Raw genomic sequence first — 57,070 nt, 5'->3', positions numbered from 1 at the left:
CGCCTGGTGAATATCGTCGCCTGACTACACCGGCGGGATCAGTACGTCGTCGAGCGTGACCATGGACAGGTTGCGCTCGCGAACGATGTCGACGAGTTGTCCGTAGCAGCGGGTGACCGGCGCGAAATTGGCATGGCCGATCACGATCGTCTGCGGGTTGAAGTAGCGGTGCGCGCATTCGATCAGATACTGCTCGGTTATCAGACCGGAGTCCGACAGCGAGCCGTACCACATGACCGGGACGGTGTAGCCGAGGTCCGCGGCCACCCTGTCGACGGCGGCATCGTGTCGGCCGAAGGGCGGACGATAGTAGGGCGTGCCGTCCACGCCGAAGTTGTCGCGCAGGAAGGTCTTCGCCTGGTTCAGCTGGGCGGCGACCCCGGAGGCGGAGAGCTTGGTCAGATCCGCGTGATCCCAGGTGTGATTGCCCAACTGGATCTGACCGGATTCCACCAAGGGCCGCAAGGCATCCCGGTGGATGGTCCACGAGTCGTAGTACGCCGTCACGAAGAAGGTGAACCGCGCACCGGTGGTCTTGGCGAACTCGATGTACGCCCCGACCACCTCGGGGCTCGCCCCGTCGTCGACGGTGAGCGCCATACTTCTGCCCGGCCCTGGCAACGCGGTGATGGTGCCCGCGGGGATGGCGGTCTTGGGCCCCGTCGGCGGCGCGGGCAGCGATGGGACGGGCGCGGCCGATGGGCCCACCGCCCCCTCGGCATTGCGCGGACCGGCATCGACCACGTCGCTCTGCGCTGTCGTACAGCCCGTCAGAGCCACCGCCGTACCCGCCGTGAGCAGGCCCAACAGCTGCCGTCTGTCCATCATCGACGTGCTCCCCTCCGCTCACTCCTGCCGTCCCTCGCGCGATCTCACCGTTATAACCGTCTTCGGTGAATCCGTCGCGAACGCCGCGCGGCCGAGGCGAGATTTCAGCCCGGGGCCAGGCGGTCAGTGGCCGCGGGCTGGTTCGCTGCGGAAGCGGGACGGGTTGCCGTCGATGCGGCACAGCTTCCACAGCACCCGGGCGATGGGATTCATGAGCTTCAGCTCCTCGGCGAGCATGCGCACGTCGGCGAAGGAGTCCCGCAGGGTCTTTCGCCCCTGCGGACTGCCCCAGAAGACATCGCGGACCACCGAGTGCGGGACGTCGCAGTCGGTGCGGAACCGGGCTGTGGGCACCGCGATGAGGTCGCAGATGATGCGCATGGTGGGCGCGAAGACCAGGGACAGGACGAATCGCTTCAGCCGACCGGCCCGGGGGACATGGTGTTCCAGGTACTGGTGGGCGAAGCTGATGTGCCGGGCTTCTTCGGCGACGTGAATCGTCATGACGCGCTCCAGCATCGGATGGGTGCGGTCGCCCGCGCGCAGCACGCTCTTCTGGGCGTGGTCGATGGGTTCCTCACCCGCGAGGACCATGACGAAGAACCATTCGGGGAAGAACGAGGCGAGGAAGGGCACCAGCGGCCCCACCACGCGCACCCACGGCCGCATGCCGGGGACGTCGACGCCGATCCGGTCGACCACCTCCTGGAACATCATGGTGTGGTTGCACTCTTCGATGGCTTCGTGTGTGCAGTAACGGAATTCGGGTGAACCGTTGGGTACCCGGAAGACGTACTGCATGAGGCCGCGGATGAGGATGTTCTCGAATTGCAGGCCGACCTTGGCCACATTGGCCTGCCGCCACATGCCGATGGCGATCTGCCGCTCGCGGGGCAGCGCCTGATACCAGGGGTGGCCGCCGAAGGGGTCGGTGGGCGGCAGAATCCAGCGGTCGTCATCGGTCCGCACCGCGAAATCCGGGTCGTCCCAAGCGATATCGACGTACGGATCGAAACGCCGATGTACGGAGCCGTCCGACAGCGTGGCCAGTGCGTCCGAATAGTCGTCCAGAGTGGTGGATTCCTGCACCGCAATCTCCCTAGTTCGGCGATCGCGACATGGTGTCGCGCTCACTTCTCGAACGTACAGACGCGCGCACGACGAAGCAAGGGTGATCGCGACACAATGTCGCGCACGGCGGGAAATGTGCGAAAGCCGCCGGTCGGAGGCGCGCTACAGCGCGCGGGCGGGCGGATCGGCCATCAGGTCGGCGATCGGCCGGTCCGGATCGATGACGTAACCGCGGGCGCGAGCGTGGCCGTCGAACATGAACCAGATGGAATCGGTGAGCAGGCGCGTCACCTCCGCGGCATCCACACCGGGGGGCCGGGTGTCGAGCCAGCGCGTCACCACGCCGTCGACCAGCGACACCACCCCGAAGGACGCCACGTCGATACCGGGGTGGGTCTCCCCGACCACACCGGCCGCCAGCGTGAACAGATCGGCGATACGTTGTGCGACAGCGGCTTTGGTGCCCACGACGACCGCCTTGCCCGCCGCGTCCGCGCTGCCGGGCCCGCGCTCGATCCAGGCGTGCAGCCGGGCGTGGTCGGACACCCAGCCCACGTAGGTGGCGACTATGCGAAAGATGGTGCCGCGCAGGCTCTCCGCGGGATCGAAGGTCGGCATCACCATATCGATCACGCGCTCGACGGCGAATTCGCGCGTCTTGGCGTCGAGCTCTTTGCGATCGGCGAAGTGGCGGTAGATGACCGACCGTTTCACCCCGGCTCGGTCGGCTATGAGCGCGAGCGCGATCTCCTCGCCCGCGTCGGCTTCCTCGATGAGTTCGATGGTGGCCGTGATGATGGCGCGACGGCGCTCGGCATTGTGATCGCCCCAGCGACCACCCGAGACCTCCGCCCTGTCCACCACCATGGACACCAGCATTCCACCCCGGTCCGGGGGAGTTCAGCGGGGGATCGGGCGCAGGACGATCTCGGTGGGGTGGGCGTCGCGCGGGGTTTCGATGGCATTGCGCACCGCTCGCGCCACCGTCGACGCCTTCAGGAATTCGCGCGGATCGTAATCGCGGCCCTCGTTGGCGATCAGTTCCTGCTGCATCTCGGTGTCGATGCGGCCGGGGTGCACGGAGGTCACGCGCAGGGCCGTTTCCTCCAGTCGCAGGGCGTCGGCGAACGCGCGCAGGCCGAATTTGCTGGCCGCGTACGAGGCCCATCCGGCGTTGGCACGCAGGCCCGCACCCGAATTGATCAGCACCACATGGCCGTTGGCGGCGCGCAGGGCGGGCAACAGCTGGCGGGTCAGCTCCGCGACCGCGATCAGGTTGGCTTCCAAGGTGTTCCGCCACTGCGCCACCGAGGAATCGGCTATGGTGCCCAGGTCGGCGACCCCGGCATTGTGGACGAGTACGTCCACACGCTCGATGGATTCCGTCGCACGGGCCACCGCCTCGTAGTCGGTCAGCTCCACCGGAAACGCGGTCGCCTCGGGCAGCTCACCGAGAATCGATTCGAGCGAGCGCTCGCCGCGAGCGCCCAGCAGCAGCTGATGGGTGGGCGCGAGTTCGCGGGCGATGGCGGCACCGAGCCCACGGCTGGCACCGGTGATCAAGGCTGTCGGTCGGGTGGTTGCCATGCGTCCACCGTAACGGGGCTGGACGCGAGCCGATGATTCCGATGCCTGTGTGGACGTGTCCCGCTGAACCGAAAAAGGCCAACAAGGGTGCAATCCTCCGAACCGGATCCCGCTCCGGATCACATCGCCGAAGCAGCCTCCCATCGCGCATACCTGCCGGTGCCGTCGCAGAATAGGGCGATGACACACCCGGGTTTCACGCCCACCCAGCTCGCGGCCCGCGCCGCCTATCTGCTGCGCGGCAACGACCTGGGCACCATGACCACCGCCGCGCCGAAGCTGTATCCACACATGTGGAGCTGGGATGCCGCCTTCGTGGCGGTCGGCCTGGCCCCGCTGAGTGTGGAGCGGGCCGTGGTCGAACTCGACACGCTGCTGTCGGCCCAGTGGCGCAACGGCATGATTCCGCACATCGTCTTCGCCAACGGCGTGGACGGATACTTCCCGGGCCCGGCCCGCTGGGAATGTCGCAGACTCGCCGCCGACGCGCCCGACGGCCCGGATACCTCGGGCATCACCCAGCCGCCCGTGCACGCCATCGCGGTGCAGCGGATTCTGGACCACTCCCGCCGCCACGGCCGCAGCACCCGCGCGGTGGCCGAGGACTTCCTGCACCGGCGCTGGCCCGATCTCATGCGCTGGCACCGCTGGCTGGCCTACGCCCGCGACCTGAAACAGCACGGCCGCATCACCATCTATCACGGGTGGGAATCCGGGATGGACAATTCGCCGCGCTGGGACCGCGCGTACCAGAACGTGATTCCCGGTGATCTGCCGTCGTACGAACGCGCGGACCTGCAAGTGGTGGGCGATCCGTCGCAGCGGCCCTCCGATCGCGAATACGACCGCTACATGTGGCTCGTCGAGCAGATGCGCCGCGCCAGCTACGACGACTACCAACTCGCCTCGACCATGAGCTTCGCGGTGGAGGACGTGTTCGTCACCGCCATTTTCGCGCTGGCCTGCGAGGTGCTGGCCAATATCGGCGAGGAGCACCGTCTGCCCAATGCCGATGTGCGCGAACTCTACGAATGGGCGGACTACTTCCGGGCCGGTGTCATCGCCACCACGGACGCGCGCAGCGGGGTGGCCAAGGATTTCGATGTGCGGGCCGACCGGTGGATCGAGACCGAGACCCTCGCGGTCTTCGCGCCCCTACTGTGCGGCGGACTGACCCGCGATGCCGAACGGCGGCTGCTGCGCCTGTTCGAGGGTCCGCGCTACTGCGGCCACCCGGATCTGCGCTACGCCCTGCCGCCCTCGACCTCGCCGGTGGCCAAGGACTTTCGGCCGCGCGAGTACTGGCGCGGGCCGGTGTGGCCGGTGATGAGCTGGCTGTTCTCCTGGGTCTTCGCGCGGCGCGGCTGGGCCGAGCGCTCCTTCATGCTGCGCGCGGAGGGCCTGCGCCAGGCCAGCGACGGCACCTTCGCGGAGTACTACGAACCGTTCACCGGGGAGGCGCTGGGCAGTATGCAACAGTCGTGGACGGCGGCCTCGGTGCTCGACTGGCTGGGTTGAGCACCTTTCGGCGACTTCGTAGCGAACACCACAGTCGAGGTTCCATGAGGTACGTCACATGACCTCTACCCTCGAATGGCATGTACCGACGCCTGAACCACCCGTCCAAGGCTCGTCGCAAATACCTCATCGGCTCCGCACTAGCCACTATCGGCATCCTCTCGGCTACCGGCGCCGCCGCGGCCGAGGAGGGTCCGGACGTCTCCTCCTGGCAGCATCCGGGCGGCAGCGGGATCAACTGGTTCGCCGTGCGCGCGTCGGGACACCCCTTCGCCATGGTCAAGGCCACCGAGGGGCTGAACTACATCAATCCCTACTTCGTGCCGGACAGCCTGAATATGCGCATCGCCGGAGTAGCCAGGGGCACATACCATTTCGCGCGCCCGGCGCTGCCGCCCGAACCGCAGGCCATCTTCTACTCCACCATGGTGCTCGGCCAGAACGGCCCGCTGGACCTGCCGCCCGTCCTCGACCTCGAGGACTCCGGCGGACTGCCGCCCGCCGCGCTCATCGACTGGACGCACCGGTATCTGAACACCGTCGAGGCCATGACGGGGCGAGCGCCGATCATCTACACCGGCGTGAACTTCTGGCGCAATGCCATGGCAGACACCAACGAGTTCACGCGATACCCCCTGTGGATCGCGGACTATCGCGGCAACGACCAGCCCGAGGTGCCGGGCGGCTGGCCTGCCTGGACCTTCTGGCAGTACACCGATTCCGGCAGCATTCCGGGCATCCCCGGCGGCACCGATGTGAACGTGTACAGCGGCGCTCAGGGCGATCTCGCGTCCTTCGCGCGAATGCCGTTCAGCGGCAGCGGATCCGGCAGCTCGGGCAGCGGATAGGGCGGACCGCCGTCGGCCCGCCCGCCACCGCTAGACGCCGATCGCCCCGCCGTCCTTCTTCCACACCACGACCACCGAGGGGCGCGGCTGCGCGGCGCCGCCGTCGGGCCAGTGCGAGGCGGGCTTGTCGACCGAGGCCCCGTCGACCTCGCCCGGGTGCTGCACGCTCACCAGCACGCGCTTGTCTGTGACGACCGGTCCACAGGTCTCCGCGCCGACCGGCACGGTGAGGAATTGCTTGGTCTCCCCGCGCCGTTCGCCCTCCAGCACCACGGAGAAGAGTCCGTCATTGGACTTCAGCGCATTGCCGTCGGTGGAGATCCACAGGTTGCCGTGCGGATCGAAGGCCACATTGTCGGGGCAGGAGATCGGGCTGACCTTGGTCTTGTCGAAGCCGGAGAAGTAGGTGTCGGCCGCGGCGGGATCGCCGCAGACCAGCAGCAGCGACCAGGTGAACGCGGTGCCCTTGTGGTCGTCGACCAGCTCGAGGACCTGACCGTTCTTGTTCTTGTTGCGCGGATTCGCCTCGTCCGCACCGGCTTTGCCCTCGGTGCCGCGATTGCTGTTGTTGGTCAGCGCCACATAGACCTTGCCGGTCTTGGGATTCGGCTCGAAATCCTCGGGGCGGTCCATCTTGGTCGCGCCGACCTTGTCGCCCGCGAGGCGGGTGAAGACCGCGACCTCTTCGGCGCTCATACCGTCGACCAGCGACTTGCCCTTGCCGTCCGCGCCGGTCTCCAGAATCGGAATCCACTGCCCGGAGCCGGTGAATCCCTTGTCCGAGGCCAGCTTTCCGGTGCCGTCGACCTGATCCGGGTGATCCCCGGACAGTTTCGCGACATAGAGCGTGCCCTCGTCGAGAATGGTCATATTGGCCTTGCGCGCGGCCGCCGTATCGCCCTGCTGAATCTTCTTGGCGGACACGAACTTGTACATGTACTCGAACCGCTCGTCGTCGCCGGAGTAGGCGACCACGGTGCCGTCGGAGGTGACGTGAATGTTCGCGGATTCGTGCTTGAACCGGCCCATGGCGGTGTGCTTCACGGGGGTGGAGGCGGGATCCCACGGATCGACCTCCACGATCCAGCCGAAGCGGTTGGACTCGTTGGGCTCCTGCACCACGTCGAAGCGCTTGTCGTAGCGCTCCCAGTGGCGGGGCGCATCGCCTTGTCCGGCACCGGGATGCCCGAGGCCGTAGCGCTTGCCGCGCTCCTGCGCGACCGGATCGGCCAGCACGCCGGTGAAGTACTGGTTGAAGTTCTCCTCGCCGGAAAGGATGGTGCCCCACGGGGTTACGCCGCCGGAGCAGTTGTTGAGCGTGCCCGCGACCTTCAGGCCGAACGGGTCGGTGGAGGTCTTCACCAGCGCGCTACCGGCGGCGGGGCCGGTGAGCTGGAATTCGGTGGTGGCGGTGATGCGGCGGTTGTACTTGCCCAGCACCGGGGTGAGCTTGCCCGAACCGGATTCGCCCTTGACCTCGACCACGCTCAAACCGTGTGCGGCCCACTCGGTCTCGACCTGTTCCTTGGTGGGAGCCTCGGGGTTGTAGTCCGGGAACATGAACGGACCGGTGGTGTACTCGTGATTGGCCAGCAGCAGGTAGCTGTCGCGCTGCCCGTCGATGGGCAGCAGCGCCGAGAAGTCGTTGTTGTAGCCGAACTGCTTGGCCTGGGCGGCCGCGCTCTGCTTGTGGAAGTCGAACTGGGGCGCGTCGGGCAGCACCGGGTCGCCCCAGCGAATGACCACGCTCTGCTCGTAGCCCTCCGGAATCACCACCGCGTCTTCCTTGTTGGGCGCGATGGGCTGGAAGTCGGTGCCGACGCCGGTGCCGGGAGCGGCCTCGGCGCCATCGGCGGTGTCGTCACCGCAGGCCGCCAGCGCTCCGGCCGCACCGGTGGCCAGCACCACCGCCGCGCTGCCCTGGAGCATGCGCCGCCGGGACATGGACGCGACGATATCGCCGAAGTACTCACCGGCGGACTTGTTGGGCACCTCGTGGGCGCACGCATTGCCGCACTTGTACTGGCAGGTGACGGAGGCGCGCGAGGACGCTCCGTCGTGCTTCACGAAAAGGGCGAGGGGTTTCAACACTGCATGCTCCCGGGTTCGGTCTGTCGGGCGCACCGTAACCACGCCAGAAGAGCCGGAAGAGACCAGAAGGTGAACAGCCGACCAATTAGGTAGCCCTAAGTTTGCCGAGGGGATGCGGTCGCCCCTCGGCGGCTAGAGCACCTGGGAGAGGAACTGCCGCAGGCGCGGGGTCTCCGCATTGTCGAAGAGCGCGTCCGGCGTACCGGTTTCGACGACCTGCCCGTGATCCATGAACACCACCCGATCGGAAACCGAACGGGCGAAACCCATTTCGTGGGTCACCACGATCATGGACATACCGCCCCGGGCCAGCTCGGCCATGAGCGCCAGCACGCCCTTCACCAGCTCCGGGTCCAGCGCCGAGGTCGCCTCGTCGAAGAACATGAGCTGCGGCTTCATGGCCAGCGCCCGCGCGATGGCCACGCGCTGCTGCTGTCCGCCGGAGAGATTGCCCGGGCGCGCATCGGCCTTCCCGGCCAGCCCGACCTGCTCGAGCTGTTCCAGGGCGAGGGTGCGGGCCTGCTCCTTGGACAGCCCGTGCAGTTTGCGCGGTCCCAGCTCGATGTTCTCCGCGACCGTCTTGTGCGGGAACAGGTTGAAGTGCTGGAACACCATGCCGATCTGCTGGCGCAGCTTGTCGGGGTTCTGGGTGAGCACCGACTTGCCGTTCAGGAGGATGTCGCCCTTGTCCGGCTCGTGCAGGCGATTGAGCACCCGCAGCAGCGTGGACTTGCCCGAGCCGGACGGGCCGATGACGGTGGTGGTCTTGCCCGCGTCCACATGAATGTCGACGCCACGCAGAATATGCGTATTGCCCAGCGTCAGATGCAGATCGGTACCGGTCAACGAGGCGCTCATGCCCCACGCCCTTCCGTGATCACGGCCTGCTCGACCTTGTCGATCGGCTCCTCGGTGCGGCCGGTGCGCAGCCGCCGGTCGATGTAGTTCACCAGGTGGGTGAGCGGCACGGTCAGCACCAGGTACACCAGGCCCGCCGCCACCAGCGGCGAGAGATTTCCGGTCTGCGCGTTGAGATCTCGGCCCACCGCGAACAGCTCCCGCTGCGAGGCGAGCAGACCCAGGAAGTAGATGAGCGAGGAGTCCTTGATGAGCGCGATGAACTGGTTCATCAGCGCGGGCAGCACCCGGCGCACACCCTGGGGAATGACGACCAGCGTCATGGCCTGGCGGTAGCCGAAGCCGATGGCGCGCGCGGCCTCGAGCTGCCCGGGCTCCACCGACTGGATGCCGGAGCGGAAGATCTCACCGATATAGGCCGAGGCCAGCAGCGCCAGCGCCACCGCGCCCAGCCAGTACGGATTGTTGCCGGTGATGTTCTTGACCACCGGGCCGATGCCGAGGCCGATGAGCAGAATGATCACCACGGCGGGCAGACCGCGGAAGATATCGGTGTAGACCCGGGCGGGCCAGCGCAGCCAGCGGGTGCGCGAGATTCCGGCCACGGCGAGCAGCATGCCGATCACCGTGCCGAGCACGCCCGAAACCACCGCCAGGATCAGGGTATTCGGCAGACCGGTCTTGATCAGGTCCGGGAACGCCTGCTTGTACAACGACCAGTCGAAGAAGGTGTCCTTCAGCTGTCGCAGCGTCGATTTGGGCTGCACCGCGGCCTGTTCGCCCTTGTTCGCCTCGTTCTGGGCGGCGATGGTGGCGAAGTCGGGCAGCTGCGGCAGCGGCGCGGCCTTGGAGCCCGGCTTCCAGCCCGGCGGCAGCTCGCGCGGCACCCAGTCCTCGTAGAGTTTGGCGTAGGTGCCGTCCGCGATCACCGCGTCCAGGCCGGAGTTGAGCGCGTTGATGAGCGGCGCGTTGTCCTTGCGCACCGCCCAGGCCGCGAAGTTGTTGAGGCTGAAGGTGTTCTGCGCGATGGTGGTGGCGTCACCGGGCTTGATGGCGCCCACGGCCTGGGCCGACGGGGCCACCCAGGCATCGATCTGCCCGGACTTCAGATTGGCGTAGGCGGTGTTGTAGTCCGGGAACTTCACCGGATCCAGATGCAGTTCGTTGGTGACGTACTCGTCCTGCACCGTGCCCTGCACCACGCCGACGCGGGTCCGATTGTTCAGGTCGCCGAAGGCCTTCACGGTGCTGTTGGTCGGCACCACCAGCGAGAAGTAGCCGAAGTCGTAGCCGTTGGTGAAGCCGACGAGCTGGCGGCGGGCGTCGGTGGTGGTGATATTCGAGGAGCCGACATCGAAGCGGCCGTTGGCGGTCTGCGCCAGCAGGCCCGCGAATTCGGTTCCGGTGAACTCGATCTGGAGGCCGAGCTTGGCGGCGACGGCCTTCAGCAGTTCGTTGTCGAAACCGGTGAACGCGCCCTGGGAGTTGACGCAGATACTCGGCGGGGCGTCGGAGAGGGTGCCGACACTGATCTTGCCCGGGGTGATGAGCCCGAGCCGGTTCACATCGATCTTGTCGAGCGGCTCGGTGCTGGCCGTCGTGTACTTGTCCGAGGCCGCGCTCTGCTGCGCCGTCGCCAGATTGGGGGGTAGCGCGGTGGCCGCCGACAGCCCGGGTGGCGAGCAGAGGTCGTTCTCCGGCGCGGCGGCGCTCGGCCCCGCCCCCAGGGCGACCGTGCCCACGAGTGTGACCAGCAACACTCCCGCGACCGCGAGAAGGCGAGGTCGACGTCGAGGGCGCCGATGTGTGGGCGTGCGCAAGCAAACCATGACAAAGCACCCTAGTAGGGGCGTTGCGCAGGGCGAGCGTTGCGGTCAGCCCGATCGCAACGGCGCGCCCCGCCGACGGTCCGCCGAGGGCGGTGGATCGGTCAGGCCAGGCCCGCGACCGACTCCGGATTGAAGGAATCGCGCCAGCGAATGGCCTCCTCGACCCCGCTCAGGTCGTAGTCGGGACCGCCGGTGCCCACCGTGAACAGGGTGGCCCCGGCCGCCACGAATTCGGCGGCCTTGTCCGGACCCGGCCAGCTCACCGACTTCTCGATCTTGGCGGCATCGGTGCCGACGGCCGCGCAGTGCTCGGCCAGAATCCCCGACTTGTGGCTCAGCGCGTCGAGGTCGGCGAAGCTGTGCCAGATATCGGCGTACTGGGCGACCAGGCGCAGCGTCTTCTTCTCGCCACCGCCGCCGATGAGGATGGGGATATCGCGGACCGGCTGCGGATTCAGCTTGGCCAGCCGGTCGGCGATGCGGGCCATGGACTCCTTCAGCAGGTTCAGACGCGTTCCGGCGGTGCCGAATTCGTAGCCGTACTGGTCGTAGTCCTTCTCGAACCAGCCCGCGCCGATACCGAGAATCAGGCGGCCGCCGCTGATGTGGTCCACGGTGCGGGCCATATCGGCGAGCAGATCGGGATTGCGATAGCCGCCGCCGGTGACCAGCGCGCCGAGCTCCACCCGCTCGGTCTGTTCGGCGATGGCGCCGAGCATGGTCCAACACTCGAAGTGCGCGCCCTCGGGGTCGCCGTAGAGCGGATAGAAGTGGTCCCAGTTGAAGACGATGTCCACGCCCGCGTCCTCGGCGCGGCGAACGGCATCGCGCACGAGGTCGTACTTGGGGGCGTGCTGCGGTTGCAGTTGGACTCCGATACGCACCGGTCGGCTCACGTGGCTCTCCTCGTCGCGGAATGGAATACCTGTGCCGATTTCCGAGGCTACCGATCCCACGGTGAGCGCGCCGAACAGACCGTCTTCGCGCACCGGAAAGATACATGCATACATTCGCATGTGTTGATGCTATGGTGGCGATATGAGCACCAAGACGAACGATCGGCGCACGGCCACCGACCGGACGGACGACGGCCACGAACACGGACACGGCCTGGGCGGGCCACGCATGGAGATGGCCTTTGCCATCGCCTCGGGCGCGACCTACGCGGGCGGCATGGTGGCGGAGTACCTGCTCGACAGCCCGGCGCGGGTGTCGACCGGGCTCTTCGTGGCCACCTATCTCCTCGGCGGATTCTTCACCGTGCGCACCGCGATCGACTCGGTGCGGCGCGGACGGTTCGAGGTGGACTTCCTCATGCTGGTGGCGGCGGTCGGCGCGGCGGCGATCGGCAAATGGGCCGAGGGCTCGGTACTGCTGTTCCTGTTCAGCCTCGGGCACGCGCTCGAGGAGTACGCCATGGGCCGGGCGCGCAAATCCATTGCGGCACTGGGTGAACTCGCGCCCCGGACCGCGCTGGTGCGGCGGCCGGACGGCGTGGTCGAGATCTCCGTGGACGAGCTCGAGATCGGCGATGTGATCGTGGTGCGGCCCAATTCGCGCCTGAGCGCGGACGGGATCGTGGTCGCGGGCGTGAGCGCCGTCGACGAATCCGCGGTCACCGGGGAGAGCATTCCGGTGGAGAAGCGGGCCGTGGACGATCCGGGCGCGCTACTGAAAAGCCGTGTGACGCCGAACGAATCGCAGCGCGTGTTCGCGGGCACGCTCAACGGCTCCGGCGTCCTGGAGGTCATGGTCACCGATCGCGCGGCCGACAGCACGCTCGCCCGCGTGATCGCCATGGTGCGCGACGCCGAGACGCAGAAGTCACCCACGCAGCGGTTCATCGACCGCTTCCAGGTGGTGTACGTACCCGTCGTGCTGGTCGGCGTCGCGGCGGTGATCCTCTACGGCACCTTCGTTCTCACCGAGGCGTTCACCGACAGCTTCTATCGCGCCATGGTGGTGCTGGTGGCCGCGAGCCCCTGTGCGCTGGCCATCGCCACACCCAGTGCGGTGCTGGCCGGGGTGGCGCGGGCCGCGCAGGCCGGTGTGCTCGCCAAGGGCGGCGGCCCGCTGGAATCGCTGGGGCGGGTGCGCTCCATGGCCTTCGACAAGACCGGAACGCTCACCTGGGGTCAGCCCCGGGTGACCGATATCGAGCCGGTGCGCCCCGATCTGCGCGATCAGCTCGTCACCACCCTGTTCGCGGTGGAGTCCTTCAGTGACCATCCCCTGGCCACGGCGATCACCCGCGATCTCGCGGCCCTGGTGCCCGCCGGTGCGGAAGCCGCTGCCACGCAGGTGAATTCGGTGACCGGGCGCGGGGTGACGGCGCTGGTCGACGGCAGCGAGACCGAGGTCGGCAATTTGACCATGTTCGCGGAGCTCGAATCCGACGGGGTGCCCGCCGAGATCACCGCGCTGGTGGAGCGGCTGCACACCGCCGGGCGCACCACCATGATCGTGCGGCGCGGCGGCGTCTACCTGGGCGTGGTCGGCGTCATGGACACCCCGCGCGCCGAGGCGGCGGCGGTCATGGAAAAGCTTCGGGCCCTGGGCATCACCGATCTGGTGGTGATCTCCGGCGACAACCAGCGCGTCGCCGACGCGGTGGCCGACGGGCTCGGACTCGATGCCGCGCACGGCGGGCTGCTGCCCGAGGACAAGGTCGACATGATCGGGCGGCTGCGGGCGCGCGGCGGCACCGCCATGGTCGGCGACGGCGTGAACGACGCGCCCGCCATGGTGAACTCCTCGGTCGGAATCGCCATGGGCGCCAGCGGTTCCGCCGTCGCCCTGGAGACCGCCGATGTGGCGCTGATGACCGACGATATCGGCCGCCTGCCCTTCGCGGTGGCGCTGAGCCGCCGCACCGCCGCCATCATTCGGCAGAACCTCACCGTGGCGCTCGTGATCGTCGCCGGACTCGTGCCCGCCACGCTGATTGGCCTGCCCATCGGCCCGGCGGTCTTCATCCACGAGGGTTCGACGCTGCTGGTGGTCGCCAATGCCCTGCGCCTGCTGCGCTTCCGCAAGGGGGCCGAGCACGAGGGCATCGAACACGAGGCGCGGCCGGGTGCGTGAGCGTCTACGATCGGTGCGCCAACCCCTCTACTACGGATCGTCCGGCACGTTCCTGCCGGTGAAGGGATTCATTCACCATGGCTACGGTCACCTTCGAGCGCGCGTCCCGGCTCTACCCGGGCGGCACCAAACCCGCTGTCGACCAGTTGAATCTCGAGATCGCCGATGGCGAGTTCCTGGTACTGGTCGGGCCGTCCGGCTGCGGCAAATCCACCTCGCTGCGCATGCTCGCCGGGCTGGAGGAGGTCAGCGCGGGGCGGATTCTGATCGGCGATCGGGATGTCACCCATGCCGAGCCCAAGGAACGCGATATCGCCATGGTGTTCCAGAACTACGCGCTCTACCCGCATATGAGCGTCGCGGAGAACATGGGCTTCGCGCTCAAGATGGCGAAGGTGTCCAAGCAGGAGCGCGAACAGCGGGTGCTGGAGGCGGCCAAACTGCTCGATCTGGAGCCGTACCTGAACCGCAAGCCCAAGGCGCTCTCCGGCGGTCAGCGCCAGCGAGTGGCCATGGGCCGCGCCATCGTCCGGCAGCCGCAGGTGTTCCTGATGGATGAGCCGCTGTCGAACCTGGACGCCAAACTGCGCGTGCAGACCCGCACCCAGATCGCACAGTTGCAGCGCCGCCTCGGCACCACCACCGTGTACGTCACCCACGACCAGGTCGAGGCCATGACCATGGGCGACCGGGTGGCGGTGCTCAAGGACGGCCTGCTCCAGCAGTGCGCCTCACCGCGCGACCTGTACCGCGATCCGGCCAATCTGTTCGTCGCGGGCTTCATGGGCTCGCCCGCCATGAACCTGTTCACGCTGCCGGTCGAGTCGGGGGCGGTGTACCTCGGCGGTTACCGGCTCCAGCTGCCGCGCACCGTCAGCGACGCGTCCACCGGGACCGTGGTGGTGGGTATTCGGCCCGAGCACTTCGAGATCGGGGCCGCCACCGCGCTGAGCAAGGAGGCCACGGGCATCACCATGGAGGTGGACGTGGTGGAGGAGCTCGGCTCGGACGCCTACGTCTACGGGCGCGCGCTCGACAAGAGCGGGCAGGAAACCATTGTGGCGCGGGCGGATTGGCGCAACCCGCCCGCCAAGGGCACACGGCTCACCCTGAACACCGATCCCGAGCACGTGTACTTCTTCGCTCCCGAGGACGGGCGGCGGCTCAACTGAGTTCGGCGCGCTTCTTGCGCCGGTAGGCGTCGCTGACGCGGACCCGAAGGTGTTCCGGCGGCACCTCGTTGCCCGAGGCGCTGCGGAGTTCGACGCGGACGGGTTCGCCGGTGGCGTCCTCGACGCGTTCCAGCGGTGGGATGCCGTCCTGGAGGTAGGTGTCACCCCACTGCCACAGCGCCACGACCACCGGCATGAGGTCCAAGCCCATTCGGGTCGGGACGTATTCGTGCCGGGTGCGTTTGCCCTCTTCCTGGTACGGGCGCTTCTCGAGGAGGCCCGCGTCGGTGAGTTTGCGCAGTGCGCTCGACGCCGCCGCATCGGTGATGCCGACCCGGGCGGCGAAGCCGTCGAAGCGGCGGGTGCCGTAGTACGCCTCGCGCAGGATGAGGATCGCCGAGCGGGTGCCGACGATATCGAGGGCTTTGGCGATGGAGCAGTCCTCGGGCTTCCATGCGCTCAGATCGCGCAGCGGTCCTTCCAAGACGAACGGCATGACGCTCATCATAACAGGGCTGCCTTGCGTGCACTATTGCCAGCCTCTACTCTGGCTTTAGAGCGACTTAGTCAGCCGCATCGCGGCACTCGGAAGGAATCGCCATGAGAGACGCAGTGATCGTCGAAGCCGTCCGCACCCCCATCGGCAAGGGCAAGGCCACGGGCGCGTTGCACGGCACCCACCCGGTCGACCTGTTCGCGCATTCGCTGCGGGAAGTGGTGTCGCGCAGCGGAATCGACCCGGAGCTCATCGACGATGTGATCGGCGGCGTGGTCACCGCCGTCGGCGAACAGGGCTCCAACCTCACCCGCCGCGCGGCCCTTGCCGCCGGATATCCGGAGTCGGTGCCCGCCACCACCGTGGACCGCCAGTGCGGCAGCAGCCAGCAGGCCATTCACTTCGCCGCGCAGGGTGTCATCGCCGGGGCCTACGACGTGGTGGTGGCGGGCGGCATCGAATCCATGAGCCGAGTTCCCATGGGCGCCAACCTCATCGGGGCCGAGGACATCTCCGGCGTGGGCTTCGCCGAACGCTACCCCCATGGCTTGGTCCCGCAGGGCATCAGCGCCGAACTGATCGCCGCCCGCTGGGGCCTGTCCCGCGCCCAGCTCGACGAATTCGCCCTCGCCAGCCACGAAAAGGCCGCCGCGGCAACGAAGAACGGCTCCTTCGAATCCCAGCTGGCGCCCCTGCACGGCCTGACCGCCGACGAGGGCATCCGGGTGGGCAGCACCCTCGACACTCTCGCCGGGCTGCGCCCCGCCTACTACAGCGACGACATGGCGGCCCGCTTCCCCGAGATCGGCTGGAACATCACCGCCGCCAATGCCAGCCAGATCAACGACGGCAGCTCCGCGGTCCTCATCATGACCAGCGAGCGCGCCGCCGCACTCGGCCTGCGTCCCCTGGCCCGCCTGCACAGCTTCGCGGTAGCCGGTGACGACCCTCTGCTCATGCTCACCGCCGTCATCCCCGCCACCCGAAAAGTCCTGTCCCGCAGCGGCCTGCACCTCTCCGACATCGACCTGTTCGAAGTGAACGAAGCCTTCTCCTCGGTGGTCCTGGCCTGGGCCCACGACACCGGAGCCGACCTCGACAAGGTCAACGTCAACGGCGGCGCGATCGCCCTCGGCCACCCCCTCGGCGCCTCCGGCAGCCGCCTCGCCACCACCCTCGTCCACGCCCTGCACGAACACGGCGCCCGCTGGGGCCTGCAGACCATGTGCGAGGCAGGCGGTTTGGCCAACGCCACGATCTACGAGCGGCTGTGAACGGCGTCAGTGGGCGTATCAGGTCGGCGTCAGGGCGGTGTCAGGTGGGCTCGCGACAGTAGTCCACATGAACAGCACAGCGCACAGCACCCGGACCACCGACCTGCAACAGCTCATCGAGGAGATCGTCGACACCGGCTTCACGGGACTGACCTTGCGGGTCAACGACGAGTTCGGCGAATGGGTCGGCAGCGCCGGGCTCGCACAGCTGGACGGGACCGCGAAGCCGCCGGTCGACGGGCATGTCCGGATCGGCAGCAATACCAAGACCTTCACCGCCACCCTGGTGCTCCAGTTGGTGGCCGAGGGCAGGATCGAGTTGGATACCGCGGTGGTGGAGTACCTGCCCGAGTTCGAGATCGATCCGCGCGTCACGGTGCGAATGCTGTTGCAGCACACCAGCGGGATCTTCAACTTCACCGGTGAGTACTTCGAGGACGGCACGGTGGTCCCGGGCATCGCCTCCACCATCGCGGGCAAGGAGTGGGTGGACAACCGCTTCAAGACCTACCTGCCGGAGGAGCTGGTGCGGCTGGCGCTGTCCAAGCCCGCGCGGTTCGAGCCGGGCGCCGACTGGAGCTACTCCAACACCAACTACGTCATCGCCCGGCTACTGATCGAGAAGGTCACCGGCCGCACCTACGCCGACGAGATGCAGCGCCTCGTTCTCGGACCACTGGGCCTGACCGGCACCGTGGCCCCGACCACGCAGTCCGAGGTGCCCCAACCACACGCGCACGGCTACTACCGCTACGAGGTGGACGGCCAGGAACAGATCGTCGACGTCACCGCACACAACCCCTCCTGGATCTCCAGCGGCGGCGACATGATCTCGACCAGCAAGGACCTGCACATCTTCCTCACCGCACTGCTCAGCGGCAAACTCCTGCCCGCCCCGCTCCTGGCCGAAATGTGCACTCCCGAAGGCAAAGTCGGCTACGGCCTGGGCGTATTCGTCCAGAAGACACCTGCCGGTGACACCATCATCACCCACAACGGCGGAGCCGCCGGTCACGCCGCCCTCATGTTCAGCACCCCGGACGGCGCCAAAACCCTCACCGCCACCATCAACTACGTGGACGACGCCGCCCTGTCCCTGTCCGCACCATTCCAGGAGGCCCTGGGTCGGCTCGTCAACGCCGTCTTCGGCGAGTGACCGCATGCCGCGGCACCTTCGGGGTGCCGCGGCGCAGAGGATCGGCAATGGCCTCGTCACCGGTCAGACTCGCCGCAGCGCCTTCTCGCGGCGGGCGGCGACGCTCGAACCGGATTCGCGTCGAGCCATGCGGCGCAGCACCATCGGCGCGACCAGCAGGCCCGCTACGGCCCAGAGGCCAAGTACGCCAATGGTTTCCAAGTGCCGCCAGGAGTCGCCGATCTCCACGGTCACCGCGCCGTCGGGCAGCAGCGCCGAACGGGTGCCGAGGCCGAGCCAGTAGATGGGGAACAGCTGGGCGATCCATTGCACCCATTCCGGAAGTGCCGTAATGGGATAGAAGATTCCCGATATCGCGATCACGCCCAGGATCGGCAGTGTGAGCAGACCCTGGCTGCGCGTGCTGGTGAAGACCGAACCCAGGACGGCGCCGAGGGGCAGGGTCGCGACCAGGCCCAGTGCGAGGACCCAGGCGAGGGTCAGCCAGGAGCCGATATCACCGATCGCGAGACCGGAGATGATGAACAGGGCGGGGATGAGGAAGATCGCGAGATCGGCCAGCAGGCCACCGGATACCGAGACGATCTTGCCGACCAGGTAGCCCACCATGCCGTGCGGTGTCGCCTTGGCGCGCAACAGGGTTCCGTCCTCGCGGTCGGCGGTGAGCTGCTGACTCATGCTGACCATGGACATGGCGGCGTTCATGCCGAGAATGCTCGGCAGCACCAGAACGCCGAGCAGGAAACCGGTGTCGGCGAAGGAGGTGTCTCGCAGAAAGAACAGGGTGCCGACCATCAGGGCGGGCCAGAGGAAGTGGCTGATCAGCTCCTCCGCGTTGGTGAAGGACTGTCGCAGTTCGACCAGTCCGCGCGACCAACCCACGCGCCAGGCCATCGCGGTGGGATTCATCAGGCCACCTGCTTCGATTCGGCTGTGTCGGTGGCGGTTTCGGCCCGCCGCACCAGGGACAGATAGGTGTCTTCCAGCGAAGCCCGGCGGACCTCGAGGTTCTCGATCTCGCGCCCATAGCGCTCGAAGAGTTCGCGGGTGAACCCGGTGGCATCCGGGGTCGACTCCAGGAAGCTGCGTCCGCCACGGTCCCAGCGCACCTCGTCGGTGCCCGTGATCTGTCGGGCGAGTTCGGCGGCGGTGCCGTCGGCGACGATACGGCCTTCGTCGAGCACGAGTATGCGGTCGGCGAGTTTCTCGGCCTCGGCCAGATCGTGGGTGGTGAGCAGGATGGTGGTGGCGCCCGCGGCCGCGAGGCCCTCGACGAGTTCGTGGAAGCCACGCCGGGCCACCGGGTCCAGCCCGGCGGTCGGTTCGTCGAGGAAGACCAGTTCGGGGCGGCCGACCAGCCCGATCGCCACATCCAGTCGGCGGCGTTGCCCACCGGACAGCATCTTGACCTTGTGGTTCGCCTGCTCGGTCAAGCCGACCGCCGCCACCAGTGCCGCGGCGTCCCAAGGCCGTTCGACCGTTTCGGTGGAGTAGGCGGCATAGTAGGCGCCGAGGTGCTCCAGCAGTTCACGGACGCGCCATTTGCCGTGATCGCGCCAGGACTGCAGCACGATCCCCACCCGTGCCCGCCAATCCTCGCCGCCGTGCGCCGGATCGGTGCCGAGCACCTCGACGCGGCCCGCCGACCGCATGCGGAAGCCCTCCAAGATTTCGACGGTGGTGGTCTTGCCCGCACCGTTGGGACCGAGCAGACACAGCACCTCACCGCGATAGGCCCGGAAGGTGACATCGTGTAGGACATCGGCGGAGCCGTAGCGCATACGAAGGCCCTCGACCTCGAGGACCACTTCGGTGTTGTTCATCGTTCGCCCTCCAGGGCGCGCTGCACGCGGTCGCGCAACGCGGCCGCATCGACACCGGCCAGGGCGAGCGCGCGGGGAACCGTGCCCACCTCGGCCCGCAGGATGCCCAGCAGCAGATGCGCGGGCCGCGCATCCTTCTTGGCCACGGCGGTGAAGGAGCGCTCGACCGCGAGTTTGGCCGATGCGCCGAGCTGTTTCGGTCGCTCGACCCCGGGACTGGCCGCGGGAAGGGCGAAATCGGTGCGGGAGATCCCGGCCGCGAGCAGGCTCTGCTCGAACTCCCGGTCCAGCGCCGCACGAATGGCCTCGTAGTCGAGTCCGACCGCCGCCAAGACTCGATCGGTCTCGGGTTCGGGCCGCACGGCCATCGCCAACAGCAGATGCTGTGCCTCGATGGTCGTCGATCCGGCGGCCTGCGCTTGTTCGGCGGCCCGGGTGAGGACCGCGTGGAAGTACTTGTCGAAGTTGCTCATTGACGCCTCCTGAGCGTGACACCGGCCGCGATGAGCCGTTTGGCGTGCTTCTTGTGGACGGCTTGGCGCGTCACGCCCAGCGCCTCGGCCACCTGAGGCCATCCCCACCCCGACCGAATCGCCTGCTCGACCGCGGCATCCTCCAACTGATCCGCCAAGCGCCGCAGCGCCGCCACCGCCGCCAGGTGATCGGCCGGGTCGCGTGGACTGGGTATCTCGTCGTCAGCCATGCGAGCAACCGTAGTTGACAAAAATCGGATAGTCAACGCAAGTTGCTTAATCTCGCGGTCTCGGATCTTCTGCGAAACTCGGACCGTGCGGGTCAGTGTGCTGGGATCGGTTCTGGTTCTCTCGAATGAGGGGACACCGATCGACGTGGGTGGAGTGCGGTCGCGGATGTTGGTGGCGCGGCTGGCCTTGGAGGCGGGGCGGGCGGTGTCGGTCGAGGGGTTGATCGACGGGTTGTGGGGCGACGAGCCGCCGTCCGGGAATGCGTTGCAGGCCATTGTTTCTCGGCTTCGGAAGGCGTTGTCCGGGGTGGGGACGGTCGAGCTGACGGCCGGGGGTTATCGGCTGCCGAAGGTGGAGGTGGACGCGCGGCGGTTCGAGGAGCTGGCGGGGCGGGGGCGGCGCGAGTTGGCGGAGGAGCGGTACGAGGCGGCGGCCGCGACACTGGCGGCGGCGCTGGGGCTGTGGCGGGGTGCGGCGTTGGCCGATGTGCTGGACGCGCCGTTCGCGCAGGCCGCCGCCGCGCGGTTCGACGATCTGCGCCTCGCTGTCACGGAGGATCTGTTCGACGCCGAGATTCGGGCGGGGCGGCATGCCGATGTGCTGAGTGATCTCGAAGCCGCCGGGGGCGAGCACCCTTTGAGCGAGCGGCTGGCGGCGCTGCGCATGCGGGCGCTGGCCGCGGCGGGGCGGCAGTCCGACGCACTCGCCGTCTACGAGCGGATGCGGGAGCGCCTGGGCGACGAGCTGGGTATCGACCCCTCGGCCGAATTGCGGGAGACTCATTTGGCATTGCTGCGCGGCGAATTGGAGCAGACCGCGGCGCGGCCCGAACCCGTGCTGAATCGGCTGCCCGGGCAATTGACGAGCTTCCTCGGGCGAGACGGTGAGCTCGCGCGGCTCGCGGAGGCGCTGAAAGCCTCGCGGCTCACCACGATCGTCGGCCCGGGCGGTGCGGGGAAGACACGACTGTCACTGGAGGCCGTCACCCACGACCCCACCTTCCGGCGCGGACGCGTGTGGTTCGTTCCGCTCGCCTCGGTGGATTCTCCAGACCACTTGGTGGACATGGTTTCTCGAGCCCTCGACGGGCGTGACCTCCAATCGGCGGGCGGCACCTACGATCCGAGCGCCACACCGCTCGACCGGCTCGTCGGCAAACTCGACGTCGGCGCGGGACTGCTCGTCCTCGACAATTGCGAACACCTCATCGAGGCCGCCGCCACCCTGGCGGATCGGCTGCTCGACCGGCTGCCGTCGCTGCGCATACTCGCCACCAGTCGCGAACCCCTCGCGATGACGGGCGAGAGCCTCTTCCAGCTCGGACCGCTCGCCCTCCCGCACGGTGTGCCGGAACCGGCGGAAGCGGCGGAATCCCCTGCGGTACAGCTGTTTCTGGACCGCGCTCGCGATATCCGACCCGACTTCGTCCTCGACGCGCGCACCGTCACCCCGGTGGTCGAGATCTGTCGCCAATTGGACGGCATTCCTTTGGCCTTGGAGCTGGCCGCCGCCAAACTTCGCGCCATGGGCGTGGAGCAGATCGCCCGCCGCCTCGATGACCGCTTCCGCCTGCTCACCACGGGCAGCCGCACCGCACTCCCCCGCCAGCGCACACTGCACGCCCTGGTCGAATGGAGTTGGGATCTGCTCGAGGAGCCCGAACGGGTACTCGCGCGCAGGTTGGCGATGTTCCCCGGCGGCGCGAATATCGATGCGCTGGAATCGATTTGCTCCGATGGCTCCCTACCGGCCGCCGACGTTCCGTACGTACTCGACGCGTTGGTCGAGAAGTCCATCGTCCAGGTCTCCGAGGCCGAGCAGCCGCGTTATCGCATGCTGGAGACCATTCGCGCCTTCGCCGCGGAGCGACTCGCGCGCTCGGGTGACGACTTCACCGAGCGCTTCGCCGACTACTTCGTGGCACTCGCGCAGACGCACGAACCGGCCCTGCGCACCCGCGAACAACTCGATGCCATCGCCGTTTTCGACGCCGACCACGAGAATATGGTCGTCGCGCTGCGCCACGCCGTGGACACCGGCGACGCGGAACTCACCGCGCGCTTCGTCCGCGCGCTGTTCTGGTACTGGGGTATGCGCGGTATGAGCACCGCGTTCGACACCTACCTGTCGGCGGCGCTGAACTTCGGTGCCGCGCTGCCGGCCGCCACCCGCGCCGCGTTCCAGGTGGTGCGGTTGATGTCGGGCGGCGGGAACCCCGACACCGCCGACGCCCAGTCGCCGCGCGCGCTGATCGAGGAGGTCGTCGCGGTGGAAGCAATGGATTTCCATCCAGCGCTGCCGCTGTGGATACCCATGTTGGCCTACGGCACCGGGAATCCCGACCTGGGCGAACGCGAACTGCTGCGTGCGCTGGAACATCCCGATCCCTGGGTGCGGGCGAGTGCGCACTGGGCGCGGGACTACGCGCTCACCGAGAGCGGGGATCTGCGCTCCGGTGCGGCGGACCGGCTCGCGGCGCTGCGCGAGTTCGAGGCGACGGGCGATCGCTGGGGTATGGGTATCGCCCTGCTCGTCATTGGGCGCGACCACTCACTGCGCGGCGAATACGACCGCGCCACCGCCACTTTCGAGCGCTGCGTCGCCGTCGCCGCCGAGCTGGGCATGGAGGACGATATCTTCACCAGCCGCGCCCGCCTGGCCGCCGAGCGCATGCGTGCCGGTGATCTCGCCAGTGCCGCACGGGATATCGCGGTCACCCAGCGCCAGGCGCGCGAGCGCGGCTACGGCCGCATGGGCGCGGTGATTCTCTTCAGTGTGGCCGAATCGCAGCGGCGGGCGGGCGATGTGGACGCCGCCGAGGGCACCCTCGATCAGCTGGAAGAGCGCGTACACCGGCTGCTCTACCCCGAGCAGATCGCCAGGGATCAGATCACCGCCGCCCGTATGGCGAATCGGATCGCGGCGGGTGAGGCGGTCCGCGCCCGGGAGTTGTTGCCGCACACCGTGCGGGGCGCGTTCGCCATCGGGGAAGCCGAGCCGATCGCCCGCGCCGCGGAGCTGATCGCGAGGCTACTGCTGTTGGAGGACGATCCGGAGGGCGCCGCCGTCGCGCTGGGGTTGAGCGAGGTGGTGCGCGGTGTCTTCGACGCGGGCGAGCCGGAGTTGCGCCAGCTCACCGAGGAACTCACGAAACGATTGGGCGAGAACAGCTTCCGTGCCGCATACCAGCGTGGCGCGCGAACTCCCCGGGCGGACGCACTGAACCGGCTGGCCGAGTTCGGCCAGCCGGTCACGGCGTGAGGATTACGAGACCCGAGCGAACAGTCGTCCGGCGAGGTCGACACCGGTCACCGCGCCGTTCTCGTCGCGGCTGAAGAAGCCGCGCTGTCCGGCGAAGGCTCCGGCGGTGATCATGTACTCGTCACCGTCGCCCGGCAGCAGGCCGAAGACGAACGGGAGGTGGTCGGCGGGCATGGCCTCGTCCGAGGCCGCCCGGATCTCCGGCTTGATCACCACCTCGAGGGTGAGTTCCGCACCGTCGGTCACAATATCGAGATTCATGATCTCGTTCTCGTAGTGCCCCACCACTTCCTGGGCGCGCTGGGCGTCATAGGGCAGCGGCTCCGGATCGCGGTCGATCAGGCCCGCGTAGTGCTCCAGGGCCCAGCGCACAATGGCCTGATTGCAGGGAATGCCATCGGGATTCGCGTTGGAGGCCACGAAGACGGCGAAGTTGCGCTCGGGCACGATGAGCAGCTCCGCGAACTGGCCGAAGCTGGAGCCGCCGTGACCGAAGGCGTGCGCGCCGTCGATCTCGCGCAGGAACCAGCCCAGGCCGAAGCCGTCGCCGAGCGAGCTGCCGCGCAGTTCGACGGTCTGCTCCCGCATGCGGTGCAGGACCTCGGTGGGGAGCACGGTCGCACCGCTGTCGGTACGGCCGTCGCCGAGATGGAAACGCGCCCAGCGCAATCCGTCGGCGGCCGACGAACCCAGGCCGCCGCCGGGGTTGTTGGCGCGGGTGCCCTTCCACTTGGTGACCACGGACAAACCGCCGTCCGCGTCGATCTCGTGCCCGACGGCGAAGCGGCGGGTGAGGATCTCGTTCGCCCCGAACAGGCTGTCGGTCAGGCCGACCGGCTCGAAAATCAGTGTGGACACGGCTTTTTCGTAGGTCTGGCCGGTGACCTTCTCGATGATGTGGCCGAGCAGGTTGAACCCGCCCTGGCTGTAGGAGGCGCGCTCGCCGGGTTCGCCGATGAGCGCCAGCTCGGAGAGGGTGGCCACGTACTCGGCCAGACCGTCGTCGCCCTCGCCGGTTTCGTTGATCATGCCCCAGTCCAGGCCGGAGGTGTGGTTGAGCAGGTGGCGGACGGTGATCTGCGCGGCGATGCGCTCGTCGCGCAGGGTCAGTTCGGGGACGTACCGGCGCACCGGGGCCTCCAGGTCGATCTTGCCTTCGGCGGCCAGGCGCATGATGGCGGTGGCCGTGACGGTCTTGGTGACCGAGCCGATGGCGAACAGGGTGTGCTCGTCGACCGGCACCGGATTGTCGACGCTGGTGACGCCGTGCGCGGCGAAAATCTCACGGCCGTCGGCGAATACGGCGACCGAGACGCCCGGGATATTGAACGTGGTGGCGGTGGCGGCGACGAAATCCGACAGGGCGATATCCGACATGAGAGTGTGTCCTTCCATTGCGTTTTCGCAGGTTGTCCCGGTGTTTCGGGGCCTTGCGCTTGCTCTGGAAACGACAATGCCGGGGCGTGCTGACAGTCCACTGACAGTGCGCTGACTATCCCGAGGCGACGGCGACGAGGAAGCCGAGCACCCACGCTCCGGCGATCAGGGGATAGGCCACCAGCGCGATCGACCACAGCCGCTGCCGCCAGCGCCAGGCCCGCGCCATCCACAGCGCCACGACCATGAGCGACACCACGATTCCCATCCACGCGACGGCATACGCGAGCGGCAGATAGCGGGTGTCGCCCGACTCGCGCACGGCCACCTCGTACAGCGAGACGGTCTCGATCCCGATCCAGCCCAGGGAGCACGCGCCCGCGTAGAGCAGCACGGCCACAACAAGATCCACGCCGCTTCTGGGCGGATGCCAGTACCACTCCGCCATGCTCCGGGAATGCCCCGGCGGCGGGGGTGTCAACCGTCGCGGCTAGCCCCCGATGGCGCTGTTCACCAGGAAATGCCCGGCGGCACCCGCGATCACGACGATAGGCAACGCGATAGCGGGCCAGATCCACGCATTGCGCCGAGTGACCGCGGCCGCCGCGGCGAGCACCAGGGCGCACACCAGCGCGAGCGTCATTCCGCCACCGGCGATCAGCAATCCCCACAGCGCCGAATTCGACGGCGGAATCACCTCGCACTCCACCGTGAAATCCCGCTTGGCCGCGCACTTGTTGTGAATGAGGTCGAAGACCTTGCCGAACAGGTCGTAGGCCCACAGGAAGGCCACCACCACATTCAGCGCGTACACGCCTACCGCGATCAACACGTTCTTGCGGTCCAACGGCTGCGACCCCACCGCGGCCACCGGCTGGTCCGCCGCCTCCCGCTGCACGGGCGGCATCCCCCGCTCCTCGTGAAACGCGGGCATCCCCGGACTCGACGGTGGATCAACCGGCCGCGGCGGCACCCCATCCCGAAACGGCCCGGACGGCGGCGGATACGCCCCCGAATCCGGCCCACCCGGCCGCGCATCCCGAAACCCACCCGGCGCACCGGAATTCGGCCGCGGCTGCCCCCGTCGCTCCCCCGGACCACCGTGCGGCGGCTGCGGGTGTTCCCCGGGACCACCAGCATTCGGCCAGGGCTCGCCCGGTCCCCCGGAACCACCCGGCCCACGCGGCGGCAGTGGACGGTCCTCCCGATACCGGCCGGGCGCACCGGATTGCGGCGGTCCCGAATCCACCCCACTCCCCGAATCACGCGGCGGCGCTTGCTCACCCGGTCCGCCAGGACCCGGCGGCGGGGTGCGATCGTCGCGGCGGGGTGCGCGCAGTGTCTGCTCCTGCTGAGGGTCTCTGCCGTCGGACGAATGCGGCGACATCGGCGGCCGCCCCGAGTCGACGCCAGGGCCACCGCCCGGTCGGTTCGGAGCACCAGGCTTACCGCCGAATCCTTCACCGCCGCCCGGGTTTCCGGAACGGCCAGGCCCGGGGGGATTGGTGGGACCACCTGTCGCACCAGGGCCACTGCCCGGCCCACCGGGCCTGCCCGGCCCACCCGGGTTCCCGAGACCACCTGGCCCGCCGGGATTCCCAGCGCCACCAGGCCCACCCGGCGCACCCAGGTTCCCCACACCGCCCGGCCCGCCGGGATTCCCGGAACCATCAGGGTTTCGCGGTGGTCCGGGCGGTCGCCCGGGACCACCGGGGTTGCGCGGGGGCTGGCCGTAGCCCGGATTGGGTCGGCTGTCGTCCGGGCCTGGGCGGCGCGGATCTTCTGGCGGATTCATGGCTGCTGGTCTCCCCCGAAATCAATGGAACGTATCCCGGCATTCTGGTCGCGTCGCGGCCCGGACGCCACTCCGTTCCCTTACGGCGCGGCCCGGAGGGGCTACGAGCCGAAAATTCCGACGCACATGGAGTTTCCGCAGGCCGCTGCGAGTCGAGCTCATCGACACGCGCCCGGCCTCGGGCCCGACCGCGACGGCGCAGCTCGCCGCTGCCGACGCACAACCGCGCTGCCAGCCGAGCAGGCGATACAGGGTCGCGGCGGTGCGGGTCCACCAATGCGACGTTCTGAGCGGGCTCGCACGCGACAACTGGATCCGGCAGGTCTCGAGGATTCGCCGCTGGCGCTGTCGGAGCCGGGCCGCGCGCCCTGAGTAGGCTGCCGGTGGTGAGCGAACTCCCCAGTGCCCCGGACTTCGACTCCGCCGTGGTCTACGCGATCCCCCTGCGCACGCGGTTTCGTGGGATCACGGTGCGTGAGGGCATGTTGATTCCCGGGCCGCTCGGGTGGGGCGAATTCTGCGCCTTTCCGGAGTACGACGATCGGGAGGCGGCGGGCTGGCTGGCCACCGCGGTCGAACAGATGACCGTGGGGTGGCCGGAGCCGGTGCGGGATCGGATTCCGATCAATTGCACCGTTCCGGCCGTCGGCCCGGATCGCGCGCGCGAGATCGTCGCCGCCTCCGGGTGCCGTACCGCCAAGGTGAAGGTCGCCGATCATCCCGATTCGCTCGGCGAGGATCTGGCGCGGGTCGAGGCCGTGCGCGCCGCCCTCGGGCCCGAGGGCGCGATCCGGGTGGATGCCAATGCCGTGTGGGATGTCGACACCGCCGTCGCCCATATCGAGCAGATCGACCGTGCCGCAGCGGGTTTGGAGTACGTCGAACAGCCTTGCCGCACCATCGAGGAGTTGGCGGCGGTGCGCCGCCGCGTCGATGTGCGCATCGCCGCCGACGAATCCATTCGCCGCGCCGACGATCCGATGAAGGTCGCGGTGGCAGGCGCCGCCGATATCGCCGTCCTGAAGTGCACACCCCTCGGCGGCGTGCGCCGCGCACTCCAGGTCGCCACGGCGGCCGGATTGCCGACCGTGGTCTCCTCGGCACTGGAGACCAGCGTCGGCCTCTCCGCGCAACTGGCCCTGGCCGGAGCGCTCCCGGATCTCGAATTCGCCTGCGGCCTGGGCACTCTCTCCTTGCTCACCGGTGACGTGGTCACCGATTCACTGCGCCCGGAGAACGGCTACCTGCCCGTCCCCCGGACTCCGCCCACCCCGAACCCGGACCTCCTCGAGCGCTACCGCCACCCCGACGCCGAGCGCACGGCCTGGTGGCACGAGCGCCTCACCAGGGTCCGCCGCCTGCTCGACTGACAGTCACCGGCTCAGCGCCGCATCCCGAAATCGATCCACATGCTCGGCCACCCACTGCTCGAAAGTCCTTGCCGGACGGCCGAGTACGCGCGCGACGGTGTCGTCGACGGTGGTGGAATCGCTGGTCGGCGCGGCATACCAACCGACCACGTACTCCGCGTCCGCCCGCGGCACCCCGGTGGCCACGAGCCGCTCGATCGCCTGCTCATGCGTGATTCGCGTGAAGGCGATCTCCCGGCCGAGCGCGTCGGAGAGTATCCGCAGCCGCTCGCTCGCGGTGAGCGCCCTCGGCCCGGTGAGGTTGTAGACGCGACCGCTGTGTCCGGCCTCGAGCAGCGCGGTGGCGGCGACGGCCCCGATATCCGCCTCGTGCACCAGCGCACTCGGGAAGTCGTAGGGCTCACGCACCTCCCCGTCGGCCCGAATCGAATCGACCCAGGTCAGCGTATTGGACATGAACTCCTGCGGCTCCAAGCGCGTCCACTCCACCCCGGACTCGGCCACCGCTTGCTCGACGGGACCGACCGCCCCGCCCCACACCACGGTGATACGGCGCACCCCCGCGTCCACGGCCCGGCGCACCAGCTCCGGACCGACCTGGGCCAGTCCGGCCGTCACGGTGATGTGCAGGCGGCTCGCCCCGCCGAGAGCCGCCAGCATCGTGTCGGGTTCGGTATGGGTGCCCGCCACCAATTCCACTCCGGGCGGCAGCTTTTCGGCGGCGGCCTCCGGATCGCGGGTGAGCGCGCGCACGCGCTCACCCTTGCGCAGCAATTCCGCCACCACATGGCGGCCGGTATTGCCGGTCGCACCCGTCACCAATGTCGTCATGACCGAACTCCTCTCGTCCGGTCACGACGCTAGGAGCTCAACCTAACTAGAGGTCAAGCGCGCGATCGCGCTGGCCATCAATCCGCGATGAGCGCGACATACGCATGTCCCGACCTCGTGGTGGTTTCCCGTTGCCGACGAACGAGATAGCGCCCGGGTGCGATACCGCTGCCACCGTGCTCGGGGTGCAGCAGATAGGCCGGTCCGGTGGTATCCAGGCAGCCCAGCGCCAATCCCTCCGGATCGTTCACCCGATTCGTCCACCGGCAGACACCCGGATCCGCTACCAGCACATGGGGATTCGCACCCGCGGCACCGCGAATCACCTCGATGCCGCCGGAGGGTACTTCCCGCCAGCCGAATCCGGGCACGATGACACCGGTGAGCAGCGCGAAGGGCACGACGATCAGATCACCTTGGGCTTGCAGGCCGTCGAGCACGGGGATGGCGGTCTCGCGCTCCAGATGCTCGAGCACATCGACACCGGTACGGGCGGTCAGTTCGGAAACAGTAAGACTCATTGCAATCACCTTGGTTAGGAGGAGGTTTCAGGTACGACGCAGCAATTGCGCGTAATGGGTCGCGCTCAGGCCGTAGGACCAGCCCGCCGCGGCGATCGGATCGTCGATGGTGCCGGGCACATTGACCCCGTAGCGACGGCGGCTGCCGTCGCGCTCCCGGGAACCGTTGACCACCAGCAGGATTCGAGCGCTGGATCCGAGGTGCTCACGGGGCATGTCGTAGAGCCGCAGTTCAGCGCCCGGATTTCCGGGATCGTCGGCCTGGGATACCAGCGTCAACCCGGCCTGATCGATATAGGAATCCCAGCCGATACGCTCGATGGCGGCTCGGCGGATTTCGATATTGCGCTCGGCCAGTATCCGGTCGACCGAGGGCGCGGCCATCACCCAGTCGGGTACGGGAGTGCCGTGCAGCACGAAAAGACCAGTGCCATCCGCGAATTCGACCGCCCGACCGTCCGGGTTGTGCAATCGCGTCTCGCCGTAGACCGCTCCGGCATTCGGTTCGGTGTGCACCGCGACCGGCCGCTCGGTGATCACACACCGGTGCGGACCGGGCCACCACCAGCCCGCCGAGCGCGCGAGGGTCACCCACTGCTCGAGCTGATGGGCATCGTCGCCACGGCATCGAATGAGCCCGGCCGACCGGTTCAACGCGTGGAAGCCCACGGTCCAGGTGTCGTACTGGTCGTATCCGGCGACCGCGTCGCGTTGCCCGTCGGTGCCGAGCATGCTGTGTCGGAGCAGCCGATACAGATTGTCCCGCAGCGATTCTCGCAACGGCTGATGCACCCGGATATCGAGTATCCGCCGTGGCGGCACCCCCGAGGCCAGCAACTCGCCCGGCGGCATGACCGACCATTCGTGGAACGGAATCCGGGACCCGTAGCTCCAGAACCGGTCGTCCGGCTCGGTGCGATCGACCAGCCGCTGCCGCATTCCGTGCTTCAGCGCCGAAAAGCGTTGCAGAAAAGGCCATTTGCTGGATGCGAGGCCGTTCGGAACCCGACCGAACCCTTCGGGTACGCCGTCGGGGTCCTCGCGCAACACCGCCACAGCGGCGACAGGAGAAGGCACCCAGACTATTTCGGGTGGCGGCTCACCGAGCAATCGGTACAACTCGACGATCGCGCCCTCGGCGGCAGCGCGATCGGCCGGTGCGGCGGACAGGCCCACCCGCAACCATTCATCGCGTAATCGGATCGCGGTTTCGAGACGTTCGACAAGAGAAACCTCGCGGGAATGAGACTTCCGCGAGGGGGTAGCGGCGGTCACCGCTCAGAGGCGTCGTACGCCTTTCCGTGGAAGGAGATCATGGTCCGATCATGACAGCGATACCGGAGCCTGGCAACCCTCAGATCCGCACACCGCAGCCGAGCATGGTCGTGCGCATGAGCAGCGCCGCCTCGGGTCCGATCACGCCGTCGATCAATTCCACATAGCGCTCGCAGAATTCGGGACCGTGCGGCGCGGATTCGGTCGGAGCGGGGTCGAGATGGTGCGCGATTTCGTGCAGCACCACCAATTCCCGTAAAGCCCAAGCGGTTCCATTGACGTGTAATGGAACCGCCAACACCGCGCCCTCGGATTCGTAATGCGCGGCTTTGGATCCGGCACGCGCCCGCACCGTCACCGGCATCGAGGAACGCTCCCACTGCGCGCGCACCCAATTCAATCCGAGTACGCGATCCACATAGTTCTGCACCGATTCCACCGAGGCGAATTTCCGCTCAACCGGCAGCGTCAGCTGTGATCCGTGCACCTCCACCGTGCGCGCACCGTGCGTCTCGGCGCGTTCGAAAACCCCACGCACCAGGGCCTCCGCGTCGTAGACCCGGGCGCGTTGGGAATCTCGGCTCACGACCCGCCGCCGGGCAATTGCCCACGCGCAGCGCCCAATTCGGGCGAGGTGCCCAATCGCGCGGCGCGGCCCGCCCGGTCACCCGCACGACGGGCGGCCGAGGAATAACCGGCCGACGCCTCCGGTCCGCGCCAGGTACCGCGCGCCTCGGAGGTCTGCTTGTAGAAATCGACCAGTTCGATTTCCTTGTTGCGCAAGGCCAATGCGGTACCGGTCGGCGCGGTCTCGGCGATATCGGTGCGCACCGCCTCGGTCTCGACTTCGGATTTCACCTCGGCCAGTCGCCGACCGATGCGCGCGGCGAACGCCATCTGGAAATTCAATCGCGCCGTCACCGCCGCGACCGGAGCCTGCACCCGCCGTTGCACCCTGCGCCCCCAGCGGGTTTCGGTGACCACCTTCTCCACCGTCCCGGATTTGTAGGCCCCGGATTTGATGTACTGGTCCGACGCCCGCACCATCTGCACCAGCAGACTGGAGTAGAGCGCCTCACAGGTGTCGATATCGGTGTCGAAGCCGTAGGCGTAGACCTGCGTCGAGGTGCGCGCCACATCGCAGCGCACATCATTGGCCGAGGCGATGGCCACGAACAGCTGCACATACGTGCGCAGCCCCTTCTTGCCGGGCTCGCCGATGGAGATGACGCGCTGCACCGGCACCGGCCGCCGCTCCCGATCGGCCACATGCGAACGCGCCACGGCCAAGTCGATGGACGAGCGGGTAGCCAGCCGCTGGGCCGCCGCCATGAACGCCTCGGCCTCGTGCTCGTTCTCCGTCGATTCCGCTTGACGCAGCAACCCGCCGATGCGCGTCAGCATTTTGTCCTGGGAAGACATCGAACCCAGCCTAGCCCGCCGTATCGACGGTGCTCACGATCATGATCGCCGAGGTAGTTCCGGCACCGGGGCACCGGACCATGTATCTTCCCTTGTGCAACCGGCTGAGTGTGCCGCCGCTCACGTCTCGACCCTGGAGTTTCCGCGATGGCTTTGAAGAAGGTGACGTCCCTACGTTCGTCGCTCGTACCCCGAGCGATGTTCGCGGCCGCGGGCGCGGCGCTGCTGACGGCGACATTCGCCACCGGCTGCTCCAGCGACAGCGGGAGCAGCCCCACCTCGCAGAACCTCACCGGGCGTGGGCCGATCACCTATGTCGAGGGCAAGGACACCACCGAAACCGGTGCGGTCAAGCAGCTCATCGACCGGTGGAACGCCGCCCACCCGGACGAGAAGGTGACCTTCAAGGAGCAGTCCAACGACGCCAACCAGCAGTTGGACGACCTCAAGCAGCACCTGCAGGCCAAGTCCTCCGACTACGACGTGGTCGCCCTCGACGTGCCGTGGACCGCGGAGTTCGCCGCCAAGGGCTGGATCCAGCCGCTGAAGGACTCCTTCGCCATCGACACCTCCACGCTGCTGTCCCCGCCGGTCGCCAGCGCCACCTACAACGGCACCCTCTACGCCGCGCCGCGCAATACCAACGGCGGCCTGCTGTTCTACCGCACCGACCTGGTGCCCAACCCGCCCAAGACGTGGTCGGAAATGCTGTCCATGTGCCCGATCGCGCAGCAGAACGGAATCGGTTGCTACGGCGGCCAGTTCGCGCCGTACGAGGGCCTCACCGTGAACACCGCCGAGGTCATCAACGCCTACGGCGGCACCTTCGTCGGCCCGGACGGCAAGACCCCCACCGTGGACAGCCCGCAGTCCCGCGCGGGTCTGCAGGTGCTGGTCGACGCCTACAAGAACGGCCAGATCCCGCCGCAGGCCATCTCCTTCCAGGAACCGCAGTCGCAGAACGCCTTCGCTCAGGGGCAACTGCTGTTCCTGCGCACCTGGCCGTCCTTCTACGGTCCCGCCGGAGCCGAATCCTCGCAGGTGACCGGTAAGTTCGGCGTCGCCCCGCTGCCCGGCAAGGACGGCGTCGGCGCGTCCACCCTCGGTGGGTACAACGCCGCCATCAGCGCCTTCTCCAAGAACAAGGCCACCGCGCTGGACTTCCTGCGCTTCCTGATCAGCGAGGACGCCCAGCACATCGTGGCCTCCGGCGCGCTGCCCTCGGTGCGGGCCTCCATGTACGACGATCCGGCGCTCATCGCCAAGATGCCGTACCTGCCCGCGCTCAAGGAATCCATCGCCTCCGCGGTGCCGCGCCCGGTGACGCCGTTCTACCAGGCGGTGTCGAAGGCCGTGCAGGACAACGCCTATGCTGCGCTCGAAGGGCGGAAGTCCGTCGACGAAGCGATCACGGGGATGCAGAAGGGCATCGAGACCGCCGGGTCGTGAGTCCAGGCCGCTCCGCAAGTGCCCAGCTTGTCCCGTAGGAGAGAGAAACGGTGTCACGTCCTTCGGGAGCGACCGACCTCGCGCCGCCTGACCTGAACGATCCGCCCGCCGGTCCGTCGAAGCCGCGGCGACCCAGCCGCAATCCCTTCGCCGGATCGGGCAAGGCGTGGGTCTTCGTCACCCCGGTGCTGATCGCGCTCGCCGTGGTGATCGGCTATCCCGTGGTCCGGGCCCTGATCATGTCCTTCCAGAAGGACTCCGGGCTCGACCCCGCCACCGGCATGTTCGTCGAGGGCGGCAATGCCGGATTCAGCAATTACACGCACTGGCTGCTGCAGCAGTGCGCCATGCCCGGCGGCGAGATGGTGGCCTGCCCCACCGGCAATCTCGGCTCGCAGTTCTGGCTGGCCATCGGCGTGACGCTGTTCTTCACGGTGATCACCGTGACCATCGAGGCCACGCTCGGGCTCGGTATGGCCGTGATCATGGGCAAGACCTTCAAGGGCCGGGCGCTGCTGCGCGCCGCGGTGCTGATTCCGTGGGCCATCCCCACCGCCGTCACGGCGCGGCTGTGGGAGTTCATGTTCCAGTACGACGGCGTGGTGAACCGGGTGCTCGGCACCCACATCCTGTGGACCACCGACGAGTGGTACTCGCGCTTCGCGGTGATCGCCGCCGACGTGTGGAAGACCACGCCGTTCATGGCGCTGCTGATTCTGGCTGGGCTGCAGGTCATTCCGAACGACGTGTACGAGGCGGCCCGGGTGGACGGCGCCTCGGCGTGGCAGCGGTTCGTGCACATCACGCTGCCGCTGCTCAAGCCCGCGCTGCTGGTGGCGGTGCTGTTCCGCACCATGGACGCGCTGCGCATGTACGACCTGCCCGCCATCATGACGGCGAGCAATCCGAACACCCGCACCATCTCCATGCTGGTGGTGGATCAGGTGCGCCAGGGCGCGAACAGCGCCGCGGCGCTGTCGGTGCTGACCTTCCTGCTCATCTTCACGGTGGCGTTCTTCCTGGTGAAGGTGCTGGGGGCCAATGCCGTTCGCACCCAGGAAGAGCAGCGGGAGGCGCACTGATGAGCACCATGACCAAACCCGCCGGGACGGAAAAGCCGGTGGCACAGCCGGTTCCGTGGACCAAGCGGCTCGCCTCGGGGCGGGTGTACCTGGGCGCGATCATCATTCTGCTGTGGGGGCTCGGGCCGTTCTACTGGATGGTCGTCACCGCGCTGCGCGATCCGGACTACACGTTCGACAACACGCCGTGGCCGACCCACGTCACCCTCGAGAACTTCCGCAATGCCTTCGACACCACGCGCGGCAACGACTTCGCGCGGGCGCTGCTGAACAGCGTGGTGATCGGCGCGTTCACCACCGTGATCGCCCTGGTGGTCGGCGTGATGGCGGCATACGCGTTGGCGCGCTTGACCTTCAAGGGCAAGTACGTGGTGTCGGGGCTGATCCTGTCGGCCTCGATGTTCCCGGTGGTGGTGCTGGTGACGCCGCTGTTCCAGCTGTTCACCGATATCGGCTGGATCGGGCAGTACCAGGCCATGATCATTCCGAACATCTCGTTCGTGCTGCCCATGACCGTGTACATCCTGGCGTCGTTCTTCACCGAATTGCCGTGGGAGCTCGAAGAAGCCGCGCGGATCGACGGGGCGTCGCGGTTCCAGGCGTTCCGGTTGATCATGCTGCCGCTGGCCGCGCCCGCGGTCTTCACCACGGCGATCCTGGCGTTCATCGCCGCCGTGAACGAGTACCTGCTGGCGCGGCTGCTCTCCTCGGACAAGACCGAGCCGGTGACGGTGGCGATCGCCCGGTTCTCCGGCAACGACCCGCAGGTGCAGCCCTACGCGGCCATCATGGCGGCGGGAACGATCGTCACCATTCCCCTGGTGATCATGGTGCTGCTGTTCCAGCGACGGATCATCTCCGGCCTCACCGCCGGTGGAGTGAAGAGCTGAGCCTTCGGCTCGGCTGAGCGAAGGGGGTTCGGGGGCTTGGTCCCCGAACCCCCTTTCGTGACTCGCGCGAAGTCCCAGGCCGCTGACGGGCTCTCGCGGCGGATCGGACCGGCAGGGCCAATATTCCGGCGGTATCCGGGTGTTCCACTAGCATGGGGCGGGCCGCAGGGTGGGTCGCGGCGCTTCTCCCGTACGCACGCTTTGTCGACGCTCCGGAAGGAGATGCTCGTGAGCTCGTCCCGTAAGCGGCCCCAACAGGAACCGCCGCCCTACGCCAGCATGGCGGGGTGGAACGAGCAGGCGCTGCGGGGGCAGGCCGCGCATCGGGGGGCCAAGCCGCGGCGGCGGGCGAAACCGGCCAAGGAGGCGCGGCCGCGGCGGCCGCGGACACGGGCACAGCGGGTGCGCCGGGTGTTGGTGTCGTTCTTCCTGATTTTCGTGGCGGTCCCGGCGATGGTGCTGGGGCTCGCCTACTGGAGTGCGGAGATCCCCGATCCGACCTCGGTGCAGACCAATCAGATCGCCACCATTCTGGCCGCCGACGGCACCAGCGTCATCGCGAAGGTCGTTCCGCCCGAAGGCAATCGGATTCCGGTCCCGCTCAGCGAGGTGCCCGAGCCGGTGCGCATGGCCATGCTCTCCGCCGAGGACCGCGACTTCTACACCAATCCCGGCTATTCGCTCGCGGCCTTCCTGCGCGCCGCCCGCGACAATCTGACCGGGCGCGAGGACGCGGGCGGCGGCTCCACCATCACCCAGCAATACGTGAAGAACGCCTTCCTCAGCTCCGAGCGGACCATGAACCGCAAGATGCGCGAGCTCATCATCTCCGCCAAGATGGCCCGCGAATGGTCCAAGGACGACATTCTCGCCGCCTACCTCAACACCATCTACTACGGCCGCGGCGCGTACGGCATCGCCTCGGCGGCCAAGTCCTACTTCGGCAAGGCGGTGCCGGAACTCACCCTCGGCGAGGGCGCGGTGCTGGCCGCCCTGGTGCGCACCCCCTCGGTGCTCGACCCCGAAACCCACCTCGACGAATTGAAGTACCGCTGGGCCTATGTGCTCGACGGCATGGTGGAGATGGGCGCGCTCTCGCGTACCGAACGCGCCACTGTCGCATTCCCGCCCATCGTTCCGGTCACCGACATCGTGGACGACAATTCCGCGCGCGGCCCGGAGGGACTCGTGCGCGCCCAGGTGCTGCGCGAGCTGCGCGCCTCCGGGATCAGCGAGCACGAGCTCAATACCGGTGCGCTGCAGATCATCACGACCATCGACGCCCGCGCCCAACAGGCGGCGCTGGATTCGGTCGGCAACGTGCTCGGCAGGCAGCCGGGCGAGCTGCGCACCGCGGTGGTCTCCATCGATCCGCGCAGCGGCGCGGTGCGCGCCTACTACGGCGGCGCGGACGGTATCGGCTTCGATTTCGCCCAGGCCCCGCTGCAAACCGGTTCGGCCTTCAAGACTTTCGCGGTCATCGCCGCCCTGCAACAGGGCATCGGCCTGGACTACAAGCTCGAAAGCACCCCGGTCACCGTGAACGGCGAGAAGGTCACCAACGTCAACGACGAGTCCTGTGGCACCTGTTCACTGGCGGAGGCCTTCAAACGCTCGCTCAACACCAGCTTCTACCGCCTGTCCCAAGCCCTGTTCGGCGGGCCGAAGTCCATCGCCGACGCCGCGCACCAGGCCGGAATTCCCACCGAGATTCCCGGCGTTCCGGGCAAAACACTCACCGAGGACGGCGGCCCGCCGCTGCCCTCCATCGTGTTGGGCGCGTATTCGGTGCGCCCCATCGATATGGCCTCGGCCTACGCCACCATCGCCGCGCACGGCAGCTACCGCCAGCCGTACTTCGTGCAGAAGGTGATCACCGGGGACGGCCGGGTGCTGCTGGACCGCGAGAACGGCGCTGGGCAGCCGCAACAACGCTTCTCGGCCGCGGTGGCCGACACCACGGCCAGCGCCATGCTGCCCATCGCGGGCTACTCCAACGGCCACGCGCTCGCGGGCGGACGCCCCTCGGCCGCCAAGACCGGTACCACCCAACTCGGCGACACCGGGCAGAACAAGGACGCCTGGATGGTCGGCTTCACCCCATCGCTCTCCACCGCCGTCTGGGTGGGAACCGAACAGTCACAACCGATTCGGACCCGGGGCGGCGCGGCGGTCTACGGCTCCGGACTGCCCGCCGATATCTGGAAACAGACAATGGACGGTGCGCTGGAAGGCACTCCCGTGGAACAATTCCCGAATCCGGAACCGGTCGGCGGCACCACACCGCAGGGCGGGTTCGACATACTCAACCCACAGCCAGGGAGCCAAGAGGAACCCGTGGTGATCATCCCGCCCGACCCGCAGCCGCGGCAGGTCGAGATCTTCCCCGGCCTCAGCATCCCGGTTCCCGGCTGAAACCCATTTACTGTTGATCATGAATAACGGTTAGCGGACCCATCCGCGCTCACCCACCGATATGGTGGAACCGGCCACCGGTGCCGACCATCGATCGGGGCGGTGGCAGGATGCGGGTGGGAGCAGATGCGGGTGGGATACAACGCGAGACATAGGGGCGACGCCGGTGGATTTCAATGTCGTTGAACGCCACGAAACGCTGGTAGCCGGAACGGTGCTACGCAGTCCGGCGCTCGCGGTCGAGGGACCGCGCCGCGCGAAGGTCGAGGAGGCGTGGAAGCGCAACCTCGCGCGTAGCCTGCCCGGACCACCTGCCACCGCGTACGTCGACCACGCGCCCGAGATCGGGTCCTACCTCACCCATATCGTCGGCTACCGCTGCGAAACCCTCGACGACCTGCTGCCCGGCGATGTGCTGGCGCGCATTCCGGCGGGGCTGTTCGCGCGCTTCACCCGCACCGGCGACGACCTGGGCGACACCATCGTCTCCATCTGGCGCGCGGTGTGGGATCTCGAGGCCTCCGGCGCGATCGTGCGCGCCTACACCGGGGACTTCGAGCACTACCCCGATATGCGCACGGTCGAGGTGTTCGTGGCACTGGATCCGAACTCGACCGACGGTCGGGCCGAGGCGTAGGGGGATGGCTGTGGACTTCGAAATCGTGACCCTGGACGAATCGCTCATCGGCGGCCTGACCGTGCCGCTGGCCGGGCGCGAGGTCACCGCCCGCGACCTGGACCTGGTCAATTTCACCTGGGACCGCTACCTGTCCCGGGAGAAGCCGGTCGGCCGGGTGGCGGCCTATATCGGCCAGAACGACCACGCGGTCGCCGTACTCGGCTACGAACTCACCGGCCTCGACGAGCTGGATATCGGCGATGTGGTGACCCGGATTCCGTCGGGCCGCTACGCGAAATTCGTTGTGACGGACAAGCCTTACGACCTGCTGCGCACCGCGTGGGCCAAGGTCGCCAAGGCCGAGAGCGCGGGCACCATCACCCGCTCGCACACCGCCGAGATCGAGCGCTACACCGGACCGGCCTCGGTCGAGGTCTACGTTTCGCTCGACTGAAACGCTTGCCCCGCTTGGGGTTTCGCATCCCACGCACCGAGAGTGGGAATTCCCACAAAGAAAAAGCCCGGTCGGATTTGTACCGACCGGGCTTCCCTCATCTCGGAGCCGAAACTAGTCGGCGTCGATGATGAACGCTTCCAGCTGCGCGCGGGCCACATCGTCCGCGAGCTGCTTCGGCGGGGACTTCATGAGGTACGCCGAGGCCGGGATGACCGGTCCGCCGATACCGCGGTCGAGGGCGATCTTGGCGGCGCGCACCGCGTCGATGATGATGCCCGCCGAGTTCGGCGAGTCCCACACCTCGAGCTTGTACTCCAGGTTCAGCGGCACGTCACCGAAGGCGCGACCCTCGAGGCGCACGTAGGCCCACTTGCGGTCGTCCAGCCAGCCGACGTGGTCCGACGGGCCGATGTGCACGTCGTTCGCGCCCATCTCCTTCTTCAGGTTGCTGGTGACAGCCTGGGTCTTGGAGATCTTCTTGGACTCCAGCCGCTCGCGCTCGAGCATGTTCTTGAAGTCCATGTTGCCGCCGACGTTCAGCTGCATGGTGCGGTCGAGCTGCACACCGCGATCCTCGAACAGCTTGGCCATGACGCGGTGCGTGATGGTCGCGCCGACCTGGGACTTGATGTCGTCGCCGACGATCGGCACGCCCGCGTCGGTGAACTTCTGCGCCCAGACCGGATCGGAGGCGATGAAGACCGGCAGCGCGTTGACGAAGGCCACGCCCGCGTCGATGGCGCACTGCGCGTAGAACTTGTCGGCCTCTTCCGAACCAACCGGAAGGTAGGAGACGACGACGTCGACCTTGGCATCCTTCAACGCCTTGACCACGTCGACCGGGTCGGCCTCGGACAGCTCGATGGTCTCGGCGTAGTACTTGCCGATGCCGTCGAGGGTCGGGCCGCGCTGCACGGAGACGCCGGTCGGCGGCACGTCGGAGATCTTGATGGTGTTGTTCTCGCTGGCGAAGATCGCGTCGGACAGATCGAAGCCGACCTTCTTGGCATCGACGTCGAACGCGGCGACGAACTTCACGTCGCGAACGTGGTAGGGCCCGAACTTGACGTGCATGAGGCCCGGAACGGTCGACGTCTCGTCCGCGTCCTTGTAGTACTGCACGCCCTGGACCAGGGAAGATGCGCAGTTACCGACGCCGACGATGGCCACCCGTACTTCGGTGTTGATGTCACTCATGGCCGGTATTTCCCTCTTTCTGTGGTGCCGCCTTCGTCGATTGCTCTGCGGCAATCAACTCATTGAGCCAGCGCACTTCGCGCTCGCTGGATTCCAAACCGAGTTGATGGAGCTGACGGGTATAGCGATCGAGCTGCCCACTGGCTCGCTTTATCGCCTCCCGCAGTCCCTCTCGGCGCTCCTCGACTTGCCTGCGCCGCCCCTCCAGAATTCGCATCCGCGCCTCCGCGGGGGTGCGATTGAAGAAGGCCAGATGAACGCCGAAGCCGTCGTCGGTGTAGTTCTGTGGTCCCGTATCGGCCAGCAGTTCGGCGAACCGCTCCCGACCGGGGTCAGTCAGCTGGTAGACCCGCCGGGCGCGGCGAGTGACCACCCCCTGCGGACTCTCCTCCGCGATGAGACCGTCGGCCTGCATACGCCGCAGGGTCGGATACAGCGACCCGTAGGAGAAGGCCCGGAACGGACCCAGCAGACCGGTCAATCGCTTGCGCAGCTCGTAGCCGTGCATGGGCGATTCGAGGAGCAGCCCGAGGATTGCCAACTCGAGCACCGGGCCTCACCCCCTCCTGACTGTTCTCTTCAGACCTAACCGATGGATGCGATTCCAAACTATATCGGAGCGATACATCTGGCGCGCAGTCACGGCGCTACGCGCGCGTGGCCGGGTGAGGGCCGTCTCAAACTGGCCCCGCGAGCCGGGCTGGGGAGCAAGTACTCTGGGTGCCGTGCGAATACAGCGGCAGGTAGTGGACTATGCGCTTCGGCGTAGGTCGCTGCTCGCCGACGTCTATGCGGGTCGCGTCGATGTCGCCGAGGTGTGTGATGCCAATCCGTACCTGTTGCGTGCGGCGAAGTTTCACGGCCGGGGGAGCGAAGTCACATGCCCGATCTGCAGGAAAGAGCAGCTCACTCTCGTATCGTGGGTGTTCGGCGACGGGCTGGGACAGGTAGCGGGCTCGGCCCGCACCCCGGAGGAACTGGTCCGCATGGCCGAGTCTCGCGAGGAGTTCTCGGTACATGTCGTCGAGGTGTGCCGGACCTGCAGCTGGAATCATCTGGTGCAGTCCTATGTATTGGGCAGTGCAACCGATCCCGCACCCCGTCGACGCGCTGGTACCCGCCGTACCGCCGCCGAATGAGAGGCCTCGCAGACCGCTGAACGCGGAGCACGCCTGTGCCCGAACCGCCACGAGCGTGACCCGCCCGAGCTACCCGTATTAGTCGAGTTATTGGAGATCCTGGCTGTGAATTCGCCCTACGACGACGGACCGCAACGCGGCCGCCCCCAGCGCGGCGGTTCCCAATCCGGCCCCGGCGGCTACCCGCCGCCGCGTCCGGCAGGACCGCCGCCGGGACGCCAGCCGGGTGCGGGGCGTCCGGGGGCCGAGCCGACTCGACGGGCGCCGGGCGGCAGCGCGGGCGGCTATCCGCCGCCGCGCCAGCCCCAGCCGGGCCGAGGTCCCGCGCCGCAGGGCGGACAGCCGCCGCGGCGTCCGGGCCCGCCGCCGCAGCGACCCGGGGGGCCGGAGGCGACGCGTCGGGTGAATCCGGATGCGACGCGCAAACTACCCAATCCGTCGGGGGCCAACCAGAAGGTGGACGTGGCCGCTGCGAATCGCGCTCCGGGACGGTCGAATACGGCGGCTCGCCCGCGACCCACCAATGACCGCGCCCGCCCCGGCTCCGGTGCGATGGCGGCGGCCCCTCGGCGCGGCCAGGCTGGCCCACCGTCCGGACCGCCCCCGCGCCGTCCCGGTGGGAACGGCAGCGGCGGTGGTCGCGGCGGCGGCCGCGCGGGTTCGGGAAAGAAGAAGTCGCCGTGGCGGATCGTCCGCCGCGTCGTCTACGTGATGATGGCCCTGGCCATCATCGTGCCGAGCACGGTCTTCCTGATCGCGTACTCCACGGTGTCGGTGCCGCAGCCCGGCGACCTCAAGAACAACCAGGTCGCGCTCATCTACGCCAACGACGGCACCACGGTGCTGTCGAAGGTGGTGCCGCCGGAGGGCAACCGCACCGACGTCACCATCGACCAGATTCCGCCGCATGTGCGCAATGCCGTCATGGCGGCCGAGGATCGCGACTTCTACACCAATCCGGGCTTCTCCTTCACCGGTTTCGCCCGCGCGCTGCGCGACAACGTGATGGGTAAGGAGACCGCCGGTGGTGGTTCCACCATTACCCAGCAGTACGTGAAGAACGCGCTGGTCGGCAATGAGCGATCGCTCAGCCGCAAGCTGCGCGAGCTGGTGATCTCGGTGAAGATGGCGCAGGAGTGGTCCAAGGACGACATTCTCACCGCGTACCTGAACACCATCTACTTCGGCCGCGGCGCGTACGGCATCGACGCCGCCGCCAAGGCGTACTTCGGAAAACCGGTGCAGGAGTTGACCGCCAGCGAGGGCGCGGTGCTGGCCGCGACCATTCAGCAGCCGTCCAACCTGGACCCGGAGAAGAACCCCAAGGGTGCGCAGGAGCGCTGGAACTACGTGCTCGACGGCATGGTCTCCAGCGGCAATCTGCCCGCCGCCGAACGCGCGGGCATGCAGTATCCGGAGGTGGTTTCGGCCTCGGCGGCCGGTGACAAGAGCCTGGACCAGGGGCCCGAGGGTCTGATCAAGTCGCAGGTGCTCAAGGAGCTCGAATCCGCGGGCATCAGCGAGCACGAGCTCAATACCGAGGGCCTGCAGATCACCACGACCATCGATCCCAAGGCGCAGCAGGCGGCCGTGGACGCCGCCGAGAAGAATATGAGCGGCGAGCCGGAGAATCTGCGCACCGCGGTGGTGTCGGTGGATCCCAAGACCGGTGCGGTGCGCGCCTATTACGGCGGTACCGACGGCCAGGGCTACGACTTCGCGGGCGCGGGCCTTCCGGCCGGTTCCTCGTTCAAGGTGTTCGGCCTGGCCCAGAACCTGGAGATGGGCAAGCCGCTGTCCACCATGTACGACTCCTCGCCGGTCACGGTGAACGGCATCAGGATCACCAACGTCGAGGGCGAGCAGTGCGGCACCTGCACCATCGCCGAGGCGCTGAAGCGGTCGCTGAACACCAGCTTCTACCGCATGATGATGGAGATGGGCGGCAACGGCCCGCAGAAGATCGCCGATATGGCGCACAAGCTGGGCATCCCGGAAACCATTCCGGGCGTTGGCAAGACGCTCACCGAACCGGACGGCTCCGGTCCCAACAACGGCATCGTGCTGGGCCAGTACCAGGTGCGCCCGCTCGATATGGCCTCGGCGTACGCCACTTTGGCCGCCTCGGGCATGTACCACGCACCGCATTTCGTCTCCAAGGTCGTGGCCTCCGACGGCACGGTCCTGCTCGATCGCGGCGAGGTCGCCGGTGAGCAGCGGGTGTCGGCCGCCGTCGCCGACAACGTGACCGCCGCCATGAAACCCATTGCGGGATGGTCGAAGAACCACGATCTGGCCGGTGGCCGTGTCTCGGCCGCCAAGACCGGCACCAACCAGCTCGGCGATACCGGTGAGAACCGCGACGCCTGGATGGTCGGCTACACCCCGTCGCTGGCGACCGCCGTATGGGTCGGCACCGAACAGGGTGAGAAGCTGCGCAATGCCAACGGCGGCATGATCTACGGCTCGGGTCTGCCCTCCGATATCTGGAAGGACACCATGGACGGCGCGCTGTCGGGCACGCCGAAGGAGGACTTCCCGAAGCCGGGCGCCATCGCCGGTCAGGCGGGTGTGCCGTCCTGGACCGCGCCGTACACCGCACCGTCGAGCACCGAGGCGGCGCAGCCGCCGGTGGTGATCACCCAGACGCCGGTGGAGATTCTGCCCGGCCTCACCATTCCGCTGCCGGGCCTCGCGCCGAATCCGCAGTCACAGCAGAACCGACCGCAGAATCAGCCGCAGAACAATTCGAATCAGTCGGATGAGACCGGCCCGCTGCCCGGCCAACCGGTCGCGCCGTCGGACGGAGCACCGACCACCACCGCGCCGGTACCGAGTGGTGCGGGCCGACCGAACGGGAACGGGAACGGCCGGTAGCCTCTTGCCGTGATCGAGCAGGACTTGGTACACGCGCCGCTGGCCGACGAGCATTCGTCGGCCAGCGGCGGTGCAACAGGCGGGGGCGGACCGATTCGACAGACAGCCAAGCACTATGCGTCACCGGCGCCGTTGGCCCCGGATTTACGCTCGGCCGACGAGCGCGACAAGCCCAGCCGCAACGATTCGCTGGTGGCGCAGTTGGCCACGATGACCGGCGGGCCGGTCGGGGATCACGCCCTGATCGGCCGGGTGCGGTTCTGGACGCCGATGCGCGTCATGTTCGCGCTGGCCGTGGTGATCCTGGCACTGAGCTGGGGCGGTAAGGCCCCCTGTATTCAGCAGACCGCCCCCGATGCCGACGGCGTGGTCGGGCTGGATTGGAACAATGGCCGCCAGTACATCGCCCTGTGCTACTCCGACACCGTGCCGCTGTACGGGGCCGAGTACCTGAACGAGGGCGCGTTCCCGTACAAGAAGCAGTGGACCGAATTCGGGGCGGACGGGAAACCGCAGGTCCGGTACATGGAGTATCCGGTGCTGTCCGGGCTGTACCAGTACGGGGCCATGCAGATCGCCAAATCCTATGACGCGGTCTCCGAGAAGTGGGACCTGCCAGGGGCTTTGGAGGTGGTGCTGTACTTCAACGTGGTCGCCCTCGGCTTGGCCATGGCCTGGCTGGTGACCCTGTGGGCCACCGCGCTGCTGGCCGGGCGGCGGGTGTGGGATGCCGCGCTGGTGGCCTGCTCACCCCTGGTGCTGGTGCACGCGTTCACCAATTTCGACGCGCTCGCAACGGCTTTCGCCGCGGGCGGGCTGCTGGCCTGGGCGCGGCGCAATCCGGTGCTGGCCGGGGTGCTGCTGGGTCTGGGCGGTGCGGCGAAGCTGTATCCGCTGCTGCTGCTCGGGCCGATTCTGATCCTGTGCCTGCGCGCCGAGCGTCTGGGCGAGGACGAGGACTACGGCTTCGGCTCGACGTGGAATCGGCTGGGGCCCTTGCGCACCGGCTTGGCCGCCGTCGCGGCGGCGGCCGTGACGTGGGTGCTGGTGAATCTGCCCATCGCGGCGCTGTACCCGAGGGGCTGGTGGGAGTTCTTCCGGCTCAATACCGAACGCCACGCCGACCCGGATTCGCTGTACAACGTGGCGACCTCGTTCACCGGTTGGCCCGGTTTCGACGGGCCGCTGAAAGCCGGTGAGACGCCCTCGATCCTGAATCTGGTGTCGCTGCTGCTGTTCCTCGGCGCCTGCGCGGCCATCGCCTGGATCGCGCTCACCGCGGCTCGACGACCCCGGGTGGCGCAGTTGGCCTTCCTGGTGGTCGCGGCCTTCCTGCTCACCAACAAGGTGTGGAGCCCGCAGTACTCGCTGTGGTTGGTGCCGCTGGCCGTGTTGGCCCTGCCGCATCGGCGAATTCTGTTGGCGTGGATGACGATCGACGCGCTGGTGTGGGTGCCGCGCATGTACTACTACCTCGGTGAGGACCGCAAGGGACTGCCCGAGCAGTGGTTCACCGGGACCGTGGTGCTGCGCGATATCGCGGTGGTGGCGCTGTGCGTGCTGGTGATACGCCAGATCTACCGGCCCGCAGAGGATCTCGTGCGACGCGAAGGCGTGGACGATCCGGTCGGTGGCGTACTGGACGGCGCACCGGATCCCGAACGGCCTTGGCTGCCAACACAACTGCGGCCGAGAACGAGCAAGGCCCTGGTACCCGTGTAACGAACTGTGGGACCGGCGCGACAGCGTCGGTCCCACAGTCGTTTTCGTGCTCAGCCGCCGATGAAGCGTGCCAGCTGCGGCACCGCCTCGCCCGGGTGCTTGGCCTGGAAGCCCTCGCCGATGGCCTCCATCTTCCAGTCCGCCCCGGACTTGTACACCTTCGCCATCGCCATGGCGGTGAACGGCATACCGCCAGCCAGGGTGTAGCGCGCCATCTCCTTGTCGGTGGTGCCGTCGACTAGGCGGCAGAAGGCGTTGGCGACCTGTTCGAAGGTGTGGCCCTTGTAGGAGGTCACGATGAACAGCAGCGTGGTGACCTGGGCGGGCAGCCGGGTGAGGTCGACCATGATCTGCTCGTCGTCGCCAGCGCCCTCACCGGTGAGATTGTCACCGGAGTGGCGGATGGAGCCGTCCTTGGAGAGGAGGCTGCCGTAGTAGACGACATCCACCAGGTTCATATCCGCGAACATGATGACCGAGGCGTCCAGGTCGATATCCACCGCGCGGCTGCCGAACATGCCGCCGCGCTTGACCGGATCCCAGCCCAGGCCCATCTTCACGTAGCTCAGCGCCGCGCCGCCCTCCTTGCGGAGGTTGACGCGCTGGCCCTTGACCAGGCTCACCGCGCCGCCGGACTTGGGCAGATCACGGTCGGGGGCGGGGCCCGACGGCGCGAAACCCTGACCGCTCGGGGGCGGATACCCGGGACCGCCCGCGGGGGCGCCCGGCGGATAACCGCCCGTGGGCGCGTAATCCGTTCCGGGAGGCGGATATCCGGTGCCCGGCGGCGGATATCCGCTCGGGTCGGCCGGAGGCGGGTAGCCCTGACCGGGCGGAGGGTACCCGCCGGTGGGCTGGAACTGCTGCGGCGGCGGCGCGGGCGGCGGATAGGCCTGACTCGGCGGCGGGGGAGGCGCCGACTGCTGTTGTGCCGCAGGCTCGTTCACCTGCACCCCGTGGTCGGTGACCAGCGCCGCGAAGCCGCCCGCATACCCCTGTCCGACGGCGCGCACCTTCCAGGAGCCACCGCGCCGATACAGCTCCAGCGCGATCACGATGGATTCGCTGCTGAGCCCCTCGACCCGGTACTCGAACAGGCGGTTTCCGGCCTGATCGGAGACGTAGGCGACCGGCGCGGGAATCTGTCCGAAGCTACCGCCGGGCGTGTCGAGGGTGATGACCGCGCGAATCTGGGCGATATCGGCGGGCACCCCCGACAGCGAGACCGCCAGTGCGGCGGGCTGTCCCGACGGCGCGGGCTGCAATTGCACACCCGGACCGGTGGGTTGGTTGAAGAAGACGAAATCGGCATCCGACCGGACCTTGCCGTTCTCGGTCACGAGCAGCGCGGAGACATCCGCGGGTGCGCCGATCTCCACCGAGACGACCACGTCATTGACGGTCAGCGGGCCGTTCTGGCCCTTAACCAAAGTTGCGGACAAGATCGACCCTTCGCTTGTCGGTGCTGTCGAGTGCCACTCTACGAGAAACACGACGTACCTGCGCCGGACCTTTTCGGCTAGGGTGGCGGCACAGTCCGAGATACACCGGGACTCCAGGCACCTACGGCGGGGACACGAAGTACCGATGGCGCAGTTGTTCGAAAAATCGAAAAAGGTGATCGAAGCACAGCTCGCCGGGAGCAGTATCCGGGCGATCGCGGGGTCGATGGTCGCCTACGAAGGCAATGTGCAGTTCAAGAGCGCCGGTTTCGGCGGCGGCGACGGTGTGCTGGCGGGTCTCAAGCGCCGCGCCACCGGCGAATCGCTGTCGCTCATGGAGTGTTCCGGCAACGGGCGGGTGTACTTCGCCGTGAACGGCCAGAACGTCACCGTCGTGAACCTGAACAACGAGACGCTCCAGGTGGAGTCGCAGCAGCTGCTGGCCTTCGCCGGAAATCTGCGCACCGACGTGACTTTCGCGGGTCTGCGTGGCGGTGCCACGGGTGCGGGCCTGTTCACCACCAAGGTGAGCGGGCAGGGCCAGGTGGCGCTGTTGTCGGCGGGCGGGCCGCTCATCCATCTGGAGGTGTCGCCGCAGTACCCGCTGGTGGTCGACCCGGATGCGTTCGTGGCGGCGCGCGGCAATGTGAATCAGTCCTTCGTGACCGATGTTTCGTGGCGCTCCGTCGTCGGCCAGAGCGGCGGCGAGGCCTTCTCGCTGCGCTGGGACGGCCAGGGCGTGGTGTTGATTCAGCCCGCGGAGCGGTGAGGATTTCACGCGATGTTCGAAAAAGTGAACGGCAAAGTCGTCAAGGTGAATGTCGGTCAGGCGGGCGGCGTGGTGGCGCGCACCGGCGCGATGCTCTTCTACCAGGGCGATATCTCCTTCGCCCCGCATCAGGTTCCCGGCGCCAACCAAATGGGCGGTATGGGCGGCCTCATGGGGATGGCGGGCCGCATGATGGCCGGTGAGCACGAACGCACCATGCTGGCGCAGGGCAATGGCGAAGTGCACTACGGCTTCGCGGGCCTGGAGGTCCAGGTGGTGCAGATGCAGCCGGGCGCGACCCTGCGCGTGGAGGCGTCGCGCCTGCTGGCCAATACCGCGAACCTACAGAGTTCGATTGTGTCCGTGATGAGTTCGGGCGGCGGCCAGGGCGGTCGCGGCGGCGGCATCATGGGCGCGATTCGCGGCGCGGCCACCGGTGCGCTGACCGGTCAGGGCATGTTCACCACGCAGCTGACCGGACAGGGGGCGGCGGTGCTGCTGGGCCACGGCGGCTTCCTGGAACTACAGGTGGGCGGGCCGAATCCGGTGGTGGTGGACCCGCAGGCCTTCGTGGCCGCCTACGGCAATGTGCAGACGGAGCTGAAGACGGCGATGAGCTGGCGCGACGCGGTCGGCCGCGGCGCGGGTGAGGCCATGCAGCTGCACTGCGTCGGCCAAGGCGTCGTATACGTACAGGCATCCGAAGAGAAGCTGTGAAGCGATGAGTTACCAGAATCCAGGCGGATACCCGAATACCCCGGGCGGACAGCCGAATCAGGGCGGCTACCAGCAGCCCGGCTATCAGCAGCCGCCGGGCGGCTACCAGCAGCCGGGGTACGGCCAGCCCGCGCCCGGCGGATATCAGCCCGCCCCAGGGGGTTACGCGCCACAGCCCGGGTATGCCGATCCCGCCCAAGGCTTTCCGAATCCTGCCGCCGGTTATCAGGGCGAGGCCCCGCAGATCCTCAATCCGATGAATCTCGGTGAGAGCGACAACATTCCGGGCAACAGCTACGCCTACAACATCGACCTGACCGGCCCGTGGTTCATGCGCAAGGGCGCGATGATCGCCTACTACGGCGATATGCGGTTCCAGCCGCTGTCGCACGGGCTGCAGGGCAATCTCATGCACATGGTGTCGCAGCAGTTCTCGGCCCCGCTGTTCAGCGGCGACTACGTGGTCGCCGAGGGCCACGGGAAGCTGATCATCGGCGACCGCGGCTACGACATCAACTCCTACGACCTCGACGACGGCAATCTGACCATTCGCGCCGCGAACCTGCTGGCGTTCGAACCCGGTCTGTCGCTGAACCAGTCGATCGTCCCCGGCTTCCTCACCCTCATCGGCACCGGCAAATTCCTGGCCTCCTCCAACGGCCCGGTCATGTTCGCCGAACCGCCGCTGCGGGTGGATCCCGAGGCGCTGGTGGGCTGGGCGGACTGCCCGTCGCCGAGCCATCACTACGACCAGCGCTGGGTGTCGAGCTTCCTCGCCGCCGGTGCCGCGCGCTTCGGCGTGAACTCCGGTGAGGAGCGCCAGTTCGACTTCACCGGGGCGGGTACGGTGCTCATCCAGTCCAGCGAGAAGGTGCTCGACGACTCGCATCTGGTGCGCACCATCGAGGGCCAGTTGCAGACCGGTATGACCCCCGGTGGCCTGCAGCGACTCCAGAGCGTGATCATGCAGCAGTTGGGCGGACAGCAACACCGCTGAGTGGTGGCACTCGTGCGGGCGTGCCGGTTGTCGGCCGCAGGTGACCCGTTCGGTCGTTCGCTCATGGCAGGATCGGCTGGGTGAGCGACGGTGGAGTCGATCCGACGGGAACGCACGAGGAGTATCTGCGGGCGTTCCGGCAGCCGGGCGTGTCTTCGCAACAGCTGCACGATCTGCTCGACGCCGTGAACGTCTTCCTCGATACCGTCACCCCGCGCGAGGGCGAGTACGTGCCGCACGGCGGGTGGGCACCGGAATCGACCGCCCTGGCCTTCCGGATAGGCCGCGCCGTGGAGCAGGTGCTGGCCGAGCGCGAGGAGGCCGATCGGGAACGGGTGCGGCGGCGCGAGATTCGCGATCGGCTGGTCACGGCGCTGGACGCGGTGCTGGACTGCCTGCGCGCGCTGCCCGATCTCGCCGAGGTGGAGGTCGATCTGGGCAGTACGGCCATTCACGAGGGGTTCCAGGTCTACGAGGACGGCTCGGTGCGCACCACCCGGGCGCAGGAGCGCGGCGCGGATATGGGTGAGCTGGAGTCGCGCCGCGCCGAACTCGACGAATTGATGACCGAGGCGGTGGCCAAGCGCACCGGGCTCATGAACGACACCGCCGAGGTGGTGCGCGAACAGCTCGGCGTCGCACCGGACGGGGTGGGCATCCCCTGGGTGCTGGTGGCGGCGGCCAAGGGCGGGCTCGATATCTCCGAGCCGTTCGAATTCGCGGCCCATCATCTGCCGACCTCGCCGCTGCGCGAGCTGGTGGTGCAGTTGGTCGCCGATATCGAGCTGGCCAACACCCTCGAGGACGGCACCGCCATGGTCACGGGCGGCACCAAGACCCTCGATGGCGAGACCGCGTCCGACGACGCCGCGAACACCGAATAACGGTCGAATCCGGAGCATTCGGGCGGTGGCGGTGGCAGCCTGAATCCGAACGGTCCTTCGGCGAAGGGGTGATGCGGTGAAGAAGCTCATCAACGGTCCCGCCCATGTGGTCGAGACGGCGCTGGCCGGAATGGCGGCCGCGCATCCCGATCTTCGGGTCGATGTGAAGCAGCGGCTGGTGCTGCGCGCGGACGCGCCGCGGCCGGGCAAGGTGGGGCTGGTCTCCGGCGGCGGTTCGGGGCACGAACCGCTGCACGCCGGATTCGTGGGATTGGGCATGCTCGACGCCGCGTGTCCCGGCGAGATATTCACCTCGCCGGTGCCGGATCAGATTCTCGCGGCCACCGCCGCCGTGGACGCCGGGGCGGGGGTGCTGCACATCGTGAAGAACTACACCGGCGATGTCATGAACTTCGAGATGGCGGCCGAGCTGGCGGAGGCCGAATCCGGGTCCGAGGTGGTGGCGGTGATCGTCGACGACGATGTGGCCGTGCGCGACAGCACGTTCACGGCCGGGCGGCGCGGGGTCGGGGCGACCGTGCTGGTGGAGAAGATGGCCGGGGCGGCGGCCGAACAGGGTATGCCGCTGGCGGAGGTGGCGCGGGTGGCCCGCACCGTCGACGACCGCTCGCGCAGTATGGGGATGGCCCTGACCTCGTGCACGGTGCCCGCCGCGGGGCATCCGACCTTCGAACTCGGTGACGACGAGATGGAGATCGGCATCGGCATTCACGGCGAGCCGGGCCGCGAGCGGGTGCCGCTGGCCCCGGCGCGCGAGGTGGCCGCCATGCTGATGGAGCCGATCATCGCGGATCTGCCGTTCCGCGGTGGGGATCGGGTGCTGTGCTTCGTGAACGGTATGGGCGCGACACCGCTGCTCGAGCTGTACCTCATGTTCGACGAGGTCGCGCGAATACTGCGCGGCCAGGGCATCGAGATCGCCCGCTCGCTGGTCGGGCCCTACGTCACGTCGCTGGAGATGGCGGGCTGCTCGGTCACCCTGACCCAGCTCGACGACGAGCTGATCTCGTTGTGGGACGCGCCCGTTCGCACACCGGCCCTGCGCTGGGGAGTGTGAGCATGGGCATCGACGCGGCGTCGTGGGTGCGGACCTTCGCCGCGCTCATCGAGGAGAACGCCGAACAGCTCACGGCCCTGGACGCGGCCATCGGCGACGCCGACCACGGCGACAATATGCGGCGCGGTATGACGGCGGCGGTGGCGGCGCTCGAGGAGTCGGGGGCCAGCGATCCGGCGCAGGTGTGCAAGCAGACGGCCATGGTGTTGATTCGCAGTATCGGCGGGGCGAGCGGGCCGCTGTACGGGACGTTCTTCCTGCGGTGCGCGAGCGCGCTCGAAAGTGGTTCGGACACCGCGGAATTGGCGAAGGCGCTGCGCGCCGGACTGGACGGCGTGGTGGCGCGCGGCAAGGCCGAGCCGGGCGACAAGACCATGGTGGACGCGTTGACTCCGGCCGTCGACGCCCTCGACACCGCGCTCGCCGAGGGGGGCTCGGCGGCCGAGGCGTTCGACGCCGCCGTGCGCGCCGCCGAGCAGGGCCGTGATGCCACCACCGCGCTGCTCGCCCGCAAGGGCCGCGCCTCCTACCTCGGCGAACGCAGTGTGGGACATCAGGATCCGGGCGCGACCAGTGCCGCCCTGCTGATTCGAGCCGCCCGCGAGGCACTGCGATGATCGGCCTGGTCGTCGTCTCGCACAGCCGCGCGCTCGCCGACGCGGCCGTCGCCCTGGCGACGGAATTGCTTCCGGCCCAAGGCGTTCGGATCGAAGTCGCCGCCGGGTTGGACGAGCGCACCTTCGGCACCGACGCGGTGGCGGTGGCCGGGGCCATCGCGGCGGCGGACTCCGGGGACGGGGTCCTGGTGCTCATGGATCTCGGCAGCGCCGTGCTCTCCGCCGAGACCGCCCTCGATCTGCTCGAGCGTCCACACGAGGTGCGCCTGTGCGGGGCGCCCGTGGTCGAGGGCCTGGTCGCCGCCTTGGCCGCCGCCGGTGGCGGGGCCGATCTGGAAACCGCCGCACACGAAGCCCATCGCGCGTTGGACGGCAAACGCGCCCAGGTCGGTGAGACCGCCACACCCGCGACGAGCGAGGCGGCTATCCCCGCACCGCCCCAGGAGGTGCGCGCCGACGTGGCGGTCAGCGACGAACACGGCCTGCACGCCCGGCCAGCGGCGCAATTGGTCTCCGCCCTGCGGGATCTGGACGCGCAGGTGCACCTGCGCAATGCCAGCACCGGCGCGGGACCGGTGCCCGGCAACAGCCTGAGTCTGGTCATGACCTTGGGCGCGGAGCGGGGGCATACGGTCACGGTCACCGCCACCGGTCCGGAGGCCGCCACCGCCATCGAACGCATCCGCGCCCTGCTGAGTGGCGCAGATCACGGACCGAATGGCATGAACCACCCATAGCGCCAAGCGGTCCGGAGGCGCAGGATCGAGGGCATGACCGAACTGAAGGACAAGGCGGCGGCCTTCCTCGCACTGCACCGGCCCGGCGACCCGGCGATCCTGCCGACGGTATGGGACGCGTGGTCGGCGACGCTGGTGCAGGAGGCCGGTTTCGCGGCGCTCACCGTCGGCAGTCATCCGCTCGCCGACTCCCTCGGCAAGAGCGACCAGGAGGGCATGGACTTCACCGATGTCCTCGCCCGCATTCGTGAAATCACCTCGGCCGTGGACATTCCCGTCTCGGTCGATATCGAATCCGGCTACGGCCTCGAGGCCGCCCGGCTCATCGACGGCCTGTTGGAGGCGGGCGCGGTGGGCCTCAATATCGAGGACACCGTGCACAGCCAGGGCGGTCGCCTGCGCGACCCGCAGGAACACGCCGATCTGGTCGGCGAATTGCGCCAGTGCGCCGACAAGGCGGGCGTGCACGTGGTGGTGAACGCCCGCACCGACGTCTTCCTGCGCGCCGCCGCCGAAGCACCGGCCGATCGCCTCGAAAGCGCCGTCACCCGACTGAAATTGGCCGCCGAAGCGGGCGCGGACGTGCTCTACCCGGTGGGCCGCCACGAACCGGATGTGCAACGTCGCCTGTGTCGCGAACTGCCGCTTCCGGTCAACGCCATCGGCCTGCCCGAGGTCGGCGACCGCGCCTACTTCGCCGAATTGGGCGTCGCCCGAGTGAGTTTCGGGCCGTTCCTACAGCGCGCGCTGGCTACCGAGGCGAATCGCCTGCTCGACCGCTGGCGCTGAGGAACCAGTCCACCATCTCCTCGCCCGCGAGAATGCCCGCGGTACGGGTGATGGTGAGATTGGGGTGGGTGAAGTTCAACTGCTCCAACTCCCCGTGCCGGGGACGAATGGCCGAGTCGGCGGCGCGCAGCATTTCGGCATCGAGCGCGCCGTCACCGGCGGCCAGATAGGTTGCCGAGGTATCGAGTTCTCCGGATTCGGTGAGGCGGCGGCGCACCTCGGCGACCGCGCGGCTCTTGCAGACCACTTTCGGCATGGTGTAGATCTTGCGGCCCTGTTGGGAGGCGGACCACCCGCGCGCCTGGCACCAGCTGTCCCATTCGGCGAGGAAATCGGCGGGGACGAGCTTGGGTTTCACCACCAGGTAGCAGAACAGGTGGTCGGCGATCCGGAATTTGGTCGCCCAGGAATCGTCGATGCGGCCGCGCAGTTCCGCGCTGACTTCGGAGAGCGTGGCGCTGGCGGCGCGCACCTCGGCGTCGAGGTCGATGCGCCAGCGCATATCGGGTACGCCGTTGACCAGGATATTGCCCCCATTGCTGGTGACGGCGTAACGCCAGGGGGCGCCGGGTAGTCGAATCCGGTTGAACTGCTTGATGGTTCGCGTGGTCGTCGGCACGACCGCGGCGGGCTCGGTGAGGGTCCGCATCCGCTGCGCCGCCGTGGTCGTCATGAACGACAGGGGTGCGCCCTCGAGATGTTCCACGCAGACGGTGCGCAGGTTCGCGTCCGCGCCGAAGGCATTGCGCGAGTAGATCATCGTGCGGTCCAGATCGGTGGCGATCAGGGTATTGCGGGATAGCGCCGGTCTTCGAACCATTACTGCTTCACGTCCTTGATCAGTCCCATACAGGCATACGCCAGATCGGGTACGACTTCCACCGGCACCCCGCGCGCCCGCGCCAGCAGCCGGATGTGTGCGTGGTCGGGGGCGTGCTCCTCACGCACCAGCACCTTCCAGGGCATACGGCGCAGGAGTACGCGGGTGGTCTCGCCGACACCGGGTTTCACGAAATTCACGCTGGAGATGCCGTACTCGGCCCGCACCTTCTCCACCGACGCCCAGCCCGCCCAGGTGGGGGTGCGATCGGAAGCCAGCACGGCGGCAACGCTTTCCGCGACGCGGGGGCGCACCGCCTCGAACTTGGCGCTCACCTGGTCGAGCAGGCGGCCGGAGACATCGTCGGCGGCGAGGTCGCGGTAGAACTTCGCGCCGTGGAAATCACCCGGCAAGATCAGGGTGTCGTTGAGCACCGTGCGCGAAACCAGCCCGGAGACCGTGGAATTCAGGCAGGCGGAGGCGATGAGGAAGTCATCGCGGGTGCCGTAGGTGCGCACGCAAGCCCCCGGGTCGGCGAGTACCGCCAACTCGTCGTCGAATCGCGCGCCACCGGCGGCGTGGTAGGCGTCGAGGGCCTCGGAGAGTTCGCGGGTGATCGCGCCCTTGCCGGTCCAGCCGTCCACGAAGACGACCTTCGACGGATCATGGTGGCGGGCAAGGTAATCCAGCGCCGTGGCGTCGATGCCGCGATCGCGCACGATGGACACCGCGTAGTGCGGTGCGTCGAGCGCCGGTGAGCGGAACCGCAGCCACCGGCGCATGAGGATCCCCACCGGCGTCCCGGCGCGCGCCAGCGACACCAGCACGACATCCTCGCCGCGCTCGGCCACCACGAGTTCGGCGACCGTGGCGACGGCGAGGGCCAACCGCTCGGCGCTCTCCTCGAGCACCCGGTCGAACAACTCCCGATACGCCGCGTCGGGCTGATACTCCACGGGCAGCGATTCCGCGTAGTGCGCCTCGCCCGCCTGAATCCGCTGCTCCCGTTCCGCCACCTCGGCTTCCAGGTCGACGTCGGACAGATCCTTGAGCAGCCACGCCACCTCGTCGGGGGCGTAGGAGCCGAAGTCGGGACCGCGCAATGGTTCGGGCAGCGCCGCGCGCGCGGCATGCAGTGCGCGGGGGTCCGCACCGGGGATGACGGCGAGCGCGACATCCGCGCCGGAGGCGGTCAGCACATCGATGAGCCCGCCCGGGCCGGTGAGCCGGTCGGTATCGGCGGGTTCGTCGATGACCACCAGCAGAATCGGATCGGACAGCCCGGGTTCGGGCCATCGCGCGTTGTAGAGGAAGCGCGGCGCGTCATCGGGTTCCGGTGCGGTGAAACGGAATCCGCGACGCAGCGGGTAGCCGGGTTCGTCCAGCACATAGGCCGGGGAGCGGGTGGTGGTCTGGTACCGGGTGGGGATGCCGTCCTCGGCCAGCGCCGCCGCCAACCGCAGCGGCAGGTACATGAGCTCCTCGTGGCCCAGCACGATCACCGGCCGCACCTCGTCGGCACGGCCGGTGCGCGACGGCACCGCGGCCAATTCCCGACGCAACCGCTCGGCCGCTACAGCCACGGCGGTGTCGAAAGCCGGTGCGTCCGAGGACAACAGGCCGTGCCGTCCGCCCTCGGGCACGGTGTTGGGCCACGGCAGCTCGATCCGGGTGAACGAACCGCGTTCGTCCGACACCGGGTTCAGTTCCGGATCGGGCAGTGCCGCAACCGCATCCACCAGACCGTCGGGGAGCAGGGTCTGGCCGGTCGCCAGGCAGACGGTGTCGATGCGCGCGCCGAGTTCGGCGGCGGCCTTGTCGAACGCGGTGCGGTCGGCCTCGGTGCGCATGTCCACCAGCGAGGCGAGGATGTAGTGGGAGCGCGGCATGAATTCGTGCAGCGCCCGGATGGCGTCGATAGCCGTTGCGCCGGTGGAGATCTCGTCGTCCACCAGCACCATGGGCAGGTCGTTGGCGAAGATCCGCGGGGGCATGGGCTGCAAGAGGTGCGAGGTGGCGTGCGAGTGCCCCTCCTCGAAGCCGGTCAGCGTCCGCGCCCCGGGGACGTCGCGCCGCGTGGAGTGCAGATAGCACCGCGCCTCGATGCGCGCGGCCACACAGTGCCCGAGACCCGTTGCGGTCTCGGCGAATCCGAGCACCACGGCGGGACCGTCGAGCAGCT

Annotated in this window: 52 protein-coding genes (2 of these 52 cut by a window edge); 26 read left to right on the top strand and 26 right to left on the bottom strand. The window is 68.2% G+C overall.

The window, feature by feature from the left end; translation table 11 throughout:
• Positions 1–24, top strand: partial view of a leucine--tRNA ligase gene (gene leuS / locus ACIBH2_RS30570; protein WP_397123762.1) — the end only. 2,844 nt of this gene lie to the left of the window's left edge; the window shows 24 of its 2,868 coding nt (coding positions 2,845–2,868); its start codon lies beyond the left edge, outside the window; the stop codon is at positions 22–24.
• Here leuS and ACIBH2_RS30565 read toward each other — a convergent pair whose 3' ends face one another.
• The 4 genes from ACIBH2_RS30565 to ACIBH2_RS30550 all read right to left on the bottom strand — a co-directional run bounded on the left by ACIBH2_RS30565 (position 25) and on the right by ACIBH2_RS30550 (position 3,486).
• On the bottom strand, positions 25–828 hold the full coding sequence (locus ACIBH2_RS30565) for a polysaccharide deacetylase family protein (protein ID WP_397123760.1): 804 nt from the start codon (positions 826–828) through the stop codon (positions 25–27).
• Positions 829–951: 123 nt separating this feature from the next.
• Positions 952–1,923 carry a diiron oxygenase gene (locus ACIBH2_RS30560; RefSeq protein WP_397124287.1) on the bottom strand — a complete coding sequence of 324 codons (972 nt, stop codon included), beginning with the start codon at positions 1,921–1,923 and terminating at the stop codon, positions 952–954.
• 138 nt (positions 1,924–2,061) lie between these two features.
• Positions 2,062–2,766 (bottom strand): TetR/AcrR family transcriptional regulator, encoded by a 705-nt coding sequence (locus ACIBH2_RS30555; RefSeq protein WP_397123758.1) that lies wholly within the window; start codon positions 2,764–2,766, stop codon positions 2,062–2,064.
• Positions 2,767–2,799: 33 nt separating this feature from the next.
• A complete protein-coding gene (locus tag ACIBH2_RS30550; RefSeq protein WP_397123756.1) occupies positions 2,800–3,486 on the bottom strand; it encodes an SDR family oxidoreductase in 687 nt (228 codons plus the stop codon).
• Positions 3,487–3,666: 180 nt separating this feature from the next.
• Here ACIBH2_RS30550 and ACIBH2_RS30545 point away from each other — a divergent pair, with 180 nt between their 5' ends.
• Together ACIBH2_RS30545 and ACIBH2_RS30540 are read left to right on the top strand one after the other, a co-directional pair.
• The gene (locus tag ACIBH2_RS30545; protein ID WP_397123755.1) at positions 3,667–5,004 is read left to right on the top strand and encodes an MGH1-like glycoside hydrolase domain-containing protein; all 1,338 of its coding nucleotides are present in this window, start codon (positions 3,667–3,669) and stop codon (positions 5,002–5,004) included.
• 80 nt (positions 5,005–5,084) lie between these two features.
• Positions 5,085–5,852, top strand: a complete 768-nt coding sequence (locus ACIBH2_RS30540) for a glycoside hydrolase family 25 protein (RefSeq protein WP_397123754.1) — start codon at positions 5,085–5,087, stop codon at positions 5,850–5,852.
• A gap of 30 nt (positions 5,853–5,882) precedes the next feature.
• Here ACIBH2_RS30540 and ACIBH2_RS30535 read toward each other — a convergent pair whose 3' ends face one another.
• The 4 genes from ACIBH2_RS30535 to ACIBH2_RS30520 form a co-directional block, all read right to left on the bottom strand.
• On the bottom strand, positions 5,883–7,940 hold the full coding sequence (locus ACIBH2_RS30535; protein ID WP_397124285.1) for a PhoX family protein: 2,058 nt from the start codon (positions 7,938–7,940) through the stop codon (positions 5,883–5,885).
• A gap of 135 nt (positions 7,941–8,075) precedes the next feature.
• Positions 8,076–8,801 (bottom strand): amino acid ABC transporter ATP-binding protein, encoded by a 726-nt coding sequence (locus tag ACIBH2_RS30530; RefSeq protein ID WP_397123752.1) that lies wholly within the window; start codon positions 8,799–8,801, stop codon positions 8,076–8,078.
• Positions 8,798–10,621, bottom strand: coding sequence for an ABC transporter substrate-binding protein/permease (locus ACIBH2_RS30525; protein WP_397124284.1), 1,824 nt, complete (start codon positions 10,619–10,621; stop codon positions 8,798–8,800). The genes ACIBH2_RS30530 and ACIBH2_RS30525 overlap by 4 nt, the downstream gene beginning before the upstream one ends.
• Before the next feature lie 110 nt (positions 10,622–10,731).
• Positions 10,732–11,526 (bottom strand): LLM class F420-dependent oxidoreductase, encoded by a 795-nt coding sequence (locus tag ACIBH2_RS30520; protein ID WP_397124283.1) that lies wholly within the window; start codon positions 11,524–11,526, stop codon positions 10,732–10,734.
• A 142-nt stretch (positions 11,527–11,668) separates the two neighbouring features.
• On the opposite strand from ACIBH2_RS30520, the gene ACIBH2_RS30515 reads away from it, so the two are divergent.
• Positions 11,669–13,714, top strand: coding sequence for a heavy metal translocating P-type ATPase (locus tag ACIBH2_RS30515; RefSeq protein WP_397123749.1), 2,046 nt, complete (start codon positions 11,669–11,671; stop codon positions 13,712–13,714).
• Positions 13,715–13,791: 77 nt separating this feature from the next.
• Complete coding sequence (locus ACIBH2_RS30510; RefSeq protein ID WP_397123747.1) at positions 13,792–14,886, top strand: ABC transporter ATP-binding protein; 1,095 nt, start codon at positions 13,792–13,794, stop codon at positions 14,884–14,886.
• Here ACIBH2_RS30510 and ACIBH2_RS30505 read toward each other — a convergent pair.
• Positions 14,879–15,382, bottom strand: a complete 504-nt coding sequence (locus ACIBH2_RS30505) for a winged helix-turn-helix transcriptional regulator (protein ID WP_397123745.1) — start codon at positions 15,380–15,382, stop codon at positions 14,879–14,881. The two genes, ACIBH2_RS30510 and ACIBH2_RS30505, sit on opposite strands and share 8 nt — an antisense overlap.
• A gap of 104 nt (positions 15,383–15,486) precedes the next feature.
• Here ACIBH2_RS30505 and ACIBH2_RS30500 point away from each other — a divergent pair, with 104 nt between their 5' ends.
• Together ACIBH2_RS30500 and ACIBH2_RS30495 are read left to right on the top strand one after the other, a co-directional pair.
• Positions 15,487–16,656, top strand: coding sequence for a thiolase family protein (locus ACIBH2_RS30500; RefSeq protein ID WP_397123743.1), 1,170 nt, complete (start codon positions 15,487–15,489; stop codon positions 16,654–16,656).
• Between the two features lie 67 nt (positions 16,657–16,723).
• Positions 16,724–17,812 carry a serine hydrolase domain-containing protein gene (locus tag ACIBH2_RS30495; protein ID WP_397123741.1) on the top strand — a complete coding sequence of 363 codons (1,089 nt, stop codon included), beginning with the start codon at positions 16,724–16,726 and terminating at the stop codon, positions 17,810–17,812.
• 63 nt (positions 17,813–17,875) lie between these two features.
• Here ACIBH2_RS30495 and ACIBH2_RS30490 read toward each other — a convergent pair whose 3' ends face one another.
• From ACIBH2_RS30490 to ACIBH2_RS30475, 4 genes are read right to left on the bottom strand one after another with little or no spacing between them, the layout of a single operon-like run.
• On the bottom strand, positions 17,876–18,721 hold the full coding sequence (locus ACIBH2_RS30490; RefSeq protein WP_397123738.1) for an ABC transporter permease: 846 nt from the start codon (positions 18,719–18,721) through the stop codon (positions 17,876–17,878).
• Entirely contained in the window at positions 18,721–19,635 is a 915-nt protein-coding gene (locus tag ACIBH2_RS30485; protein ID WP_397123736.1) for an ABC transporter ATP-binding protein, read from the bottom strand. Before ACIBH2_RS30485 ends, ACIBH2_RS30490 begins: the two co-directional genes overlap by 1 nt.
• Positions 19,632–20,108, bottom strand: a complete 477-nt coding sequence (locus tag ACIBH2_RS30480) for a Clp protease N-terminal domain-containing protein (protein ID WP_397123733.1) — start codon at positions 20,106–20,108, stop codon at positions 19,632–19,634. Before ACIBH2_RS30480 ends, ACIBH2_RS30485 begins: the two co-directional genes overlap by 4 nt.
• Positions 20,105–20,338 carry a hypothetical protein gene (locus ACIBH2_RS30475; RefSeq protein WP_397123731.1) on the bottom strand — a complete coding sequence of 78 codons (234 nt, stop codon included), beginning with the start codon at positions 20,336–20,338 and terminating at the stop codon, positions 20,105–20,107. Before ACIBH2_RS30475 ends, ACIBH2_RS30480 begins: the two co-directional genes overlap by 4 nt.
• A gap of 154 nt (positions 20,339–20,492) precedes the next feature.
• Between ACIBH2_RS30475 and ACIBH2_RS30470 the strand changes: the two genes are divergently transcribed.
• Positions 20,493–23,600 carry a BTAD domain-containing putative transcriptional regulator gene (locus ACIBH2_RS30470; protein WP_397123728.1) on the top strand — a complete coding sequence of 1,036 codons (3,108 nt, stop codon included), beginning with the start codon at positions 20,493–20,495 and terminating at the stop codon, positions 23,598–23,600.
• Between the two features lie 3 nt (positions 23,601–23,603).
• On the opposite strand, the gene ACIBH2_RS30465 is transcribed toward ACIBH2_RS30470, so the two are convergent.
• The 3 genes from ACIBH2_RS30465 to ACIBH2_RS30455 all read right to left on the bottom strand — a co-directional run bounded on the left by ACIBH2_RS30465 (position 23,604) and on the right by ACIBH2_RS30455 (position 25,884).
• Complete coding sequence (locus ACIBH2_RS30465) at positions 23,604–24,977, bottom strand: serine hydrolase domain-containing protein (RefSeq protein ID WP_397123726.1); 1,374 nt, start codon at positions 24,975–24,977, stop codon at positions 23,604–23,606.
• A gap of 115 nt (positions 24,978–25,092) precedes the next feature.
• On the bottom strand, positions 25,093–25,389 hold the full coding sequence (locus ACIBH2_RS30460) for a hypothetical protein (RefSeq protein WP_397123724.1): 297 nt from the start codon (positions 25,387–25,389) through the stop codon (positions 25,093–25,095).
• A 78-nt stretch (positions 25,390–25,467) separates the two neighbouring features.
• Positions 25,468–25,884 carry a hypothetical protein gene (locus ACIBH2_RS30455; RefSeq protein WP_397123722.1) on the bottom strand — a complete coding sequence of 139 codons (417 nt, stop codon included), beginning with the start codon at positions 25,882–25,884 and terminating at the stop codon, positions 25,468–25,470.
• 1,274 nt (positions 25,885–27,158) lie between these two features.
• Between ACIBH2_RS30455 and ACIBH2_RS30450 the strand changes: the two genes are divergently transcribed.
• Entirely contained in the window at positions 27,159–28,142 is a 984-nt protein-coding gene (locus ACIBH2_RS30450) for an o-succinylbenzoate synthase (protein ID WP_397123720.1), read from the top strand.
• Positions 28,143–28,145: 3 nt separating this feature from the next.
• Here the strand turns inward: ACIBH2_RS30450 and ACIBH2_RS30445 are convergent, their stop codons facing one another.
• The 5 genes from ACIBH2_RS30445 to ACIBH2_RS30425 all read right to left on the bottom strand — a co-directional run bounded on the left by ACIBH2_RS30445 (position 28,146) and on the right by ACIBH2_RS30425 (position 32,191).
• The gene (locus tag ACIBH2_RS30445; protein WP_397123718.1) at positions 28,146–28,973 is read right to left on the bottom strand and encodes an NmrA family NAD(P)-binding protein; all 828 of its coding nucleotides are present in this window, start codon (positions 28,971–28,973) and stop codon (positions 28,146–28,148) included.
• Positions 28,974–29,050: 77 nt separating this feature from the next.
• Positions 29,051–29,500: a hypothetical protein gene (locus ACIBH2_RS30440; protein WP_397124281.1), complete on the bottom strand. Its 450-nt coding sequence runs from the start codon at positions 29,498–29,500 to the stop codon at positions 29,051–29,053.
• 21 nt (positions 29,501–29,521) lie between these two features.
• Entirely contained in the window at positions 29,522–30,670 is a 1,149-nt protein-coding gene (locus tag ACIBH2_RS30435) for a DUF6745 domain-containing protein (RefSeq protein WP_397123716.1), read from the bottom strand.
• Positions 30,671–30,848: 178 nt separating this feature from the next.
• A complete protein-coding gene (locus tag ACIBH2_RS30430; RefSeq protein WP_397123714.1) occupies positions 30,849–31,355 on the bottom strand; it encodes a TIGR04338 family metallohydrolase in 507 nt (168 codons plus the stop codon).
• On the bottom strand, positions 31,352–32,191 hold the full coding sequence (locus ACIBH2_RS30425) for a DUF2786 domain-containing protein (protein ID WP_397123712.1): 840 nt from the start codon (positions 32,189–32,191) through the stop codon (positions 31,352–31,354). The genes ACIBH2_RS30430 and ACIBH2_RS30425 overlap by 4 nt, the downstream gene beginning before the upstream one ends.
• A 147-nt stretch (positions 32,192–32,338) precedes the next feature.
• Between ACIBH2_RS30425 and ACIBH2_RS30420 the strand changes: the two genes are divergently transcribed.
• The 6 genes from ACIBH2_RS30420 (at position 32,339) to ACIBH2_RS30395 (ending at position 39,100) form a co-directional block, all read left to right on the top strand.
• Positions 32,339–33,640 (top strand): ABC transporter substrate-binding protein, encoded by a 1,302-nt coding sequence (locus ACIBH2_RS30420; protein ID WP_397123710.1) that lies wholly within the window; start codon positions 32,339–32,341, stop codon positions 33,638–33,640.
• A 50-nt stretch (positions 33,641–33,690) separates the two neighbouring features.
• Positions 33,691–34,722: a carbohydrate ABC transporter permease gene (locus ACIBH2_RS30415; RefSeq protein ID WP_397123708.1), complete on the top strand. Its 1,032-nt coding sequence runs from the start codon at positions 33,691–33,693 to the stop codon at positions 34,720–34,722.
• An 8-nt stretch (positions 34,723–34,730) separates the two neighbouring features.
• Positions 34,731–35,612 (top strand): carbohydrate ABC transporter permease, encoded by an 882-nt coding sequence (locus ACIBH2_RS30410; protein WP_397124279.1) that lies wholly within the window; start codon positions 34,731–34,733, stop codon positions 35,610–35,612.
• Between the two features lie 222 nt (positions 35,613–35,834).
• Positions 35,835–38,027 carry a transglycosylase domain-containing protein gene (locus ACIBH2_RS30405; RefSeq protein WP_397123706.1) on the top strand — a complete coding sequence of 731 codons (2,193 nt, stop codon included), beginning with the start codon at positions 35,835–35,837 and terminating at the stop codon, positions 38,025–38,027.
• A gap of 166 nt (positions 38,028–38,193) precedes the next feature.
• Positions 38,194–38,664, top strand: coding sequence for a GyrI-like domain-containing protein (locus ACIBH2_RS30400; protein WP_397123704.1), 471 nt, complete (start codon positions 38,194–38,196; stop codon positions 38,662–38,664).
• 4 nt (positions 38,665–38,668) lie between these two features.
• On the top strand, positions 38,669–39,100 hold the full coding sequence (locus ACIBH2_RS30395) for a GyrI-like domain-containing protein (RefSeq protein WP_397123702.1): 432 nt from the start codon (positions 38,669–38,671) through the stop codon (positions 39,098–39,100).
• 114 nt (positions 39,101–39,214) lie between these two features.
• On the opposite strand, the gene ACIBH2_RS30390 is transcribed toward ACIBH2_RS30395, so the two are convergent.
• On the bottom strand, positions 39,215–40,300 hold the full coding sequence (locus ACIBH2_RS30390; RefSeq protein ID WP_397123700.1) for an inositol-3-phosphate synthase: 1,086 nt from the start codon (positions 40,298–40,300) through the stop codon (positions 39,215–39,217).
• Positions 40,293–40,850, bottom strand: coding sequence for a PadR family transcriptional regulator (locus ACIBH2_RS30385; RefSeq protein ID WP_397123698.1), 558 nt, complete (start codon positions 40,848–40,850; stop codon positions 40,293–40,295). Before ACIBH2_RS30385 ends, ACIBH2_RS30390 begins: the two co-directional genes overlap by 8 nt.
• Before the next feature lie 175 nt (positions 40,851–41,025).
• Between ACIBH2_RS30385 and ACIBH2_RS30380 the strand changes: the two genes are divergently transcribed.
• The 3 genes from ACIBH2_RS30380 (at position 41,026) to ACIBH2_RS30370 (ending at position 46,038) form a co-directional block, all read left to right on the top strand.
• Positions 41,026–41,439, top strand: a complete 414-nt coding sequence (locus ACIBH2_RS30380; RefSeq protein WP_397123696.1) for a DUF5318 domain-containing protein — start codon at positions 41,026–41,028, stop codon at positions 41,437–41,439.
• A gap of 552 nt (positions 41,440–41,991) precedes the next feature.
• Entirely contained in the window at positions 41,992–44,316 is a 2,325-nt protein-coding gene (locus ACIBH2_RS30375; protein ID WP_397124277.1) for a transglycosylase domain-containing protein, read from the top strand.
• A gap of 93 nt (positions 44,317–44,409) precedes the next feature.
• Entirely contained in the window at positions 44,410–46,038 is a 1,629-nt protein-coding gene (locus ACIBH2_RS30370) for a glycosyltransferase family 87 protein (protein ID WP_397124275.1), read from the top strand.
• A 50-nt stretch (positions 46,039–46,088) separates the two neighbouring features.
• On the opposite strand, the gene ACIBH2_RS30365 is transcribed toward ACIBH2_RS30370, so the two are convergent.
• Entirely contained in the window at positions 46,089–47,480 is a 1,392-nt protein-coding gene (locus ACIBH2_RS30365) for a TerD family protein (RefSeq protein WP_397123694.1), read from the bottom strand.
• Positions 47,481–47,625: 145 nt separating this feature from the next.
• On the opposite strand from ACIBH2_RS30365, the gene ACIBH2_RS30360 reads away from it, so the two are divergent.
• From ACIBH2_RS30360 to ACIBH2_RS30325, 8 genes are all read left to right on the top strand, one after another.
• On the top strand, positions 47,626–48,249 hold the full coding sequence (locus tag ACIBH2_RS30360) for an AIM24 family protein (protein ID WP_397123692.1): 624 nt from the start codon (positions 47,626–47,628) through the stop codon (positions 48,247–48,249).
• A 12-nt stretch (positions 48,250–48,261) separates the two neighbouring features.
• On the top strand, positions 48,262–48,966 hold the full coding sequence (locus ACIBH2_RS30355) for an AIM24 family protein (protein WP_397123690.1): 705 nt from the start codon (positions 48,262–48,264) through the stop codon (positions 48,964–48,966).
• Between the two features lie 256 nt (positions 48,967–49,222).
• The gene (locus tag ACIBH2_RS30350; RefSeq protein WP_397124273.1) at positions 49,223–49,963 is read left to right on the top strand and encodes an AIM24 family protein; all 741 of its coding nucleotides are present in this window, start codon (positions 49,223–49,225) and stop codon (positions 49,961–49,963) included.
• A gap of 80 nt (positions 49,964–50,043) precedes the next feature.
• Complete coding sequence (locus tag ACIBH2_RS30345; protein WP_397123688.1) at positions 50,044–50,847, top strand: hypothetical protein; 804 nt, start codon at positions 50,044–50,046, stop codon at positions 50,845–50,847.
• A 76-nt stretch (positions 50,848–50,923) separates the two neighbouring features.
• A complete protein-coding gene (dhaK, locus tag ACIBH2_RS30340) occupies positions 50,924–51,925 on the top strand; it encodes a dihydroxyacetone kinase subunit DhaK (RefSeq protein WP_397123686.1) in 1,002 nt (333 codons plus the stop codon).
• A 2-nt stretch (positions 51,926–51,927) separates the two neighbouring features.
• Positions 51,928–52,542 (top strand): dihydroxyacetone kinase subunit DhaL, encoded by a 615-nt coding sequence (gene dhaL / locus ACIBH2_RS30335; RefSeq protein ID WP_397124271.1) that lies wholly within the window; start codon positions 51,928–51,930, stop codon positions 52,540–52,542.
• Complete coding sequence (gene dhaM / locus ACIBH2_RS30330) at positions 52,539–53,279, top strand: dihydroxyacetone kinase phosphoryl donor subunit DhaM (RefSeq protein ID WP_397123684.1); 741 nt, start codon at positions 52,539–52,541, stop codon at positions 53,277–53,279. The genes dhaL and dhaM overlap by 4 nt, the downstream gene beginning before the upstream one ends.
• Positions 53,280–53,312: 33 nt before the next feature.
• Complete coding sequence (locus tag ACIBH2_RS30325) at positions 53,313–54,068, top strand: isocitrate lyase/phosphoenolpyruvate mutase family protein (protein WP_397123682.1); 756 nt, start codon at positions 53,313–53,315, stop codon at positions 54,066–54,068.
• On the opposite strand, the gene ACIBH2_RS30320 is transcribed toward ACIBH2_RS30325, so the two are convergent.
• Both ACIBH2_RS30320 and ACIBH2_RS30315 read right to left on the bottom strand, forming a co-directional pair.
• A complete protein-coding gene (locus tag ACIBH2_RS30320; RefSeq protein WP_397123680.1) occupies positions 54,031–54,888 on the bottom strand; it encodes an HAD family hydrolase in 858 nt (285 codons plus the stop codon). The two genes, ACIBH2_RS30325 and ACIBH2_RS30320, sit on opposite strands and share 38 nt — an antisense overlap.
• A protein-coding gene (locus ACIBH2_RS30315) for a phosphoribosyltransferase (protein ID WP_397123678.1) crosses the window boundary here: on the bottom strand, positions 54,888–57,070 show its 3' portion. The gene runs 217 nt beyond the window's last position; only the last 2,183 of its 2,400 coding nucleotides appear in the window; its start codon lies off the right edge, out of view; its stop codon occupies positions 54,888–54,890. Before ACIBH2_RS30315 ends, ACIBH2_RS30320 begins: the two co-directional genes overlap by 1 nt.

It is taken from the genome of Nocardia sp. NPDC050406, assembly GCF_044459025.1.
Lineage (GTDB): Bacteria > Actinomycetota > Actinomycetes > Mycobacteriales > Mycobacteriaceae > Nocardia.
The sequence above is the reverse complement of the archived record's forward strand: the minus strand, read 5'-3'. Positions and strand labels throughout refer to the sequence as shown.

Excerpts from the sequence above, each read along its gene's own strand:
- ACIBH2_RS30420 (WP_397123710.1), top strand. The coding sequence starts at position 32,339 with ATGGCTTTGAAGAAGGTGACGTCCCTACGTTCGTCGCTCGTACCCCGA.
- dhaL (WP_397124271.1), top strand. The coding sequence starts at position 51,928 with ATGGGCATCGACGCGGCGTCGTGGGTGCGGACCTTCGCCGCGCTCATC.
- ACIBH2_RS30360 (WP_397123692.1), top strand. The coding sequence starts at position 47,626 with ATGGCGCAGTTGTTCGAAAAATCGAAAAAGGTGATCGAAGCACAGCTC.
- ACIBH2_RS30565 (WP_397123760.1), bottom strand. The coding sequence starts at position 828 with ATGATGGACAGACGGCAGCTGTTGGGCCTGCTCACGGCGGGTACGGCG.
- ACIBH2_RS30475 (WP_397123731.1), bottom strand. The coding sequence starts at position 20,338 with ATGGCTGACGACGAGATACCCAGTCCACGCGACCCGGCCGATCACCTG.
- ACIBH2_RS30455 (WP_397123722.1), bottom strand. The coding sequence starts at position 25,884 with ATGCCGCCCGTGCAGCGGGAGGCGGCGGACCAGCCGGTGGCCGCGGTG.
- ACIBH2_RS30515 (WP_397123749.1), top strand. The coding sequence starts at position 11,669 with ATGAGCACCAAGACGAACGATCGGCGCACGGCCACCGACCGGACGGAC.
- ACIBH2_RS30530 (WP_397123752.1), bottom strand. The coding sequence starts at position 8,801 with ATGAGCGCCTCGTTGACCGGTACCGATCTGCATCTGACGCTGGGCAAT.
- ACIBH2_RS30505 (WP_397123745.1), bottom strand. The coding sequence starts at position 15,382 with ATGCCGTTCGTCTTGGAAGGACCGCTGCGCGATCTGAGCGCATGGAAG.
- ACIBH2_RS30550 (WP_397123756.1), bottom strand. The coding sequence starts at position 3,486 with ATGGCAACCACCCGACCGACAGCCTTGATCACCGGTGCCAGCCGTGGG.
- ACIBH2_RS30490 (WP_397123738.1), bottom strand. The coding sequence starts at position 18,721 with ATGAATCCCACCGCGATGGCCTGGCGCGTGGGTTGGTCGCGCGGACTG.
- ACIBH2_RS30375 (WP_397124277.1), top strand. The coding sequence starts at position 41,992 with ATGGCGGCGGCCCCTCGGCGCGGCCAGGCTGGCCCACCGTCCGGACCG.
- ACIBH2_RS30325 (WP_397123682.1), top strand. The coding sequence starts at position 53,313 with ATGACCGAACTGAAGGACAAGGCGGCGGCCTTCCTCGCACTGCACCGG.
- ACIBH2_RS30425 (WP_397123712.1), bottom strand. The coding sequence starts at position 32,191 with ATGTCTTCCCAGGACAAAATGCTGACGCGCATCGGCGGGTTGCTGCGT.
- ACIBH2_RS30410 (WP_397124279.1), top strand. The coding sequence starts at position 34,731 with ATGACCAAACCCGCCGGGACGGAAAAGCCGGTGGCACAGCCGGTTCCG.
- ACIBH2_RS30555 (WP_397123758.1), bottom strand. The coding sequence starts at position 2,766 with ATGGTGGTGGACAGGGCGGAGGTCTCGGGTGGTCGCTGGGGCGATCAC.
- ACIBH2_RS30350 (WP_397124273.1), top strand. The coding sequence starts at position 49,223 with ATGAATCTCGGTGAGAGCGACAACATTCCGGGCAACAGCTACGCCTAC.
- ACIBH2_RS30500 (WP_397123743.1), top strand. The coding sequence starts at position 15,487 with ATGAGAGACGCAGTGATCGTCGAAGCCGTCCGCACCCCCATCGGCAAG.
- ACIBH2_RS30395 (WP_397123702.1), top strand. The coding sequence starts at position 38,669 with ATGGCTGTGGACTTCGAAATCGTGACCCTGGACGAATCGCTCATCGGC.
- ACIBH2_RS30510 (WP_397123747.1), top strand. The coding sequence starts at position 13,792 with ATGGCTACGGTCACCTTCGAGCGCGCGTCCCGGCTCTACCCGGGCGGC.
- ACIBH2_RS30485 (WP_397123736.1), bottom strand. The coding sequence starts at position 19,635 with ATGAACAACACCGAAGTGGTCCTCGAGGTCGAGGGCCTTCGTATGCGC.
- ACIBH2_RS30405 (WP_397123706.1), top strand. The coding sequence starts at position 35,835 with ATGCTCGTGAGCTCGTCCCGTAAGCGGCCCCAACAGGAACCGCCGCCC.
- ACIBH2_RS30445 (WP_397123718.1), bottom strand. The coding sequence starts at position 28,973 with ATGACGACATTGGTGACGGGTGCGACCGGCAATACCGGCCGCCATGTG.
- ACIBH2_RS30540 (WP_397123754.1), top strand. The coding sequence starts at position 5,085 with ATGTACCGACGCCTGAACCACCCGTCCAAGGCTCGTCGCAAATACCTC.
- dhaM (WP_397123684.1), top strand. The coding sequence starts at position 52,539 with ATGATCGGCCTGGTCGTCGTCTCGCACAGCCGCGCGCTCGCCGACGCG.
- ACIBH2_RS30320 (WP_397123680.1), bottom strand. The coding sequence starts at position 54,888 with ATGGTTCGAAGACCGGCGCTATCCCGCAATACCCTGATCGCCACCGAT.
- ACIBH2_RS30355 (WP_397123690.1), top strand. The coding sequence starts at position 48,262 with ATGTTCGAAAAAGTGAACGGCAAAGTCGTCAAGGTGAATGTCGGTCAG.
- ACIBH2_RS30495 (WP_397123741.1), top strand. The coding sequence starts at position 16,724 with ATGAACAGCACAGCGCACAGCACCCGGACCACCGACCTGCAACAGCTC.
- ACIBH2_RS30545 (WP_397123755.1), top strand. The coding sequence starts at position 3,667 with ATGACACACCCGGGTTTCACGCCCACCCAGCTCGCGGCCCGCGCCGCC.
- ACIBH2_RS30480 (WP_397123733.1), bottom strand. The coding sequence starts at position 20,108 with ATGAGCAACTTCGACAAGTACTTCCACGCGGTCCTCACCCGGGCCGCC.
- ACIBH2_RS30465 (WP_397123726.1), bottom strand. The coding sequence starts at position 24,977 with ATGTCGGATATCGCCCTGTCGGATTTCGTCGCCGCCACCGCCACCACG.
- ACIBH2_RS30390 (WP_397123700.1), bottom strand. The coding sequence starts at position 40,300 with ATGAGTGACATCAACACCGAAGTACGGGTGGCCATCGTCGGCGTCGGT.